This window comes from Chryseobacterium sp. OSA05B, assembly GCF_019970065.1.
Classification (GTDB): domain Bacteria; phylum Bacteroidota; class Bacteroidia; order Flavobacteriales; family Weeksellaceae; genus Chryseobacterium.
In genome coordinates, this window is record NZ_JAHXYH010000002.1 from 634,386 (window position 1) to 692,056 (window position 57,671).

The window sequence follows — 57,671 nt, forward strand, 5'->3', positions numbered from 1 at the left end:
AAATTCATAAGAAATAGATGTCATTCCTGTAGTTGTTGCCTCGGCTTCTACTGAAACAGAATGACTACCGTCAAAAACATTAGAAACAATTTTTACATTTTCAGAAATATCTTTTTGTAATAAGTTAGTATCAAATGATAATATATCTTCAGGTATTTTGGATGTTTCTATTTCTCCAATCCATTTCCATTTATTATTTTCATTAAGATAAAATGTAGTTTTAGCATTTGGCTTCAAGTCAAATTCTCCATTTTCGCTTAAATAACTTATATATTTACTTGGTAGATAAGATGCAATAATATAGTAATCCTTTTGATGGATAAAATTTTTTATTGTTCTTGAATCCCGCGCTCGATCTTCAATGTTCTCATAGTTAGCGAAGTAGCCGTTTTTGTTGTTAAAATTCCAAAAATATTGTACATCATTCTTTTTACCGATGTAATCCACAGTGAAAATCCCTATTTTTTTATCTGAATACGAATATGTTGGATAAGGATTGGGATTGTCAGGTAATGAAAAACCTCCTGACTGGTATTTTGTGTCCAGAAAGTTAAGAGGATTTTCTGATTCCTTTGGGATGTCAGATTTATGAGAGGTTATTGTTGTTTTTGATTCCTCTTTTTTATTTCTTTCCTGTCCATTACAGCTTTGTAATGTGACTAATAATAGTAGGAGAACTATCGTTTTCATTTGGAATAAAAAATGTTTGATATATTAATTTCAAGGACTATTTTTTTTAAAGTTTCTGCCAATCTTTATTTTCAAATCTTTTACTTTTTATAAAATAATTTTCTCCGTCATATTCAATAAAAAAGTCGTTAATGTCATCTTGATCACATTTTCCCTTCGCATTAATTATATTATCCTTAATATTAAGTTTATAATTTCCTTCGCACCAAAAATCGGCACTTTGGTCAGCTCCAATACTTAATACGGCGGACTTATCTGATCCTATATTAATGGCATAATAAATATCAATTTGTTTATTATCATAATCACTTATAGCTTTTGCTGTTATTTCATAACTTCCTTTCCATGTACTAGGTTTTACTGTATCAAGATTTTCTGATGAGTTTTTGTCTTTTTTTGTTGTTCGATTTTTGGTTCTCTCTTATTATCTTTTGTAAACGTAACTATCATTTTTTTATTAGAATTAGTTGTTATTTCGATAATTAATGATTTATAATCCAAAAACACTCCAAGATCATTCTCCAAATTAAGAGCTTCCAGTTCCGATTCAGAAAGGTTTTTAATTCGATTATAGTTTTGGTAATCGGTAATACAACAATTTTTCAATTCATTTTCGGGAATATTTTGATAATAATTTATATATTTATTATGTGCTATCTCTTTTATAGCAGATTTGTTTTGAGCTAGATAACTAATAATTTCCTTTCTGTTTTCAATATCTTTAAAACTTGGAATTAAATTTTTAGAATCTAAATTTGTTGAATATAAATAACTTAAATTCAAAAAAATATTTTCCTTTTCTGTTCCATTAAAATGATAGCTAATATTGTATTTGAGTTTAATTTCTTTTACGTTTTTATCTTTTAATATAATTTCTTTTCCATCAAAATCGTCTGATTCTAGGAAGTTCTTAATGACAAAAAGAGTGTCTTTTTCTTTAATGATAGTATAATCATCTTTTATATTTTCATTCATAGAATTTAATTTCCCGATAAGTATGCTACTATTTTCAATTTGAATTTCCAAATAATCTTTTAAGTCTTTAGTAGGAATAGTAGAACTGTTTTTCTGTTCTTTATTCTGACAAGAAATTAAAATAGAAAAAAGAAAAAGGATGATATAAGTTGATGATTTCATTAGTTTATTTACTGTTTAATGTGTACCATCATCTTTATCGAAATCACAAGATTCATAGGAACTAAAACTGCTTATTCTACATATAAATTATTTTATCAAATCAATGATTTTATTATTGATCATCTTATTATAATCTCCTTCGAAAAGTCCATTTTTATACTTCTTGTAATATTCAATTTTTGATGTGGAAAATTCATAATATAATTTGTCTCCTTTTTCATAGTATTTTCCATCAGAATAGTTTGGATAATTTTTATAATCATTATCATTTTTAATAATATATTGATCTGGTATCTCAAGTACAATATTGTCGCTAGCTTCATAAATATTCAATATGTCTGAGTAATTAACGTTTGACTCCTCATACTCAGGTTTCCAGTACATTATTCTTTGACCTAGTGGATATAAGACTTTATTTTTATATAGATATAGTTTCCAACCAAAATGATTTTCACCATTTATAGGAAAGAATATCACATAATTTTTAGAAATATTTGAAAAATATATTGTAGGTGGTGAGGTTTCTATATCTTCATTATTAATTTTCCTTATGATAGCTTTTTCAATATCATTAAAAATAAGCGTAATGAGTTCATATCTATTTTTGTCAACTCCTTCAATAATTGTATTTGAAATATTGAAGTTTTTGCAGTTTACTACATAATTAGATGAATCAGAATTCTCTTGATTGCAATTAATTTTAACTAATTGAATTAAATTTTCTTTAGTATTTGTTTTATTTGAAACTTTTTTTTTATTTCTTTCCTGTCCATTACAACTTTGTAATGTGATTAATAGTAGTAGGAGAGCTATCGTTTTCATTTGGAATAAAAAATGTTTGATATATTAATTTCAAGGACTATTTTTAAATATTATTTCAATTTGTGTAAAGGCATTTCATTATTCCCAGGATTGATAAAATATATGGGGCTTCCCGAAATAAAGTAATTGTTGTCAGATCTTTCAATATAAATAGTCCCCATATCTCCAGAAGAATTATCGTAATTTATTTTAATTTTTCCATTATTAACTTCTTCAGCTTTTAATTGAGAATATTTATTTTTTATTCCTTCTTCAGTAACATCTACGGAAATGTCCTCCAATGAATTTATCGTTATATCAAAAATGGTTTTTGCCTCGTCTCTGTTTGATGCTTCAAAATGATATAATCCTTTCCAAAAATCAATATTGGTCTTCGTAACATTATTATCTTTCAAAAAAGTTTTTTGTTGTGCTAAAGATATCTTGCCTGAAGAATTTATTTTATAATGCTCCCATTTTTCAACATTTGTTCCGGATTCATCTTCTGCAACATCCAGTAAATAAATTTCATTTTTATCAAGATAATAATACTTTGTTTTTACAGTTAATGCTTCTGAATAATTAAAAGATTGATAAATGACAATTGAATCAAATATCGTTTTATTTTTTTCTATATATAATGTTGTTTGATAGCTTAAATCTGCATTATTGTCTTTAGGAACTGAATTTTTAATGAATAATTCTGTATTAAAATCAAGTTTTCCAATAATGTTTTTTTCATTTATAGAATTTAATTTATCATAATCAAATTTAATTTTAGATAAAGTGCATTTTGCATCATCCTCTTTAACTTGTTTTTCTGATCTATCAAAAAAAGTAGTATTTAATTTGCAAGTTGGGTCGATAGAGCTTACAAAATTCAAATCTGAGATTAATACATCACCATTCCAATTTTTATCAATGGAAATTTCTTTAGAAAAAGATGGTTTTGAAATATTCTCTTGTTCTTTTTTGCAAGAGAATATGCTTATAAATGATAATAAAATAACTAGGTTTTTCATAATATGTTAGTATGTACTATCAGTAATTTTAAAGCTTAGTATTCCAATTTTTTTTAAGTAATTCCTTTATCATTCAAGAATATGGTCAAATTAATCTTCTTTCATATCACTAAAGCTGAGAGTTTAAATTCCAATGTTATTTATCAATTCCAATGGGTTCGTTTTTTTGAAATCTGAAGATTTATCGTCCCAGTATGGTATAATTGGGGACTGGACGTATTTTTTACCATCTTTTACATAAGTTTTAAGAATTAAATCTCCATTTTGTAAATTATCAATCAAACTTGTGTCAAAATTTGAACATACTGTCTTATCAGCATCATAATAAAAATATATTTTATCATCTATACTATAAGGAGTACAATATATCTTGCATCCCGGTAATTCGCCCTCGTATAAATATATTTCATTATTACTTACATTCAGAGTATATTTTTTATACAATTGATCATAATTGTTATTATCAAATGAATAGATTCCAGCCCACTTAGAAATATCCGTTTTTACTTTTTTAAAATCACTTTTTACTTTGCTCAACTTCTGTTCATAATTTTCATCATCATCTTCAGTGAGTTTTCTAATGAAATATTTTTCGATTGCAGGAACATCTTTTGAATCAAATGTTAAGAGTTTACGTGTCTTATCTTTTTTATCAGTTAAATATAAATAAGACATACCTTTTACTTGTAACTGATAATCAATGTTGTTAATCTTAACATCCGAATTTACCCATACTGGCATTTCGGGTTCAATAGTATTAATAATCTCAGAAGATCTATTTTCTTTAGCAAAACGAAGAATGTATTTTATGTCAGTTTCATTCAACCTTACCCATGATGAACATAGTAAGTAATTGTAGATATTAGATTGTATGTTTTCATTACATGAGCTCCTAATATTACTAATGAGAGTATCATTTTTTATTTTTTCTTCTTTTGGTGGTAATGATGTGGGACTTTTTTTACAATTAAAGAAGAGAAAGCATAAAAACAGTAACATAATAAAGACTTTATAATTCATTATGAGCGGTTTAAAGTTTTATCAAGAATCTATTCAATATATCTTATCTCTTCTATTAGATTTTATTATAATAATTCGTGTTTACATATCTAAACCGATTCCATCTCCCTCATTTTTAGCATTATTCCAATAGTTTTCAAATTCAGGTAGGCCATAATATTTTTGTTTTTTAAATTCTTCATCGTATTTCTTTTGTAAATCATCTGTTTGGCGCTCATAAAATGATCCCATAAATGCAAAAGTTAGATCTGTTTTTCCCTTATGTTTTTCGCCAAAATACAGTAAATAAGCAATTAACTTAGATTTTTCTTCGAAAGTAAATCCATCTAGTTGAATTTTGTTATTTTGAATTTCATCTAAAATTTTTAATATGTCCTTGGAATATTTTTCTGGATTTTTATCAAAATAATCAAAAGTTTCATGATGAACTATAAAACGTTTGTCACAGGTTTTTACAAAAAATATTTTAATGTATTCATCTAAATTATTTAAGTATTTTTCTATTCCATTTCTTTTTATGTACCATTCTAAGAGATCTTTATCTTTTACGTATCCAAAAGTTTTAATAAGGCATTCCAGAAAGATTTTGTCATTAAACTGTAACCATGCATAACTACCTTTATTATTGTTGAAAAGATATCGGTTTCTATTGATTAATTTTTGGATATTATTTTGTCGTTTTTCGTCTAAATCGGAGAGGTCTTTCCATCTGATAATTTGTACTTTGTCATTTGCAATAGTCTTTTCTTTTAAAATTTTATCTTCTTTTTCATATACATCAGAAAAATCTTTTTTGTACTCAATAAGTTCAGGAATAAAAAAAGCTTCAGTTAAAATTTTTCTTTCTTTATCTATGAATATTGGATTATTATTACTAATTACATAATTATCATCTAATTGAAAAACTAGTTTGTCTGTAGGGCACGGATATTCAACTAAAAAACTCAAAGGAGATGTATTATCTGGAAATCCAAAAATCTCTTTTATTTTATTATTAAATGATTCTGAATCTAAAAATTGGACACCATTTTTTTTAAGTATTTCAACTGAAGTATCAGCTGAAGCATTATAATCATCTATGCTATATTTATAATCTGAAATGGCATCCAATCCCTTTTCTTTTATAGCATAGCCATTTAATATCTGTCTGTCTAATACCTTTCTTATAGAATCTTTGCTATTGTTAATATTCATTTTTTCTTTATTATTAGTTATCATTGTTGTTTTTTTGCATGATAACGTTACTAGCAAAAAAAAACTTATTAATTGTATTTTCATAGTTGTTTATTTAAGATGTACTGCCTTCTGAATATTTTACCGCACCTGAGCTCATATCATCTGGTTCAATGGATTTTAGAGGAATTAAATCTCCGGTGTAATCTGCTGGGAATATGCAATAAGCTTTGACTTTACTAATAGGTGCTGTCCAAAATCTCACCCCATTATCTTGATTTCCTCCTAGTAAAATATAATTTTTACTATTACTTTTGTCTATACCTAAAATAATTGTGGTATGTCCATCATTATGCCATTCAACAATTCCACCAATATACATTTTATCATGTTTTTTACCCCATTTTTCTTGAGTTTCATATGGTGCACCTTTGCTATCCCTTTTTACTAAATTTTCAATCCCGTGCCATTTTGCACCTGGGTCTGGTTGAAATTTATATCCTGAAGTTTTAATACAATAAGCAACAAATGCTCCACACCAAGCAGCATTTGCCCTTGTGGCGTCTTTTTCACTTCCACATCTTTTCATTCTTGCATTCGAAGTGGAGTTATGATAATTATCAATAATATATTGACAATGTGTATTTTCTCTGATAATTTTTTGTTCTTCTTCTAATGCAATTTCTACCCAAGGTGGATATTTACCATTTAATTCTTCTTTTTTCTCTGGCTTATCCTCACAGATACCAATATACCTTTCTTTTTCTCCCGGTTTAAAATGTTCATCTTTTACTACTTTATCAATTTCCCAAATATAAGTCTTACCTCCAGCTTCGCCATATCTATCTTCGTAAACTTGCCGGCTGTATACCCATCTTTTTCTTTTTATTTTTTCTCCCTTTTCAAGCATAAAGGTAGGATTCGATGCATATCCATATTTTGTAACCCACGGCTCGTTCTGTATATTTTTTAACCTTTGTTCATTTGTTGATTTACTACCATCACCATCGGGAACACTTATGCTTTCATCAAAAACAATATAATCACGATTTCCTCCGTTTCCTACAGCACTCGGTTTTAGAACTTGTAAATAAAAATCTACAATGGTATTCATTTTATCTTTATTTACTTTTAAATACTTTTCAACATAATCCATTTGTTGAATAAAAGTCATTTTTCCTAAAGCGTCGTAGGTTGTTCCTATTTTTTTTGCAGTTGCTTCACTAAATTGAATCAGTCCTATAAATTTAGTTCCAGTTTTACTAACTCCTTTTTTCGAGGGTGAAAATGTAGTAACAGTTTCTAAATGCATTATTGCCATTAGTTCATTGGCTTTGTCAATTTTATTTTCTTCCCCAAAAATATTTTTACAAACTTCAACAACCTTCTTTCTTTGGGAACATGTTAATTTATTTCCCCAAATCAATTTGTATTCATCTTTACAAACACATACTGATTCCTCTCCATTTTGTGGCTTTTTTTCTTTCTTAGCCGGACTTTTCCCGTTATCCTGCTTCTTCGGCACCTCCTTTACTCCAACATCAATAGTGCTGGACTTCGTAGATATATTAAGGAAGATTACCTCTGCAAATATTTCCTGCCAGTTTCCTGTCCAGTATTCTCCAGTGTCAGGGTTTTTAGGCTCTTTACCGGTTTCTCCTATCTTTTGCATTTCCTGATTCAGGCTGATCACTACTTCCTGTCTGTCTGCTTTGAAAGTATGGGTGTTGGTGTATACTAAGTCATTATCACCGGTATTATCATGCTCCCAAAGTTTTAAAGTATATTTTTTTCCGACAACATCTTTAGCTTCAATTATCAGTTTGATGTCTTCACCAAATTTAGGTTTTTTGGTGAATGCTTTACCATTTTTATCAACCAGCTTTATACTTTTAATAATTCCTTTTTTATCAGGTTGATTATTTTGAGAACCTGAATTGGTAGAACCTTTGGGTGTATCCGGTTTCGGCTGCTGTTTTGATTTAGCTGGTTTTGGTTTGGTTTTTTCTGGTACTGAAGCTCCATTGGGATTCTTAGGAGTAGAAGCTGGAACTTTATACTCCGGATTGTTGACATTCACATTTCCTGAAGCTTCCGGCTTGCCGTTGTACTCTGCTGTTACATAATATTCATGTTGTTTTTTGTCATCTTCCCTTTTGTTTGCTAGAGAAATATAGGTATTGAGCAATGTAAAATTCCACCTTGCATATCCTTTACTGTCTACTTGCACAGGAGAAGATTTTATGATAAACTGATTATTTTTATGGTGTCCTGATTTTTCCTCATCATCTTCCCAGACACTGAATGTGATATATTCACCTTCAAGAGCCTGACATTTGGCCGTAGCTCGTAAGCGATCCATGTAGCTTAACTTTTTGTTAACCGGAGAACCATCCTGATAAGTAAGCTTTACACCTAAAATATCTTTTTCTTTTGGAGCAAGTTGCTGTTCATTCTTCTGAGGTTTTACAATCATGGCCATAGGCTCATGACCTTCAGAACTGTGAAGATACCCCTCAATTTGATAAATGTATTTGTATGCATCTTTTCCAAAAGTAAACTCTCCGATTCCTTTTTTCCTGATATTCGTTGTCGTAAATTTACCATCGTCTCTTTTTCTGAAAAGTTCCCATGTAACTAAAGATTCTTTTCGTTGAGAAGAGGGAGTGGCAGGATACCAGTCTGTAACCTTGTATAGTGTCTTTTCTCCCGTTTTGGGAGAGTGATTACCTGTAATTTTAAAAACTCCTTTTTTTGCCATGATTTTTATTTTTAATATTACCAGGCATCTGCCTCATTTTCTTCAATTTTCTCCTTAAACTCATCATAATCCACCACCGGATTATAAACCTGCTGTTCCTGGGTATTGGCATTGAAAGCCTGGAATTTGCCGACTTCGCTTTGCTGGCCGTGTTTCAGGATGGTGATTTTTCCGCCGGTACTGCACATCAGCTCGGAGATTTCGGTGAGACAGCTTTTCTCCATTACTTTTACCTTTTCGTAGGTTTTCTGCCATTTTCCCGCTGGTGCATAGGCGCATGGAAGATAGCCGCCGGATGAAGGTTTTAGCTTACACTGTCCGAAAGGTTGCGCTGTGGGATCAAACTGAAGATCATCTTCCGTTACCGCCAGATAATCTGCCTGTCCTTCGGCATCGTTCCAGTAATGTTTTTCATGGCTGGTGACTTTGAATTTGGGAAATTTAAATCCCTGATTACACTGAACAGTTCCTTTCTGAACAATGAAATATTTCCCTTCATGGGCATCAGAACCGGCACCATTATTTTCTTTGTCTTCTTTTTTATCTTGCTCCTTATGTTTTTCTCCTTTTTCAGATGACTGTTCGTCTTTTGTTGTAGGGGAATTGTCTTCATCGGTTATTGATTCTGTATCTTCTTCCTCTTCAATGTTTTCAGTCTCTTCCTGAGCTTGGTTTTCCTCCATCATAAACTGTGGATCTTCTGTGATCAGCATTGATTTTCCGGGAATAGGTTCTTCATGCATAATATCTTCTTCGGAACAGTGGAGATTGTGGTAATTTTTTAAAATGCCCTCATCTTTCAGTCCGAATTTCTGAGCCAGCGAGCCAAAAGTGTCGCCTTTCTGGATAATATAATTTTTCATACAATCATTGTGTTATGGTGATATTGTGTTTTTGGACCAGAGCATCTTCATGCCATAGACTCAGCGATGATTCTGCCCGGGACAGGTTTTTATGGTGTTTATGGGTGGTGTATTGAAGGCTGATCTCCCCTGAAACAGGTTCTTCTGCCATTTCTTCAAACCGTACACCGCGTTTCAGTTCCTGCAGACTGCATAAGTCTGTGATTTTTCCTTTTAAAACGGTGATGATATAATCAGGATCTTCGTCTTCATACTCAGCTTCCATGAGACATTGAACAGGAAAGGAGTTTTGAATAAAAAAGAACTTTTCAGACCAGGTGGATCTTTTGTGGAACCAATCCATTTTTGGAAATAAAGTTTGAAAAAGCAGCGTAGATCTGAATTGACGCAGAAGATATTCCCCGTCAGAAATATTGTCCTGAAACGTATCAAAATACATCTTCGAAACATCCCCCGTAAAGAATTCCTCCAGATCTGGACGCCTTTCCTGAAATTTTTCAATTATGCTTTTATGATCGGTAAATCCAGCGATATTCCCGGTATCGGAAAAACTGAAATTAACGGGCATAATGCTTTCCATACAGGCCAGTGAAAGACTTCCTGCTTTATCATCAGGTGTTCTTCCGTTGGCTTTGAAATCCTTTTGATTAAACGTCATGATATCATGGTTTTCAGTTCGGTCTCTATGGATACCTACCTGTACTGTATAATCTATGACCAGTGGATTTTCCATCGGATTTTCAAAGGTTTCACTGATGTGATAGATGGGCAGAAAGAATGAATTGGGCAGTTGGCTAGGAGGCAGCATTTTTTTCTTTTCCTGCTCTATTTGCTTCTCTGTTTTAAAGTTCAGGGGAACAAAAAGATGCCGGACACCATTCAGATTTTCGAACCATACGGTATCCAACCTTTTGCAACGGTTATTATGGAACAGCTTAAGCTCCTCACCGGTCATACCAAGCCGGGAGGAAATAGATTGAAGCGTATCTCCATGTCGGACTTTATATTCAAAAAAATCCATTTCCATCAGTTGTGAATTATGCTATAAAGCTATTAAAAAATGATATTCAAAATCTATTTTTAAAGCTAAATTTTTAAAATTGTAGTAGAATTACGACCATATCAACAGAGATTTCCTGTTATGGAAATTAGATGATCAATAAAAAAAAGTGATTAATCTGTTTCTTGATAAGAAAACTTTACTACTGTTTTGTTTTTATAGTTCATAAGATGTTGTTTGTAGAGGACGTTAATGCATATTCTGTATAAAGTCTTTCGTATTTAAAGAATTGACTAGATTTGTAAAATAACCGGTCCAAAACACAATAATCATGAAGACTCGTTTTTTCTACACTTTGCTGATATTAATAACTTCTGTAAGTCTAAGCCACGCAAAAACCTATACAACAGATCTGGAGAAACTCTTTTCCATAAAACCTGATACTGTAAAAATCAAAGAGTCTTTTAACCAAGATGATACTTCCGTTAATGAATTTTTGAGGGACAGATTGAAACCTGTACGCAGCAATTTCAAAAGAATAAATTCCATTACAAAATGGAGTTCCATAAAAAAGAAAGATATAGAAGGAGAATCTGCAGAAGGTGGCGAAGCTGTATTTTATGAGCAGAAAGGACGCCTGGAAAAGATAATAGCAAGACTTTACGGAGAAATGGGGCAGGTGCTCACTGAATATTATCTGCTTAACGGAAAGTTGTCTTTTGTTTTTGAAAAAATATATACCTACAACCGGCCTATGTTTTATGACGCCAAAGCCATGAAAGAAAATAATGACACGGAAGCTTTTGACTTTGAAAAATCAGAAATAGAGGAGAACCGGAATTATTTTGAAAAAGGAAAACTGCTTCATGCAATCAATAGCCTAGATTGTGGAGCGCCTTTCAGTAGTGATTATATGGCTGAAGAAGAGAAAAGATTTTCGGAATCATTTCAAAAACTATTGAAATTGAGGAATGAGAAATAATGTTATGAGTGTAACAATTTATCAATGTAACAGTTTACCAATGATTTAATCAATCCAATATTTTAAATCATTTAATTAATAATCAAATCATCAAATCATCCCATCAACAAATCACCACCTCTGCAGATTCCCCGGCAGCACACCCTCTGCAGGAAGGTTCAGCCGCCGGATCTACAGTTCCGTTTCAGTATAGGTCAACGGGATTTGGAATAGACTTATCAAATATATATTTTGCTGACCAATACCGGAAACGGAAGTTAATATGGACTGTGTGGACTGTTGTTTTCTCGTTATATAAAAGAGGTCATTTTGTGTAACCTGTTCAGTGTTTCTATAGATTCTAATATTCTGGTATTGATCTATTCTTACACTGCTCCATTGTTATATTGTTAAACTGCTCCATTGTTACATTGTTTAAAAACTTATGGATTAGAGATAATCAATGTTGAAGGAATATCAGATAGCCACAGACTCTTACTGTCGATCAGGTTTTTCCAGCTTTTGCTGCTGACCAGCATCAGATCCTGTGCGTTCAGAAATTCTTTCTCGATCTTTTTCTCGTTGTATAAAGTGATGTGATTGGGAGCTACCTGCTCAATGCTTCTGATCAGCTCCTTCACCTCAATATTGTTGCGGATCTGTCCTGCGGCATCCAGAATAATGATCTGTGAATTGTTATTGTTGATCAGTCTTTTGGCATATTCCAGAAGATAAAAATCGCTGAGGTTGAAGATCGGTACAAATACCCTATCGGCAGATTTAAAATCTTTTTCTACCATAACGCCTACCGGAATATGGGTTTTATCCAGAATCTGAAGCGTAAAATCGTCAAAAGGAGAGTTGTTAAAAATATTTCCTTTGCCTTTTACCGTGTTCAGAAGTTTTTCCGGGTTGATGATTTTGGTAGTGAATCCTAAAAGCCTTCCCAGTAAGCTTCCTTCATACATAGATTTACCCAGCATGATCAGGAGAAGATCGTAATTTCCTTTATTGGAGATCCCTGTAAGGTCGCTTTCAATATCTGTGGATGCTTTGAAAAGGGTAGTCACTTCCAGTTTCAGGTCATGGGATGTTTCAATCACGTTTTTGAACTGAGCATCTTCATACTCATTGATGTCGTAGGCATGCATTTCGTCTACCGGAGCGATATTCACAGCGGTAATGCTTTTGTTGCCGTTCATTTTATTAGTGAAATCGTGAGCCAGCTTCAACAAAGTACTTCCTGATTCAGGTTTGTCAAAAGAGAGCAGTACACGGTATTTGGAATCATTGTCGTCATGAGTTTCCTCGTTGCTGCTTTTTTTAGATTTAAAAATAAAATTGATAAAGTCTAAGGCAGGTCCTGTCATAAAGGTGGTAAACAGGGCCATAATAACCAGCATCGCAAAGATTTCCGGACTTAATACCCCCAGATCATACCCGATATTCAGGACGATAAGTTCCATCAGTCCCCTTGTATTCATTAAGGCACCGATCGTCAGACTTTCTTTCCAGTTGATTCCTACGAACCGCGCCGTAAGGGCACTCCCTATAAATTTCCCGGTAACCGCGGTTAAGATGATAAATCCTGCTGTCAGCCAAAGGTGACCGTCATTCAAGAGTCCGATTTGTGTACGTAAACCTGTGAATACAAAGAAAAGAGGAAGCAAAAGAACTAAAGCTACGTCTTCCACCTTATCAATGAAAAGCGTACGGAATTTTGCATTTTCCGGCATAATTGCTCCAGCCATAAATGCTCCGAATAAAGCATGAATACCAATCACCTCAGTAGCATAAGCAGAAAGAATAAGTGTCAGGAAGAAAATAGCGACCATCGGTTTGCTGATGGTGTTTTTGCCCGCCTGAAGATCTCCGATTCTTTTCAGGAATGGTCTCACAATTTTGATCATTAAAAATACATAAGCGATAGCCATGATGATCACGTAGATGGAACTGGTGAAAGAACCTGCTTTTACAATAGCAATAACGGCTGCAAGGATACACCATGCTGTAATGTCATCGGCCGCGGCACAGGTAATCACAATGGTTCCCAGTTTCGTTTTCTGAAGGTTTCTTTCCTGAACAATCCTGGCCAGTACCGGAAATGCCGTAATACTCATCGAAATAGCAATAAAGAGCGCAAATGATGTAAACTGGATGCCTTCCGGTGCAAATTCCTGATAGACAAAATAAGAAAGTCCAATACCCAGAGCAAAAGGGATGATGATACTCGCGTGGCTGATCACTACGGCGTCATGAGCTTTTTTTCTTAATACACTCAGATCCAGTTCCATTCCAACGATGTACATGAACAGAATAAGTCCGATCTGGCTTAAAAACTGTAAGTTACCTAAGGATTCTTTCGGAAAAAGAAAAGCAGAGAATTCAGGGAAATACATCCCGAGTAATGAGGGCCCTAGAACAATACCTGCGATCATCTCGCCTATTACGGTAGGCTGCTTGATTTTCATACAGATCCATCCGAAAAGTCTGGCGACCAGAATAATGGTCACAATCTGGGCAAGAAGCAATGCCAGCGGATGGTGAAGATTGGCCTTAAAAGATTCTTGGAAATTTTCCCAGGTAGAGCCGGTGCTTGTTTTAGTGACTATGTTTTCCTTGATTTCCAGCGTCTGTCCCTCTATAATAAAGAAGTACATCAGGCAGGAAAAAAAGGCAATGGTGGCTATGTAAAAAATTAAATTTCTGTATTTTCCCCAGTTCATGATTCCTAATATTTTAATGCAAAGTTGATGAGAATATATTGATGTTAAATACGCTTATTCTTAAAATGTAATAAATGTTCTAAAAAATGTAATAAAAACGGGATGAGGTTTTGAACAGTGAAGCTGGAAGAGTGAGGGTGGAAGTTACTGTGGACATTTATTATAATACCTGTCTCAAAATTTGCTTGAAGCAATCCTAAAAGTAATGAAACTGTATCTCAGTTATGTTTCAGAACTCAATAGCCTCCAGCTTCCATCTTCCTTACTTCAGAAGTCTATCTGAAAGAATATCCCAATCCGATTCCTACTTTCCAGGCTCCGTTTTCTGTGGCGTTTTTTGTGTTATAATAGACCGGGATCTGAAGTGCAATTTTCTTGTAAACCGCGGTAATACCGGCTCCTAGGTTGGGAGTAACAGGACTGTTTTTGGTTCCTGAAGAACGGTCCTCTTTAATTCTAAGTGAAGGAAGCATTCCGGCGATCAGTTTAAGGCCTTTATGGGTAAAGCTTACATTCGGACCTGTAAAATTGATAAAAGCTCCATGATCCACATATCCGGCCGCTACAATTCCGTCGAAAAAGGAGGCTTTGACCTTTGAACCTGTTTCCTGTGAAAAGCAAAGCCCGGATATGAGAATTCCTGCTGCATACAGACAATTTTTCATTATAAAATCATTTAATCAGCAGCAAAAATACACTGGAAAGGTGGTGTAAAAGGAGAGGATGTAATGAAACCGTCACATTTTGCAGTAAAACCACAAAGGTCTGAAAGATCTACTTTCCGAAGAGCTCCATTAATGAATGTTTATAAGCTTCTCCGATCTGAAGTTTCAGGAATTGATCACCTTCCGACTGAATCGTGGTAATGATTTCGTTGGTGGAAAATACTTTGATGGAAGACAGCGCAATGATCTCCTTTTTATTTACCTGGGCGAAGTCTTTGGAAGGGAGCATTTCGAGAAGTGTCTTAAAGCTGAGGTTTTTGAGGACGATGGTGGTTCCGTCGTTCAGGATAATATCTTTGTCCCGGCTGTCGATTTCTGAGGTTTTAATATAAGCGATCTGTTCCGTAAAAATGACAGTTCTGCCGATATTGGTATTCCATTCGATCAGATCTTTTTTGTGAGGAACATCTACGAGTTCTTTAGCTTTTTCGAAGGCCTGAATCAGTCTTTCTTTTTTGATGGGTTTTCTCACGTAGTCTACCACATTCAGGTCAAAAGCTTCGGCTGCATATTCTTTGTATGCGGTGGTAAAGATGATCTTTTTGGAACCGGAAATAATTTCGGCTACCTGAAGTCCGGTCATTCCCGGCATTTCAATATCCAGTATACAGAGATTGCAGTCGAGGGTATCGATCTCATTCAGGAAAATTTTAGGGTCGTTAAATGCCTTTACCACTTCTACATTTTCGATCTGCTCGCATAGAAGTTTTAAATAACTGATGGCCAGTAATTCATCGTCAAGAATAACGCATTTTATCATAGAACTCTCCTAAATTGATTTTTAATTCTGCTGTGAAGATACCGTTTTTTGAGCTTTTTTCGAGCTGATAATGGTTGCTGTAGATCATTTTAAGCCTTTGATCCAGAGACTGGCTCCCGAAACCGCTATTTTCTTTGGCAAGAACGTTTTTTAAGGAAGCTTTGTTGCTGACTTTCATCGTGAAAATTCCGTTTTCAAGTTCCAGATGGATTGAAATAAATGAATCCTGGGCCAGAAAATCAGTGTGTTTAAAGGCGTTTTCAATAAGATCAACAGAAATCAGCGGGGCGAAAACCTTTTCTTCATACACCGTATCTGATTTATTGATTCTCGACTTGATCCTGAAATCAAAAAGTGGGTTGATCTTTATTTTATTGATCTCGATAAGGCTTAATGCGAAATTCAGCTCTTCTTTGGGGCTTACAAATTTATTATTGCTTTCGTATAAAATATAATCCAGAACATTCGCAAGCTTATCCAGCGACATATACGTCTGGTAAGCATGGGACTGGACAGAATTCAGAATGTTTTTGAAGAGATGGGGATTCAGCTTGGTACCGATATGCTCCAGCTGGACTTCATTCAGCTTCTGTTCAATGATCTTATTCGTTTCGGTAAGACGGGTGTTTTTCTGTCTGAACCTGCCGTTCTGGCTGAAAAGATAAATACTGACCGTAAGCAGGAAGAAAATAGCAAATACTCCAATGAATATCAGGTAATCGTGGATCATGTAGTAATTGCCTTCCATAAAGTAGCGGTTAATGATCTTTTAACAAAGTTAGTAAAAGATCTTCAGGATTATTTAAGTTTCTTCAGGCTGTTTAAAGTGACCGTTTCCTCACATTTTTCAAAAGTAATTTCATACATCGGATTTTTCTCCGGATACGCAATCACATAGTCCGGACAAGGTTTTTTCTGAGCATGACTTCTGTCGAAATCTACTTTTCCGTTGGTAATGATACTGTCTTTTATAAATTTCTCATCAATTTTATAGGTAGTCATTTCGTTCTTAGCCTCTTCAGAATATTTGAATTCCTTAGAAAGTGTTTCTGCGATCACACGGCTGTTGGGAAGATATCCGCTGCAGCTCGCGCCTTTTTTGTTCAGAATAAAAAATACAAGAATCAGCCCTGGAATAAGGCCTATTAAAAAGAATTTAATTTTTTTCATTAGAAAATTAAAAGATTGATATCGTGGTAAGTAAGTCCGAAACGGTCGCAGATCACTTTTTTGGTGTGTCTTCCTTTGTACATGTATAAGCTCTGCTTCATTTCGTTTTTGCGGATCAGCATATTTTCAAAACCACCTTCTTCATCGTAGTTCAGGATGTAGGAAAGGAAGAAATTGGAGATGGCTTTTGTTGTGGTTCTCGGCATTCTTGAGGTAAGGTTCGGAAGTCCGCAGTGGATCACACCGTGTTTGATGATGTAAGGATCTTCCATCGTTGTAAGCTCAGATGTTTCGATCACTTTACCGTTATCTATGGTAATATCGATGATGACACTGCCTTTTTTCATTTTCGCGACCATTTCTTCGGTAACGATAGGCGTCATATTTAATCTTGGAAGGGCACCGATCACTACATCTGCTCGCCTCAAGGCTTTGCTTAATTCTTTGGGATCAATGATGGAGGTTGGAACTCTGCTGTCTACAAGGGTGTGAAGTCTTCTCAGCTTGGAAAGTGAGTTGTCAAAAACCCTTACGCTGGCCCCAAGTCCGATGGCAGCTTTTGTGGCAAATTCGCCCACAATTCCTGCGCCTAAAATAACAACTTCTGCTGGTCTTACTCCCGTGATACCGCCCAGCATTAAGCCGTTTGAAAGAGCAAGAAGTTCGGATGCATATAAAATAGAAACGGTTCCTGCTATTTCGCCGACGAGTCTTACCAGAGCAAGCTGTTTGTATTCGTCAACGATAAATTCAAAAGCAATAGCATTGATCTTTCTCTCTGCCAGTTTCAGGAAATAATCTTTGTCTCTAAGGTTGATCTGAAGGGCCGAAACCAGATAGGTATTCGGTTTCATGAATTCAATTTCTTCTTCTGTAGGAGGATTGATCTTCAAAATAAGATCCTGTCCGAAAGCTTCTTTAGGATCATTGGTGATCTTTGCTCCGGATTCAGAATACTGAAGATCTGTAAAAAAAGAACCTTCACCGGCACCTGCTTCTATAATAAGCTCATGACCGTGCTCTACCAATACCTGTACCGCGTCCGGAGTAATGCAGGTTCTCCTCTCATTAAGACAGGTTTCTTTAGGAATTCCAATACTGAACTGTTTTCCTTTCTTTATAACTTCCAACTTTTCTTCTTTCGGCATCAATTCTTCTTCAGTAAAAGGAGTAAAAATATTTGTAGTACTCATTCTTTAAATAAATTATGTCTTACAGGTTGTTGTTTTACAATCGAATTTATAAGCAAAGATACATAATATTTACTCGAATGAAATTTCTCTTTCATCACCCGTATTCACGATACTCATTGTGTGGTAGTTAAGCCCGTAGAGCTCTTCTTCATACACTTCCGGCCATTCTATGATGCACAGAAAGGCGTTATCCAGGTATTCTTCAATGCCGATATCATAGACCTCTTCAATGTTTTTTAAACGGTACAGGTCAAAGTGATAGATCTTCCCTTTTGGGGTATTGTATTCGTTGACAATAGAGTAAGTAGGAGAGTTCACTTCATCCTCACTTCCCAGATTTTTGAGAAGAAACTGCGTGAACGTTGTTTTACCCGCGCCAAGGTTTCCTTTTAATAGAAGGATGTTATGCTTTAAGTCAGGAATGATCTTATCGACAACTTCCTGCCATTGTTGTAAGGATTGTATTTTCATCTATAAAATTTGGTTCAAAATTACAGATTTTAAAAAATATTGGAATGTTTATTTTTCGCTGCTTTTTATCTATATCAATAGTATTGGTTTTGAAAATAGAGTTACCATTAAAATTGTTTTAGGGATTGTTTTTTTATTAGTAATGTAACTAATATTTTAGATTGTATTCATTTTTATTTTATTTTTATCTCAAGAGAGTGATATTGTATTATGTTGATATTATATGATTTATATGTTTGTTGTTGATTGTTTTGTAATAGTTAATATAAAAATACGAAGGTTAAATATAGCAAGTATGCAACACCATAAAAGAAATCGAATGTGCCTAAACTTTGATTCATTTTTGAAAATTTAAAAAACCACACAATGAAAAAACTATTTCTATCCCTAATTCTAACGGTGGCTTCAGGAACTAGCGCTTTCGCGGCTTTTTCACATGAAGCAATTACTATTGAATTAAAGTCTGTAAAAGTTGACGATGTGCAATTTTTAAAAGGACTATGTACAATGCGCCTGACTTACACTAATCCCAATACAGGACAAAGCACAAGTTGGATTGAATCATATGAGACAGCTACCGCAGGAGACTGCGGAAAACTTTTGGCTAATCGTCTTAAGCAATTGAGTGATAACGGAAATTAATCTTATTAAGACTGCCTATAATAATTTTTATAGGCAGTCTTAATTTTGAAAATCGGTACAAAGAAAGTTCAGATGAAGAACAAAATTTTTCTTATTTTAAGTTTATTGATGTTTATTTCCGGACAGTCTCAAAGTTTACATATTAAATATGTTTATGTCAACCCTGTCAATTTTTTAGTAGATGAAGATTTATATATATCAGGCAATAATGCTTTAAGTATAAGAGACTCTGTCATGCTTAAAAAGGAAAAAAATCAATTGAAATTTGAAGGGAATAATGTTGAAATACTAGGAAAAGTAACGAAGCAAAAAACTAAATATTATAAGACTTCTTTAAATGAGACCTTAATTATTAATGAATTTATTGGGAAAAATTCCTATTGGATCTCTGATCAGGTTCCAAAAATAGCTTGGAATACAAATTTTGTAGAGACAAAAAAAATTGGAAAGTATGTTTGCAAAAAAGCAACAACCATCTTTAGAGGAAGCAAAGTAACAGCTTATTATGCCTCGAATTTACCCTTTAGTTTTGGACCCTATAAATTCAGTGGATTACCTGGTGTTATTTTAGAGGTTACGGAAGATGAGAATTCAGTTAATTCGTGGAAAGCAGACCTTATTGAATCTCATGTTTCAAAAAAAATAGAATTAATAGCTCCGAAGAATAATACGATTTCCTACGAGGAATTTGTTCAGCTACAGGAAAGTAAAGACCTAGAGGAAGTGAAAAGGCTAACTTCCAACCTTCCTAAAGGAGCAGTAGTATATATTGATTCATCAAAAAGAAATGGTATTGAAAAAAAATATGAATGGGAAGAGTAAGATGATAAAACTTCTGATTTGTCTGTTATTGTGTTCATTTTATTTTGGACAAAATAACAGGCTTGCATACGAATATACCTATAAAACGGACTCTTTACATAGAGAAAGAAAAGAAAAAGAAATGATGTTCCTCGATATTTCGGAAAAGGGTTCTAATTTCTATAGCTATCCCAGATATGTTTACGATTCTTTAAAAAATGCTCAGGTCCATAAAACGTCCTTATTAAAATTGAGTGAATACAACTTTTCAAACTTACAGGACAAATCGAAAGTGAAATTTTCAGTCAAGAAAATATATCCTGATTACGAAATTCTTCAGCAGGATCAAATTGGAACAACAACCTACACAATTAAAAAAAATAATACGTTGCATTGGAATATTCTTCCTGATAAAAAGAAAATCAAAGGTTTTACAGTACAAAAAGCAACAACTTTTTTCGGAGGTAGAAAATGGGTGGCCTGGTTTACAGACGAAATTCCAATTCAGGACGGACCTTATTGTTTTCATGGTCTGCCAGGTTTAATTCTGGATGTTGAAGATAGTTTGAGAGATCATGCCTTCAGTTTAATTGGAATTAAAAAAGAAATTCCTGATTTTGAAATAACTGGTACAGCCGGGACTATAATCTCACCAGAAAAATTCAATCAGCTTTGGAATAATTACAGGAAAAATCCTTCAGCCAGCATTAAAAATATATTTTTAAACTCTAATATTCAGGCTAGTGTAAGTTGGAACGGTGAAGAAATGAAACAAAGTGATATTATCCGAAATTTGGAGAAAAGAGCAAAAGAAGAGGTTGAAACGAATAATAATTTTATTGAATTGTCTTTGTATAAATAATGAAATTAAATGATCATAAAAAACCGGCTGAAAGATACTTCCAGCCGGTTCATCATTTAATCATATAAAGACTACTGTTTAATGATCTTATGGATAACGGTCTGGCCATTATTCAGTGTTACCTTAAGGATGTAAATTCCTGAAGCTAAATGTTCAAGAGATACTTCCTGTACCTGACCTCCTGTTTTCACAAGCTGCCCGGAGATAGTATACAGTTCAAAAGATTTTACCTTCTCCTTAGAATCGATTTTTACGAAAGATACGGCCGGATTCGGATAGATTCTGAATTGATTTTTTACCGTTTCAAGGGTAGATAAAGTACCTGCTTTGATTTCAAAATTATCAAAAGAAAGATCAAAATCTCCCGCCGTCCTGTTGGCATTAATTCTAACTTTTACAAACTGGTTTTGATAAGCGGCGAGAGAATATGCTTTTTTGATATAACTTCCTGTACCCGGTTCATTATTTACCGTTCCGATGGTCGTCCATGTTGCCCCGAAATCTGTAGAAATCTGTACATCAAAGTTCCCCCAGGTCGCTAGCTGTGCATACGGGCTGTTGTAGTTCGTCTGCTTATAAGAGAAGCTTAACTCATAATTAGCTGCATTCAGAGGTCCCACGCTGATGGTGCTGAATGTTCCGGTTGTTGAGCTTCCATACAGGTTTTTATACAGATTGGTAGCTGTAGTTCCGTTTCCAGTTGCACCTCTTTCTGCTCCTAGTGCAAACGATTGCGGGCTTGTTCCCGTTGTCCATCCCTGCGGGAAAGTGGTAGTCGTAAATTCTTCCTTCCATGGAGCCGGTGTTGTGGGGATAGTAGAGAATGCTACTGTTTTCCATGGACTTTTTTCTCCCGGTGAACAGATTCTTCTGATCCAGAAATAATACGTGCCGTTTGAAAGACCTGAAACTGTTACAGAATTGGTTCCTGCGGCCAAAGTTACAAACGTATTCGTATCTGCCGGTGGTGTATTCACCGTAGAAACAAAATATTCATATCCGGATGCCGGCTGTTGATTGTTAACGTTCGTCCATGAAATATTCGCTCCGTTGTAAGTTTCTGCATTTAGGGTCACTGAAGCAAGTTCAGTACAGCTTGGCGCCTGCTCCCAGATCACATCATCCACATACATATAAGACCATGTGCTTCCGTCCACTCTTCTGATTCCCAGATGATCGGCAGCTCCTGAATAATTGTTGATATAAACCACATACTCCTGATAGGTTGTTGTCAACGGTATCGTTTCAATGACTTCAACGTTGGCTGAAGAAGTCGTTCCGGTTAAAGCAACGATCTGAATTTTGATATCAGCCGAAGTTCTTCTCGCTTTAAAACGAAGTCTGTGTGTGCCGCTGCTGATGTTGGTCAGCTCAGGGCTTACCAGAATGATTTTCGTTGCAGCTTCAGTGGTCGTAGCACCATTTCCGTAAAAACTGATGTTGTTCGGTGATGAATTGGCATCCGTTGTTGTTAAGCTGATGGTTGGTGTAGAACCATTATTCGAAGTCAGAATTTTACCCCAGCAATTCGGAAGATTGTTAGTCCCGGAAACAGCATCAAAGTTTTCATAGAATGAAGAAACCGGCGTACAGGTCGTATAAATACTTACCGTACTGGAATAAGAGCTCTGACACTGCGTACTTACACTCTTTCCACGGATGAAATACTGGGTATTCGGCTGAAGTCCTGCAATATGCTGGGATAAAGTAGAAGCTCCCAGGGTAAATGGTGATCCCGGTACCATTGAAGTGAAGTTACTGTCCGAAGCTACTTCAATTATGGTATTAATGGGTAGTACACTTCCGTTTTCGGGAGTGGGCCATGTCACGTTAAATGAATTGGTGTTCGCGTTGGAAGCTGTAATCCCATTGACCGGAATCGGGCAGTTGGTGATCGAACTGCTCACCGGATTCTGTGTATTGTAAATAGGTCCGTTCGTACAGTTTGAATTCACAGCATAAACCGTGTAGGTATACTGATTATTTCCACGGATGCCGTTGTTATAATTGTTTTCAAAAGTGGTATTGGCTCCGTAATACGCTACATAAGCATTCAGAGAAGTATTTTCTCCCGTTGTGTATACAGTTCCGTTGGTTGGAGCATTAGGCACCGTTCCGTTTGCATTTCTCAGAATAAGGTATTTGTCAGCTGCCGGAGAACTCGCTGTAAAACTTCCGTTAATGATGATTCCTGTATTGGTTAAAGCCAAATTGGAAGGCTGTGCGACAGGAGCCATACATGGAGTAGGAACTGTCCAGTTAAAAGTTAAGCCCTGTGCTGCCAGAAAACTGTAATTACTCGCGATTCCTGCGGAAGAATTGCTTCCTGCTACTGTATTATTCCAGTTGCTGGTGGCATTTCCGGAAGCTGTTCTGTTGTTATAATCACTGCTAGAAGTTCCCCGAAGTCCTACCTTGGCATTGGTGGCACTTGGGGTTCCCAGGGAGTTCATGCTGTACACATATTTGATACTTCCGTTTTCGTGTAATCTCGCCTGGAAATTCCAGTCGTGGTGAGACGTTGCAGTGGCAGGAGAAGCTCCGTAAGGTCTGAAATGACTCCATTGAACGACAAATTCACGGTTGGGAGCACTTCCGGTCACCGCATAGTCAATAGATCCTGTTAATCCATTAATATTAAAAAGAGATTCAAGGTCAGCAGACAAAGGTGAAATCACCCCGGAATAAGAAATTCCCGAACCTATCGGATCTGTAGAGGTGGATGTTGTATTTCCAAAGCTGATGAATCCGTTGGCGTGTACTTTTACAGAATTAAATGCAGTGCCATTAAAAGGAAAAGAGAAAGGAATAACGTCATTCAATGTATAGACATTTTCATCCAGAAGACCTGTTCCGGTAGATGCTGTAGCTGTGGCAATATTGGTTGCGCCGGATATTGGTGTATACGTTCCCTGATTCTGTGAGAAAGAATAATAAGAGACAATCTGTGCATTCATAGAGGCCCATCCTGAGAGGACGAGAGCTCCGGCCATGCGTAATTTTGACCGCCTGAGCAGTTTAAAGAATTGAGTTGTAATCATGCTTAATGTTTAAAAATTTTCAATGCAAACTTATTATTTTTAATTAGAATTAATTTAAATAAGAATTGTGATATAAATCATTCTTTTCAGGGAAGTTTTTTTCTTCAAACTAAATATTTAATTTTACACTATGATTTCCAAACAGACCATAGACAAAATTTTCTCAACGATACGGGTAGAAGAGATAGTAGGAGAGTACGTTCAGCTGAAAAGAGCCGGGTCTAATTTCAAAGGGCTCAGTCCTTTTCATGATGAAAAGTCGCCGAGTTTCGTCGTTTCACCCAGCAAACAGATTTGGAAAGATTTCTCCACCGGAAAGGGGGGGACGGCAATTTCTTTCCTGATGGAGATCGAGAATTTCACCTATCCTGAAGCCCTTCGTCATGCCGCCAAAAAATACGGGATTGAAATCGAAGAAGATCAGCGTGAATTTTCCGAAGAGGCAAAGCATGCACAGACGGAAAAAGATCAGTTATACAAAATTCATGAAGTGGCGAATTCCTATTACCAGGAAATCCTTTGGGATTCCGAAGAAGGGAAAAGCATTGGTCTGGCTTACTTCAGAGAACGTGAGCTTAAAGATGATATCATTAGAAAATTCCAGCTTGGATATTCACCGGAAAAGAAAAATTCCTTTACACTTTACGCCGAAGAAAAAGGCTACACAAAAGAAATTCTTGAAAAATCCGGACTTTCCATATTCCCTGAGAATACACCATCCGGGATTGACCGTTTCCGGGAAAGGGTTATTTTCCCGATTCATAGTTTTTCGGGCAGGGTCTTAGGTTTCGGAGCCAGAATTCTTAAAAATAATGTAAAAACCGCCAAATATCTCAACTCGCCGGAAACGGAAATTTATCATAAATCTAATGTGCTTTATGGTTTAAATCAGAGTAAGCAGGCCATTTCAAGGAAAAACATCTGTCTTCTGGTAGAAGGATATATGGACGTGATTGCACTTCATATGTCCGGAATCGAAAATGTTGTAGCGAGTTCAGGAACGTCTCTGACAACGGAACAGATCAAGCTTATCAAAAGACTGACAGAAAATGTGACGATCCTTTTTGATGGGGATAATGCCGGAATTAAAGCCAGTTTCAGAAGTATCGATATGCTTCTTACGGAAGGGATGAACATTCGTGTCCTGCTATTTCCTGATGGTGACGACCCGGATTCATTCTCAAGAAAACATCCGCAGGAATATGTAGAAAAGTTCATCGAAAATGAAGCGATGGATTTTATTGACTTTAAAGCTGAAATTCTTTTAAAGGAAGTCGGAAATGATCCTATTAAAAAAGCTGAAGCCATCAGAGATATCGTAAAATCTGTAGGTTTTGTTCAGAATGCTTTAAAAAGAGAGGTTTATCTGAAAGAGGTTTCCAATAAATTCGGACTTTCGGAGCAGAGTCTTTTCAACGAATTGGATGTTCAGAAACAGATCACCCAGAACCAGACGCAACACGTTCAGCAGCAGAAAGAAAAAGTTCAGCCAAAGCTTGAAATTGTGCCTCTGGATGAGGAAAAAGAAGATCCTTATCTGTATGACGTCCTGTTTATGGAAAGCAAGCTTGTGGATCACATGCTGATGTTTGGAGATATTGTTCTGAAAAGGACGAATGAAAAAAACGAGGAGTATCAGATTACGGTAATTGAAGAGATCCTGCTGCATTTTGAAGAAGAGCAGTACAATTTTTTGGTTAAAGGGAATGAGATCATTATCAATCAGGTGAAAGACGGAATTCAGAAAGATGAGTTGAGAAGCGGAAACTTCTTTGTGTCTCTGATGGATGAAGAAATTACGTCAAAAGTAGTGGATGCACTGATGCCGTTGGATGAACTGGAGAACTGGGGATCCCGGAATATTTATCCCCCGAATTATGGCGACAAAATAGCAGAGCAGGTACAGGGCGACGTTTTACTCCATAAATACAGGTATATCGATTATCTGATCAAAGAAACAGCCCGACAGCTGGACCAGTACAGCGGAACGGATGAGGTAAAATACTACGAGCTGATCAAAAAAATCACGATGCTGAAACAGGCTTCCATCAGACTCAGTGATATTATTGAATATTCTCCGATCAAAGGCATCTACATCGACAGGAAAAGATAAATTGACAGACATTCCGCTGATCATCCTCCTGATATTCTGTGACAAAAAGTCCTATAAAATTTTAGGAATAAAAGTTGTAATTTAAACTTCGAAAATAGTTAATAATACATAATAGAAATATGGACATTAAAAAAGACTTCAGAGATTTCTCTGTAAAACATTTAGGAAACAACGGTTTGGTTACCGATCAGTATATGGGAATGTACGGCCCAACAAACCTTACGCCATATATCATGGAAGAAAGAAGATTGAACGTTGCACAGATGGACGTATTTTCACGTCTGATGATGGACAGGATTATCTTCTTGGGAACCGGAATCGACGATCAGGTAGCTAACATCGTAACCGCACAGCTTTTATTCTTGGAAAGTGCAGATCCATCGAAAGATATTCAGATCTACATCAACTCTCCGGGAGGAAGCGTGTATGCAGGATTAGGAATCTATGACACGATGCAGATCATCAAGCCGGACGTAGCCACAATCTGTACAGGAATGGCAGCTTCAATGGGTGCTGTTTTATTGGTAGCGGGAGAAAAAGGAAAACGTTCTGCACTTAAGCATTCAAGAGTAATGATTCACCAGCCTTCAGGAGGTGCTCAGGGCGTAGCTTCGGATATGGAGATCAACTTGAGAGAAATGCTTAAACTAAAGCAGGAACTTTACGAAATCATCGGTCACCACTCAGGACAGACTTACGAATGGGTAGAAAAGTCTTCAGACAGAGATTATTGGATGACTTCTGAAGAAGCGAAAGGCTACGGAATGGTAGACGAAGTTTTACAGAGATCTACAGAGAAAAAATAATTTCCTTTTTGGGAATAGTGAAAAACGCACCGGTTTCGGTGCGTTTTTTTTGCTTTATTTTTTTAACCACAAAAGGGACAAAAGTTTTTGAACACTTTAGTTATTTTGAAGTTGAATACTTTGAAAATAGAAGAGCACATAAGTTTTTATGAAAATCGAAGATTTTCAGGTGAGCAAAAATTCGCGGAAATATCAATCTGCTTTTCTTTAAGGTTATTGAAGATTATAGTCATCATGTATTCCCAATATCTGATTAGGATGGCATGTTTTAATATTTGTGATCCATTAACCTAGGAAGAAGAGGCGTTAAAAAAATGATTTCTATGAACGTTAAGAAAATTCTACTGTTTGAGTGCGGGACAAATTCTGATTCTAAATATACCTAACTACCGCACGAGTTTAGAATTTTTAGAGAATAGAATTCATTTTTAGCCGATGATTCCAGTCTTGAATTTTTGCTACTTTTGTTTCAAGACAAAAGTAAGGGATAAAAACACGTCAATTATTAAGTTATAAAATAAAAACGCGCCTCGGGGACGCGTTTAATCTATTTCTTAATGATCTTATGAACGGTAGTATTCTTAGACGTTTTAATTTCCACTAAATAAATCCCGGCCTTTAATGCCTGAATATTAATCTTTGTGGTATTTCCAGTTAATACTTTCTGTCCTGATACGGCATAAATATTCACTTCTTTAAGATCTTCATCAGTGTCTATTCTGATAAAATCACTTGCAGGATTAGGATAGATCCTGAATTCTTTTTTACTGCTTTCAGAAACACCTAACGTCAGATTCGAAGCTTCTCGTGGAGTAAATGGCAATCTCTCTCCGAAGCTAAGACCCAGCCAGTCGTTATTACCCAGCTGAATCTGAGCAAGATTGGTCTGTCCTCTCCAGCTTGAAAGATCTTTTCCTTTGTAAAGTTTCCAGGTATTGGTTCCGGATGCATTTCCGGTAAGGTTATTGAGAGACAGGGCACTGATCTGGTTGCTGGCTGATGTAAAATTAAAATAAGGAGCCTGAGCATGGATCAGCTGTAGAGCCTGTTCAGCGGTTAAACTTCCGTTGTATTTAATTCCAAAAACAAAAGAATGAGCTTGTCCGGCAGAACTGCTGGTCCCAAAATCGATAACAACGAGGCTGGTATTGCTTCCCGTTCCGATCCAGTTGGTGATCTGTGAAGAAGTGTACCAGGCAGAATTGTACGCTGCAACGGGAGGAGAAGGATGAGAAAGCGGAGGTGTAGTAAGAGTAGAACCATACCCAAAGGATGCACCGTACCATTTTCCATCAACAAGGGGATCATTGTTGGCTCCATTGTTAAGGTGCATATTTTCTGCGGTAGGTCCGGACCATGTAGACCAATAATCTTCCAGACTTGGAACGTGGTGATTGTAATTCATGCTGTAAAGAAACCCTGACGGTACTTCTGTTTCCAGTTTTGTATCCGCTGCATCTATGGCATTGATGAGATCTTCCATGGTAAGATTATTCGCATCATAACGGAAACCCCAGGCGTAAGATGTAGGATTGTTGCTGTCATTAAAATCAGCAATGAAATAAGCCTTTTTAGAGCCTGTTCCTACCCCGAATTTGATGTCATTCTCTGTAAACTGGGCATAGAATAGCTGCATACATAGCAGCAGGGAAAAAAGATAGATCTTTTTCATAATATAATTAAATTAAAGTTTTATTCCCGAAACTTTCCTTCCGGAAAAGAATACAAAATCCGTTTTCCTTTTCGAAATGAATGCAGATAAGGCAGGTCTCCTGGCTCGCTTCCTTAAATACGCCTTCCCGGATGGTAATCCAGTGGCATCATGTACCTAAAGTTTAAAAACAGCTTACAGTTGCGGGTACAGCCCAAGCATTGAATTTCTTCTCACTTGATTCCCTGTTAATGAACAGATGTTCAGCCTTAACTGCTGCAAATATATCATATAAATTTTTGAATGCGTTTTGTGAATTATTCTGTTGTTTACTCCTTTTGTTTAAGGGTTGGATATTTTTAAGATCGTGATTTTTTAATTTAATAAAGAATAGGCGGGAAGATTGTTGATATTCAGATTAATCTTGTGTTTAAAATTAATTCATCTAAAGATCTTATTGTTAAAATACAATTATTATTAAATTCAAGATCAGTTTACAATCAATATATACTTTCGCGGCATAAAAGTAATTATGAAAAAACTGCTGTTATCGGCCATCATATTCACAGCGCTCGTATCATGTAAAGATGACGACAAGATGAATAACCAGGATATCAATTATGCCAAGCTTCCTCAGGAGTTTCCTTTCTCCAAATTAGCAACGGTGAATGGCGTAGATGTCATTAATGGAGGATTTGGTTCCGGCGCTGCGGCACACCCTACCAGAAAAGGTGAGTTTTATGTGATCACAGACCGTGGTCCCAATACAGACTATCTGAACGGGAAAAAATTCCCGGCCCCAAATTTTACCCCAACCATAATGCATTTTAAAATTAATGCAGAAGGAAATATCGAAGTCATTAAATATATTAAGCTTAAAAATCCTTCCGGCCAACCGATTACCGGTCTTCCTAACCCTGCAGGAATGGGCAGTACAGGAGAAACAGCTTATGATTCGTCGGGAAATGTTTTAGGAACAGACAATTATGGGCTGGATAGCGAAAGTATCGTTGCAGCAGCAGATGGAACCTTTTGGGTTTCTGATGAGTACGGACCACACATTGTTCATTATAATGCAGAAGGAGTAGAGCTGGAAAGAATAAGTCCGATAGGTGTCAATACCGGATCACGAAAACTTCCGGCAGTTTTAGCCAAAAGAAGAGCCAACAGGGGAATGGAAGGATTGTGTATCACTCCGGACGGAAAAACACTCGTAGGAACGATACAGTCTACGATGTATGTCCCAACAAAAGCTTTGGCAACGAATACCACTTTAACCAGGATAGTCACTTTCGATATTGCGACAGGACAGACGAAACAGTATCTGTATAAGCAGAATGGCGGTGCTTCAGACTCGGTATGTGATATCACAGCCATCAGCAGCACAGAATTCTTAGTGATTGAAAGAGACGGGAATTTCGGATCGCAGGGCGGAACCAAAAAAGTATACAGAATCAATATAGCCGGAGCTTCAGATGTGAACGGAACTGATATTACAGCCGTTGATGGAATGAAAATCAATAATAAAGCTTTAGAGCAGTCTACATGGGATGAAATCACCAATGCCGGAATCAAGCCGGTGTCCAAAATTTTAGCCGTGGATCTGGTAGCAAAATTAGGATATGAACATGACAAATTTGAAGGAATCGTTTATTTAGGAAACAATAAACTGGCAGTCTTCAATGATGATGATTTTGGAATTTTAGATGACGGAAACGGAAATCCTAAAGCCAAGATCCTTCCTAAAACCGGAAAAGTAGACAAAGGAACAATGTATTTAGTCGATATTCAATAATTAGATTTTTTTAAGAAAACGGCGGCATCGAAGATACTGATGCGCTCGAAAACAGTTAAAAACCCTTGAAATGAGTTTCGTGTAAAAACGGCTTATTTCAGGGGTTTTCTGATTTCAGCACTAGATTTTATTAATATCGGTGAGATTTTATCTTCACTTAAAAACCTTAACCCAATTCAAAAAGAGACGGTTGATTACTTTATGGAGCAATACGAGAGGGAAATTGAGCATTTAGATAAATTATGCGTACAATATTCCGAATCATTTTCAGGCGATTCTGGCGTGTCAAATGATGAAATATTACAAATCTGTCATTGAAAGGGTTTTGACTGAAAGAACGGCTTATTTGACGGCTAGAATTAAGATTATAGAAGAAAAGATGCTACCTGAACTTTTATCAATCAAAGAAGTTACTGATTTCTTAGGGGTGGGTGAAACTACTTTTTGGAGAATGAGAAAAGCGGGGTTGATTCCAGAGTATATGCTTGGAGCACAAACCTACTTTAAACCACATGAGATTGTAAACTGTCTCGTAAGAACGAATTAATCTATCTGTAAAGTAGGATTTTTTCTGTCCTGCTGAACCAAACACCTAAAATTTTACTGGAAGATTTCAAGCATTAGCGAGGGCTTATGTTAGCCGCTGCTTTTGCTTGAAGTCTATTTTATTAACCATCCTTATTTCTACTAAAGATTTGAGGATTAAATCTATATAAATGATAAATAGTATTAAAAAAAATGAAATGATGGCACTTTTGCCAAGCTCTGTCAACTATGAGCATATCGAAAACTCTGGAAAAGAGAAGATTGAAAAATTTGACATGAATATTATTAAATTTATTTTGCATTCAATTGTCTTTAAATCCGTTGCTTTTAAAGGTAATACGGTAGTTATTAATTATTTTGATCAAAGTTATTTATCCCGCGACTATTGGGTTGAAGCAATTGATACGGGTTATTCTAAATATATTAACCTTTTAAGAGACGAAAAAATAATCTATCGAACCCCTTATCAAGAAAATAAATGCTTTGGCTATGGTTTGATTGTTCCGTATCGTTATTCCAGAATCAATGTAGAAATGATTCAAATAAAAGGTATTCATGAATATCAAAATAAAAAGTTCAATTCAAGTTACACGAAGAAATATGAAAAGCCGTTGAGCGATTTTTTTGTTAACACTGATTTTGCAATTGATAGCGATAAGACCGAAGCCGATTTGTTTGATAGGTATTTTGAGTTAGCTAATTATCCGCTTAAAAAATCGCACGGAAAACCGATTGCGAGTAATTTGAAGTCATACAGTAGTTATCTTATTGCTTTGAAAAAGATGGCTCAATTCATGAATGGAGAATATATTTTTTCCAGAAGTACAGCCAGCTTGAACAATAAGAAAACAGGGAAAAGAAATTATAAAACAAAAGGTAGGCTATATACTTCTTTTTCTTTTCTCAATAAGGAAATTAGGTAAAACCTTATCTACAGAGGGGGAAAACTAATTGAAATAGATTTGAAGAATTGTGTACCATACCTTCTCTCTAATCTTTTCAGTGTAACCAACATTAGGATGACCTCCAAGAGGGTTAGTCGTCTACAATTTAGTCTTTCTATTTATATGTGTTAAGAAGACTTGAAAACCTGCATTGATAGGGAGATTGTAGAGTTCAAAAATATATGTGTTGAAGGTACTGTTTATGACATGTTTATTAAGCCTTTGAAAGAAAAGTATCCTGAAAAGTGGTCTGAAATGTTTATGATATACTTTGATAAAAGGTATGTTGAATGTTATGAGCATGACAGAGCTCTAGCTAAACAATTATTTATTATGATGTTATTTGGTAAGATTAGCCAATTCACAGAGGTTCAACAAGTATTTGCCAAGAGGTTTCCCATATTGTGGGATATTCTAACTATAAAGAAAAAACAAAGCTATAAAGCAGTAGCTAAATCGTTTTTTGATATGGAAGGGAGTCTTATGATTGATCAAGTGGCTAAACCGCTTATTAGAAATCATAAGAGAAAGCTTCCTATTTTTAGCGTTCATGACTGCATTGCTACCACAGAGGAAAATTTAGATATTGTGACTGAGCAAATTGAGTCAGTATTTTACAGTAATTTTAGGAATGTACCGAGAATATCAATTGATTAGTATGATTCCACCGTGATTTTGAATTTCTAGATTACATCTTAAATCACAAAATTATAGCGTTGAAAATCAACGCTATAATTTATTAGTATCATGTTTTGACAATGAAAGCATGACCTTTCTCACCAAAACAGCATTGTTTTTTTTAGTATTAATTATACAAAGCAAGAATTTTTTTTAAATACTCCTCAACAATACTCTTATTGTCTACAAATGTATAGGGTATATTTGAGCTACTTGATGGATCGTAAAGCGATATATTTGAAGACTCAACTGTAAACAAACACATCGGTTTTTTAACAATTAATTTCTGTTTTAAAAATAAAGACATCATCTGTGTGTTCTTATCAATATATAATGAATCTACGTTTACTGAATCTTGATCTATATTATATTCATTTCGTATTTCATAGTTATAGCGAATAGAATAATTGCCTATGCGATTAGGATTATATTTGTTTTTCTCGAACCAAGGTAAAAACATATTAAGGTCACTCTGTCCAATAGTATAAGTCATTTGTATGGTGTCATTTTTCACAGCTGTCAATTTTAAACCCATATAAGGAGCAATGGTAGCTTCTTCTTTAAGTCTTCCTTTTGTATCAAAAAGTTGAATTGAAGGTGCTCCTTCATCGGTGGTATATCTAGCACGTACTATATATGTTTTGCCTGCACTTATTTGATAAGAAAATCCGGTGCCTTCAAATTTATCGAAATCAGGATGTCCACATGCTATAATAGATAGCAATAATGGTAAAAGCAGACAAATATTTTTTATTTTCGATCTCCCCATATTATTTTGTTTTTTTTGATTATTCCTTCAGCTGTCGTTACATTTTCATAACCTAAACGCTGAAATAGATTGGAGTTAAAATGTTCTCCATACGTTGGAAAGCCTGCTTTTTGGGCTTCACTTTTCCAGTGTGAATTGTTAAATATAAGCCCCAATTTACTATTCCCCGATATATTAAACCCTCCTGCATTCAACATGAAATCCATTTTATCTTGTCCTGTTATTGAAGCCGCTCTGCCTGCAGCAAAATTCCCAACATCTCTAGCTGAAACGTATACTCCTTCTGCTATTTGTGAGCCTGCATATAGCCCGCCTCCATTTTGCGTCTTATAATCATATTTATCGCCTCCCCCAGCATTAGTTGCATAATTCATCCTTGCACCCCAACCTCCATTGACTTCAGCATCTTCAGATATTGCATCACTAAAACTTTTGAGCCAATCTCTTGCTTGGAATGATCCAAAATTTATTTTACCTGCTGGATCTCCATTTCCATCAAACTGAGTAAATGAATTCCAAACAAGTGTTCTTCCCATTCTCTCTCCACCTCCCGAGGTATTATCTTTCGAATATTTTTGATTAAGCTCTTGTTGGGTTTCTTTAGTATTACCGTTATGACGATAAACCCCTAAATCTCCGTCTTCTATAACCTTCACTACATTTCCAAACTTATCAGTATGAGTGCTTTCTGTACCACGACCATCAGGATCAATAAAGTTAATCGGATTGTTCATTGCATAATTATATGGTGACCATCTACGATATTGTTCTGCTAACGGATCAACAACACCCCATCTTGCTATATCAGGCATATACATTCTCGCTCCATAATCATACATCCCCATTGCCATCAGCTCTTTTCCATTATATTTATAGTTATAAGATGAAGAGTTTGGTGCTGAATTATATCCTGTATGTTTTAAACCAAACGGGTAATAGTTATTTTCTTCTAAAATTTGTGGTTCAGCTCCGTTCTTGGTATAACTTAATCTAACATTTCCTAAGTGATCAGTATAATTATACACGTATCTATTATCAGTAAAACTGTAATAGCCTTCACTTGTCGGTATAAATTGTAGAATTCCGTCTTGGTATTGGAATCCATCAAGATATTCTGTACCTATAATTTTGTTAATCTCCTTCATATTATGGAATGATCTTAACTTTGTACCGTCCGCTGAATAAAGATACTCATAATATTCGACCTGTTTCACTATTCTATTAGGTAAATTTAAGTGATTATAGTTGATTTCATCCATAAAATGTGCATTATCTGAGATCACGTTACCATTTGCGTCATAATACATTACGTCTCCACCATCAAGTCCCAGATAATTACCGCTGGAGTCCCAAATATCAACAAGCTGATTGCCTTCATAAGTATATTTAACATCATCAATTTTTGAAGCTAAATTACTGTCAGATCCTCCAAACCTTAGAAGCGTCTGAATATTTCCGTTAAGATCATATGTCACACTTTCGTTATAAGCATTCGTTTCTATAACATCTGAATTAGGTTTTTGATATTTTGCAGCCAGTAATCTATTTAATTTATCATATTGATAGCTGTACCTTCTTAAAATACCATCATTTGAGCTTTTCCAATCCAGCTCAGAAACATTACCATTAAATTTTCCAATAGAAACTGAGCTTGCAGGAGTCTGATATTTCAATTTATAACCGAATAAATTACTTCCTAAGCTTTCAGGGTTATTAATAGCCGTCATCCAACCTCTAATGTTGTATTTATAGTCTATGGTTTGCAAAGGAGAAGCTGGATTCGCTGCTCCCACTTTTTTGTTTTCAAGCTGAGAAAGTTCATTGTAAGTATTCTGAGCCAGAATCTCTTCAGGATTATTGTCTACCTTATGGGTGTGAGTTAATAATCTGTTCTGATGATTATAAGTGAAATTTTCTGTAATAATTCGTTCGGTATCTGTATTTAACCTTTTGTGTCTTGTAACAACGGTCTGGGGTACGCCCGCAAAATCCAGCTTGGATTCTGTTTTTGTATAGCCACCTAAATGATTAATGGAATAAGTACCTATACCTCTTCCTTTTGTATCGTAATAAATGTATTTCTTTGTCCAATTATCATCTTCAATATTTTTTATCAAACTAAGTACGGGAAATCCTTTGGTACTTCTTCCATCAATAGGATTAGGTGTTAGAAGTGGTTCACCTAACACATCTGAAACTAAAGGATTGAAACTATAGTTAGGAATACTGTCATAATAGTTTAAAGACAATAATGTAATCCAAGTCGGAGATTTTGGGTAAGTATTTTCAGGATTGTCATAATAAACATCCATACCCTGCCTGTTAAATAACACTGTACTGATTCTGCCTACATTATTTGAGTTTTGAAGTTCAGCCTGAGCCTGTTCAGCTGATCTCAAACCTCCAGTGCTTATCCCCGTAATAGTAACCCTTCCAAACTGATCATATTTGGTGTACAACCAATGCCCTTTTGCTTTTAAATTGGCGTCTTGAATCGCTACCAATCTATCCTGTTTGTCATAAACCATATATTCCCAGCCTTTTCCAGGAAGCTTCTTTTCAACTAAACGGTTTCTGCCGTCGTAGCGATATTGGTAACATAGTTCATCATGCTTTACCGTATTAGCCACAATATCACCACGGATGCTTGCTAGTGGTGGAATTACAAATGCCAATTGATTAAATTCATTGTAAACATAATAGGTGTCAGCATATTCATCAGCAGCAATTACTTTTCTAGCTAGTATAAGCTGTCCTTTCCCGTTTTTGAATTCGATGGTTTCATTCAGATCTTCATCCTTTACAGAGTTTTTGTAAAGCTGTCCATCTGTATACAACCAGTTTTCTCCCAAAACAGACTTAGTTGCTCCATTTTCCCATGTGGTAACAGTGGTGAATTTTCGTACCCTGTCAGCTACAATAACTGCATCATAACCAAATTTTACAGGTTTGGTGCTCCAGTCATTTCCTACCTGCTTCTGTTCAAGGATTCTGTCAAGAGGAGAGTTTTCTAATATTTTTTCTGAATAGATTTTTTCAGATCCGTAAATATCAGGCTGGGTAGCATTAGCTAATGAAGAGGGTACAATACCTCCGTTCAGCGTTCCAGATTGTGGAACGGGCAGGTATTCTTTGGTTTGCCTTCCAAAAGCATCATATTCTATATGGGTAACAACATCTCTGCCTAGTGGTGATGCTTTGACATTGACGACCTGTTTTGGTCTACCCAAACCATCAAAATATTGTACAGTTTCAGCGGTTTTCGTAGGTTGCCCAGTCGCATTATAGTCAAGATAGGATTTGGAATACACATAGTTTTCTCCCTGGGTAAGCTGAGCATGCACTGAATGAGCCATTAGTAAAGCGCCTATTGGAATGATTATCTTTTTCATAGTTGTGTTTAGTTTTTATAGTTGTACTTGAATTCCTTAAGCAGTTTACCTGTCTGGTTATTTTCCCTGATCTCTTTCAATCTGTTGGCGGTATCATAAATATAAACTTCTCTGATTCCTGACGGAGAGGTGATGCTTCTTACTCCAATTAAAGGATCATAAGTATAAATGCTAATCTGATAAGTTGATAGCGCTGAATGAGTTTTAAAAGAATTTAAAACCGATAAAAATGAAGTTTCATCATTGTTTGGCGCTGCCTGGGCATCTGTATCGGAAGCAGTAACAATACTGTCAATCATGGACTGTTGAATATCCGATAGCTTCGCACCTACTATTTTGGCAATAGGCTGGGTTTGGTTGTAACCCCAGATAATGGTTGTTGAAATGCCATCTTTAGTAGTATATTGCTGTAAGTTTCCTTTAGAATCGTATTTGTCGTAAGTAACTTCAGTAGCTATATTATTAAAGGTTTGGAGATCAAATGTTTTTTGAGATAATGGTAACATTAAATTCCCAGCCTGTGGTGTAGGTATTGAAGCAGGATAAATAGTCTCAGTTTTACCAATAATTTTATTATTCTCTTTCATTTCTGTAATTACAGGAATTCCAGTCATGTTTCTAGATCCCATTAAGCTGTTATTGACATCTTGAGCGTACGAATAATTTTGGGATATTTCAGTGTTATCAGATGTAGTACTATTTTCTTTAGTACGGTTTAAATGTTTAATGCTATCATAAAAATAATCAGTCGTAATTTTTACTTGAACATTATTTAGGAAATCAGTAACTACTTTCTTTTTAATTGCTGACGAATTCATATATTTTTTATATCCCTGTACCCAAACCCCAGAAAGATGATTAAACGTGACATAGTTGTTATTGTCCTTTGTATTGTTAGGATTATAATCAATATTATCATTATAAGCATATTCTGTTTTTCTTAACGGATTTGGAGAACCTTCAGGATATATCGTTTCGGTTTTCAATTGACCTCTTAAAATGCTTCGATCAATTCCGTATAAATTCCTAAAATTTTTATACAAATTTTCAGGTGATACCTGGTTGATTGTATTGTATTTTTTTAAATTACCAGCATCAGGATTTAAGATATCTGGGTAATCTTCATAATTGGTAAAGTTATACTCTGTATAGCCCTTGCCTGCATTTACTTCAAAAACTCTTTGATAGCCTACATTATAACTATCTAAACTGTTTTGCTGCACATTGGAACTTGACCTGATATATAATTTTTCAATATAAGTTGGACTTGTAAACTCCATGTAGTAAATATATCTTGGCCAGTTTGTTAATATTCCTGACGAAGCGTTTCCGTTTAATGTAGTAGTATACCTGTACTCTTTATTGTTGACTATTCCTCCATTTTCAGAATAATCATATTGCCTGTGAATTCTTGCCCCACCATTAACTCCTGTGTTATTAGTTAATGTAGGTAAAAATGCACTTGCTGAGTTTCTTTCTATTCTTTTCCCATAATAGTTAGGCTCATATTCAAATACAGAATAGCCCTTTGTGGGATATGTAATTTTACTTAATAATGCAACATTATATTTCTGAATATTAGTATCTCTATATGTATTGTTCAGTGTATAATCTCCTGTGGTTGCATTGTATGTATCAAAAGGTGACAAATTCATATTATTGTCATTCCCATTCCAATATCCCCAGTGGTCTAGTCCTTTTGTAACATATTTAGGCAAGTTGGCAGTGTTATAATATTCAAAACTATATACCTTACTACTTGTCGGTTCTGTAATGGTTTTTAGGAAAGGTCTTTTATTTACTCCCCCCAAATTATCATAGGCAAATACATTATTCTTGATCAAGCGATTATTATCAAAAAGCTGAATATTATCAACTACATATTCATTAAAGTTGAGCGTATTAGCATCTCCGTCATAATGTTCAATGGGGTAACCAATATCTTTATAATTGATTTTTATCTGTTGACTTCCATATTTTATGCTTTCAAGCAATGAACGTTTTGTTAAAGCAAAGCTTTCCGTGTAAGACTCCGTACTACCATTGTTAGAACCACAACCTGCAATTCCACCAGGGCAGTTTTTCCATTCGAGACTTCGAGCTCCATCCTGAAAATAGCCTTCAAAGTTTAATACTTTTGAATTCGCCAAAACATTGGAATCATCTGTTGTCAAACTACAAAAATCACTAACTAATGTGTCCTGGACATAACCAAAGGTAATCGTTTGTCCATTAACAAGTTCTACTTTAGAGAGACTAAAGGAACTTATATACGGAAATCCAACATACCAGTTTTCTTTATCCATTCCTGGATGGGGCAATGAGTAGCTAATCTCATATTTCGAAAAATCACCACCGAAATAATACTTGTTTCCCTGTCCATCTGTAATAGTAATAGTTTGATTCGGTGGTTTACAAAACTCTTTACCCCCGTAAGAAACAAATCCTGTTAAATCTACTTTTATATTAGGATCATTGGATTCAACTAATACATTTCCATCATTTCCCACTATAAATTTTCCACTTAAGCCCAACGCATTAAAATTGAAAACATCAGGCTCACCTTCGTAACCATTTTGGGAAGCTCCTAGTCTCCAATCTAATCCATTAAGTCCACCAGCTCCACTGTCAAGGTTGTAAACTTGTGTATTGCTGTAAGGATTTAAACGGACTCCAGTTAAAAAGCCATGTAAATCAGCACCAGTATCGAAAGGGCTCGTGTTTAACGAGGTAGGATTGCCCTGATATTCGTCAGGGAATCTGTTTAATGTCCGTGTAATTCTTCCGCCAGCCAGCAATGACCAACCTATTCCTGCATAATCAGCTTTCTTGTGTGGTAAAAAACCTGATGAGTCGTAAGAAACAAAAACATCTATACTTTTCCCACCATTTGTAGGAACAGAATAGATAGGGATTTTTAAATCTAAAGTTCCTGTGTGTAAATTAATCGGGACATTGCCGTATTTCTCAAATGCATAGGATTGAGGAGATTTTATCTGTACCTTGTCCAACGCTTGTTGTGAGAAAGATATTGAAAATTGAAGCAATGTTAATGATATGTATATTTTTCTCATGCTATTTCTTTATTAATTTGGCATTCGCCGTTTTATTAGTATCCGTTTTTATGGTCACCAGATAAGCTCCCTGAATCAAATTCTGAGTATTGATCTTGGTTACTTTATTCTTAGTTTTCAAACTTTGAAGCTGTCTTCCACCTATATCATACAGTATAATATCTGCTTCTTTAAAATCATACCCTATTTCCACATACGCATAATCTGATACTGGGTTCGGATAGATCTTGATGTCCTGCTTTTCGATCAATTGGTCAAGTTGCTTATCACCCAGTTTTACAATCTTCCAATTTTCTTTTCCGAGTTCTTCAGCACTGGTGCCCGCAAGAATGATTGAACCGTCTCTATTCAGCTTTATATCAGATAATCTTTCTTCTCTTTTTCTCGATTCGCCTTTTACATGCTTTCTCCATTGTTCGTTGCCATTACCATCTAAATAAAGTATCCAGAAACTTTCGTCATCTGTTTCAATTCTTCCTTCTGCCTGCGTGTAGCCACCTAAAAGTAACCCTTTTGAAGCTTTATCATCTGCTGAATGAATGACACTCATACCCATCAGGATATCTCTGTTTTTAAAGTTGTAGGATTTCTGACAGATTTCTTCTCCTCTTTCGTTTAAAGAGATCAACCACAGGTCAGTTCCTTCTTCAATCCCCACAGTTTTATTACCTGATCTTTCTGAACGACTTTCACCACCGACGATATAGCCAGAAGAAGTTAAAGCTAGTGTTCTCAAATGATCATCTTGTTTACCTCCAAAGTTCTTTTCCCATTCTACTTTTCCGTCTTTTGAAAGTTTGATAATATAGTAATCTCCTTCACCATAATTTTCCGTTTTCTTTGAACCGCCCAAGTTGCTTCTGGAATAGATTCCCAACAAAGCACCTCCATCTTTAGTTGGAATCATTTTCTCGACTTCATCAAGACCCTTTCCTCCTAAAATCGATTGAGACAAATCTTTTCCATTTTTATCGAGTTTTATAATCAAGACATCTTTTGAACCGTAGCCTTTAGGAGAGTTTTGAACATTTCCTGCTACAAAGAATCCAAGATCTGTAGTTTGAATTACTGATCTTGCTTCTTCATCAGATGCTGATCCTAATGTTTTCTGCCAAAGTTCATCTCCGAATTCATTTAACCTGATCAACCAAATGTCTGATCCACCTTTGGAGTCTTCCTTTTTATCAAGACCTTTCCCTGAATACGAAGTTCCAGCCATAAGAAAGCCCCCTTCCTGAGTAGCAACAGAAGCTGATAAGTAATCATGATTCTGCCCTGAGAAATATTTTTCCCAAACCTGTTCACCCTGCTGATTAAGTTTAATTAAATGAAAATCGTAGCCATTGTTTTGTTTATTGCCTTCTGTTTGAGGTTTATTGCTCTGAATTGAGCTTCCCGTGATCAAATACTGTTGATCCATTGTTGTGGTAACCTGGCTTAAAAAATCCTGAGTACTGGATTGAATATCTTTTTGCCAAACTACCTCCTGAGCATTGCTCAAGATTGTGCATGTAGCAAATGCACTCATGTAGAGTTTTCTCATTTGTATTTGTTTTTAAAATTTCACAAATTTAATATTTTTTAATAGCTATTAAGATCCCATTAATGAGATTTAATATGAGCTTTATCACTGTTTGGTGTATTTAGAGATGTGCTAAATTCTTATAGTACAAAGGTATTTTGGCAAAGCGACAAAACCTGTCGTGTTATAAAAAGGTTTTGAGCTATTTAGCATTTTTCGTTGTTAAAATACTTTTCAGTCTATCCGTAATAAGTTTTAAAGCAGACAGAAGGTAATAAGTACAACCAACATAAAGAATAGCAAGTGATAATAAAGTTGAATAAATCTCTATGTTATCCCAAATGTTGTACTCTTTGTATGGAAGCGTAAAGCATCTGAAACCCGTAGAAGTTAGAAATTGGATTATCATTTTGCGTTATTAAAAGGATTTTTCCCTTCTCTCATGAAGACAGTACCCATTTTTTGATATTGGATTGGCTCTTGTTTTACGCATACCGTATAAATCCCACTTCCAAAACCGTTTTGCGCTCGAATAATAATCACTTCCTTTTCAGTCACCCCATTGTCAATTGCTACAAACTTTTTCAGACGGTTGTTTTTGATAGGTTCTTTAAAGTCTTTCGGTAGGTCGCATTCTTTTGCTGTTTGTGATTCTTTTGGTTTTTATTCCTGTGCGAAATAAAACATTGGTAATGCCAACATTAAAGTGAAAATTAATTTTTTCATGTATTTAAAATTTTAAGATTATTCCAATTCGATTTTCATCATATATTTTAAGAATGCTTGCTCGTTCGGATATGTGAACGAAACAAGGCTTTTGAGAATTGTATTGAGAAAAATTCCCACTGCCAACTTTGACAACAGTGTTTAGGATTCCGTCACCCTGCTTTTGAGATTTTACAATAACGTAAGTTCCCGAATATGCGGAGTAGGGATAAATTGTAATTTCAAATCTGTCTTTGTAAACCTCTGCTGTTGCAATTTGAATCGGTTTAAAAGTTATTTCATTGGTAAATTTGATTTTACTGTAATTGAAGACAAGTTTTTGTGTCAATGGATTTCCCCCTTTGATTTCTGACTTGTTCGTTAAGATTTCGGGTTTCTTCTTCGGCTCTAATTTCCTTTTTGCTCATGAAGTAACCAATCGCTAAAAATGAGATTATGCCAACGATTCCCCAATTAATTTCGAGTCCGCTCCTTCCATTGTTTGAACACGATATTGCTATGAACATCAAAGAAGATAAAATTGATAAATTCTTCATATCAATAATTTTGTCCTCGTAATCGTTCGATTGTTCCTGAAAAAATGGAACTACTGATATTGCTGTACTTTTGGTAGGCTTCAAATAAAATATTGTAATCCTCCAATCTTCTATCTTGGATCGCACCGAGTAATTATGAGTTCTAACGGGTATTATTTCAGAAACTAATTACAAAAATAATCTTTGGACCTTGCTTACATGCAGGGTACTTTATAACATTTTATAATTATGAAAGCAAGATATATAAAAGTTTCCACAGGAGCGCTGAACACGGCAAGACAGGAAGAGATACAAGCGCAAGGCGAAAGAGTATTTACTGATATTGTTAGCGGTTCCACGCCCTTCAAGGATAGAGAACAAGGAAAAGAACTTATAAAGGCTATTGAAGGGGGCGAAATTAATTACGTCTCGGTAAGTTCTATTGACAGGCTAGGGCGTAATCTGTACGATATATTAACAACTCTGGAATTTTTCAAAGAAAAGGGCGTTATCCTTAAAGTTGATAATCTTGGAATAGAAAGTCTAATCAAAGGAAAGGAGAATCAGGCGTTTAAACTTATAATTTCAGTTATGGATAACATAGCTGAAATGGAACGTGATGCCATTTTAGAACGACAGCGTGAGGGCATTGCACTTGCAAAGGCTAGTGGAACTTACAAAGGGCGTGAGAAAGGCTCTACGGAAGGCATAGATGATTTTCTTTTTAAGTATAAAGAGATGATTAAGAACCTGAAAAAAGGAAATTCAATCCGAGATACGGCAAAAATATGCTCGGTCAGCATTGGAACTGTTCAGAAAGTCAAAAATAATACATGATGTAACGAGGGTAGATCACTCCAAGAAAATAAAACTATCACTATCTACAAATCAGAAAGCAGGTAAAAAGATATGTTTTTACTATGTGGGTGCTGGTAGTTGCTTTTATTATTCTATATAGTTAATATGGTCCTCTATTTAGCTATCTGTTGATCTTTCAAAATAATAACATTTCGCATTTTTTAAGGTTTTGAACAACCACAAAAAGAGTATCGTTTTTGTCTTTCGGGCATGGTATTTGTATCCCTGCAACAGGGATCATTGAAAGGGGTTTGAAATTTGAATGTCGGAAATATGTTGGAAAGTTTCCATGAATTAAAATCGCAATGCACTATTAATAGGTGTATTACGATTTTAAATGACGGCATCGAAGATGCCGCCGTTTTTGACTCTATATGTTTTGAATTCAATAGGGATAGGCTTTAGCCGAAACCTATGAATTGAATCCCTCAATAATTTTAGAAAAATCCTCCAGTTTCAAGGCTGCACCTCCGATCAGTCCACCATCGATGTCAGGCTGAGAGAAAATCTCTTTTGCATTATCCGGCTTCACAGAACCTCCGTAAAGGATAGAAACTTCATTAGCTACTTCTTGTCCGTATTTGGCAGCGATAATGCTTCTGATATGTGCATGGATTTCCTGAGCCTGCTCCGGAGAAGCTGTTTCCCCTGTTCCGATAGCCCAAACCGGCTCATATGCAATCACTACTTTTTTGATTTCCTCAGCAGAAAGGGTGAAAAGAGCAACTTCAGTCTGGTTTTTTACCACTTCGAAATGTTGTCCTGCCTTTCTTTGTTCAAGCGTTTCACCGTTACAGTATACAGGGATCAGACCTTTGTCAAGCGCTAATTTGATCTTTTTGTTGCAGTGAGAATCCGTTTCACCGTGGTATTGTCTTCTTTCAGAGTGCCCGATCAGTGAACCTGTAGCATCAATAGATTCCAGCATATCTGCAGAAAGTTCACCGGTATAAGCACCGCTCTCATGCTCGCTCATATCCTGAGAAAATACACCGATCTCATCATTTTCGAAGATATCTTTAGCCATCATTAAATATAAAGAAGGTGGCGCAATCCATACTTCGCAGTTGGTGGTGTTATTGTTTTTATAGCTCAGTAATTGAATCATCAACTGTTGTGCGTCAATGACATTTTTATTCATTTTCCAGTTTCCTGCAACTATTTTTCTTCTCATAGCCTTATATAATTAGGTAAATTATTGTTTGTTATTTTATTTTTTCCAGATTTTTTTTGAATTGCTAAATACGGATTTACAAAACAGAAATTTCATTTTCAGTCATTTCAAATCTGCAAAATCCGCAAAATCTGCGTGGTATTTAATTATTTATCAATTCCTTCCAGTTTAAACATAAAAGCATACACCAGAGAGATATCCTTCAGATAGTCAAATCTTCCGGAAGCACCACCGTGACCATAATCCATGTCAGTTTTTAATAGCAATACGTTTTTATCAGTTTTCATATCCCTAAGCTTGGATACCCATTTTGCAGGCTCAAAATACTGAACCTGGGAATCGTGAAGCCCTGTAGTTACTAAGATGTTAGGATATTTTTTCTTTTCGATATTTTCGTAAGGAGAATAAGATTTCATGTAGAAATAAGCTTCCTTATTGTTCGGATTTCCCCATTCGTCATATTCATTGGTCGTTAATGGAATACTTTCATCAAGCATGGTATTCACCACGTCCACGAAAGGGACCTGTGATATAACACCATTCCATAAATTTGGGCTCATATTCGCTACAGCGCCCATCAACAGACCTCCTGCGCTTCCACCCTGAGCATAAAGATGTTTTGGTGAAGTATATTTTTCTTTAACAAGATATTCTCCTGCATCAATGAAATCCGTGAAGGTATTCTTCTTCTTCATCATTTTTCCGTCTTCATACCATTGTCTTCCCATTTCCTGTCCACCACGGATGTGAGCGATGGCAAAGGCAAAACCTCTGTTCAGAAGACTCAGTCTTGTACTGCTGAAAGATGCATCCATAGAATTTCCGTAAGATCCATATGCATAAAGAAGCAGCGGACTGTTTCCATCCTTCCTGAATCCTTTTTTATAAACAATGGAGATTGGGATTTTTGTTCCGTCTTTTGCTGTTGCAAAAAGTCTTTCAGTGATATATTCATCTTTAGCATAACCACCAAGCACTTCCTGTTGTTTCAGCAATATTCTTTTCCCGGTCTTTAAATCCTGCTCAAATTGAGAAACAGGCGTAATCATAGAGGTATATCCAAAACGGAAATTGTCTGTATTGTATTCCGGATTTTCCAGTGAAGAAATGGTGTAAGCAGGTTCATCAAAGGTCAGCGCCTCTTTCTTACCTGTTTTTCTGTCATAAATAACCAATTGGGTAAGTCCGTTCTGTCTTTCACTGAAAACCAGATAATTTTTAAAGGCACTTACAGCCTGCATCAAGACATCACTTCTGTGCGGAATGAAATCTTTCCAGTTCTCTACACCAGTCTTATCCAGAGGAGTTTCCGCTATTTTAAAGTTAAGCGCATCCTTATTCGTTCTGATCAGGAATTTATCTTCCAAAGGAGTGATCGTATACAAAACATTCTTCATTCTCGGCTGAAAAACTTTGAATGTTCCGTTCGGTTGATCGGCATTCAAATATCTTGTTTCCGAAGAAGTGGTAGCACCGGAATAAATCAGTATGAATTTGTGATTTTTAGATTTATATACTGAGATATAATTGGTTTTATCCTTTTCCTCGTACACCGTCACATCTTTACCAGGATCAGTTCCCAGCGTATGTTTCTTAATTTTTTCTGATAAAAGGGTAACCGGATTGTTTTCCGTGTAAAAAATCGTTTTATTATCATTCGCCCATTCTGCAGAACCTTCGGTATTTTTTATACCGAGATCAGTTGTTTTTCCGGTTGTAAGATCCTTTAAAAATAAAGTATACTGTCTTCTGGAAACATCGTCAACACCATACACCAGTTTGTTGTTGTCCGGACTGATGCTGAAACCGGTAGCACTATAGTAAGGATGTCCTTCGGCAAGCTTATCTACGTCCAGAAGAATTTCTTCAGGAGCAGTAAGGCTTCCTTTTTTTCTGCAATATTTGAAGTATTGTTTTCCGGCTTCTGTACGGGTATAATAATAGTATCCGTTTTCAAAAACAGGCACCGATTCATCTTTTTCCTTAATACGGGCCTTCATTTCTTGAAAAAGCTTTTCCCTGAAAGGTTCTGTATCCTTCATCATGCCTTCCCAATAAGTGTTTTCGGCCTTCAGATAATCAACGACTTTCGTGGAATCTTTTCCTTTTTTGAAATAATCGATCATCCAGTAATACGGATCATTCACCTTATCTCCGTGAATTTCCCGGATGTGTTCCTGCTTTTCAGCAATCGGAGCTTTTAAAGCAGGGAATTTTTGAGATTGTATCGTAGAAGCACTCATAATTAATATTCCCAGATAAAATTTTTTCATAATATGCTTTGTTTTTTGGTGTCTGGTTTAGGCCAAATTCCACAGATTTTTCAAAAGCTTATAGAAGGTATGCTCTTCATCAGTGACTTTATTATCAGCTTTGATCAGGGTTTTAGCAAATTTTGCAAATTTTACGCGCTCCTCTTCCGTAGAGTCATCGAAGAAACATCTCGCGTGAAATTCAAAGTGGTCTTTCCATTCTTCCGGCTGCAAAAGAGCCAGCGTTTCCAGTTCATTGTCAAGATTCATTCTGAACGGAAATTCGTCTGCCATATATTGCTGAACCAGCATTCCTTCTTCAGGAGCAAATTCTCCGTCTACAGAAGAAAGGATCATTAAAAGATGATAACCGGCAATAGATTTATTTGATTTTTGCATTTGTAAATGTATGTTTAAGTTTTAGTGTTTAAATTGAATTGTTGGCAGTTGTTTCGGGTTGCGTAATACGAGTTTCGGGTTTCGAGATTCAAAATCCACGATTCAGAATTCACCATTGACCACTCACTCATTCACCTTACCGTCCTAATCGACATAGTCTTTAGCCGGCTGCTTGTCCATGATTTTTCCTTTCTCGAGGATCAGGACAAACGGATTGCTTCTTGCAATAGTTTTGATGGCAGTCGCGTCCATCATGGCATTTTTAATGGTTTTAAAGGTATTGTGATCTGTAGAAATTCCGTAAATAACGGCTCCTTTTTGAGTACTCACTTTGGCCTCAAGTTTCTGAATAAGATCAGCAGAAACCTCTTTTGGATGATATGAAAATACCAGAACAGCTTTCGGTGCATTGATGATCTCGTCCGTCAGATCTACGCCTGTAGGATCTTCAATTTTGAATTTAACGATTTCAGATTTATAACCTTCTTTCGTCAGAACAGATTCATTTTTTCCTTCCTCAATTTTCCATGGAGAACCTTCTGCCCAATATTTTGTTTCTTTAATATAATCGTCCTGATTTACCTTTAAAACTTCTCCCGTCTTTTGGTTTTTAAGGGAATAAAAAGTCTTATATTCAGAAGGATTTTTATTGATTTTTTCCTTTTCAGTTTTAATATTCGTTCCGATTTTGTAATCTCGGAAATCGATCAGTGGTTCGTGCATTATTCCCTGCGCCATAATATAAATCATGATCAAAGAAAAAAGGCCTAAAAGAGCATATCTAAACTTACCGGAAGACTCTTTTGTATTGTCACTGCTGTACACATCTTTTTTACGGAACTCCTTTCTGTAAAGGATAAACACGATGATAAGACCGACAAGAAGCACAATGTCTTTCATAAAGCTCTGCCATGGCGTAAACTTGATCGCGTCCCCAAAACATCCGCAATCTGTCACCACATTGTAATAGGCAGAATAAAAAGTAAGGAACCCAAAGAAGATACAAAGGGCAATTAACGCTGAAAGGGTGAACTTAAGCTTCAGTTTTAGCAACAGCATAAATCCTAAGAAAAGCTCCAGTACGACCACAATGACCGAGAACAGCAGCGCAAATTTTTCCAGAAATGGCATATTGAAAACCGATGGCGCAAAATATTCTTCCATTTTGAAAGAAAATCCCACCAGATCCACAGCCTTTACAAAGCCGGACAGAATAAAGATAACAGCAATAATAAAGCGTAATAAACCTTTGATCATAGTATTTTATTTTTGGGTTTCGGAAATATTTTCTTTTTCAGAGAACTTGATCAGACAGAAAACAGCATAGTTAAGCATATCGAAATAATTGGCATCTAGGCCTTCAGAAACAATGGTTTTTCCCTGATTATCTTCAATCTGTTTCGTTCTCAGTACTTTCTGGTAGATAAGATCAGTGATGGAAGAAATTCTCATATCTCTCCATGCTTCACCGTAATCGTGATTCTTTCTTTCCATTAAAGTCTGAGCATCATTGGAATATTTATCGTAAAGGCTCAACACTTCCTCCTTATTTTCATTAAAATCATTAGAAAGTCCTTTTTCAAGCTGAATAAGTCCGATAATAGAGTAGTTGACAATCGCAATGAATTCGTCTTCTTCACTTTCATCCACCATTTTTTTATCCGTCATCTGAAGCGTACGTATCCTGTTCACCTTGATGTAAATCTGATCCGTAATAGAACTGGGTCTTAAAACCCTCCATGCTGCACCGTAATCCTGCAATTTTTTACTGAAAAGATCACGACACTCACTGATCACTTTCCCGAACTGTACTGATGTTTTTGACATAAATTCTCTTAATCTCCCAAATATACGAATTCGGTTTTAGGTAGCGGGAATCGGGCATTGATTTTTGTCAGAGTTTGGAGGTTTTGGGTTGAAGAGTTTTAGAGTGGGGGAGTCGGAGAGTTTGAGGGTAGGAGGATTTTAGAGTTGCGGGGTACGGAATTCGGGGTGAGAGGGTTTGAAAGTATGAGACTTGGTTGCTGGTTGTCAGTTGCTGGTTCATATTAGGAAATTTTAAAATGAAGAGATTCTAAATTTAATTTCTATCTAAAAGAATATTCGTTTCCGCCCAAGGGCTTACAACCAATAACAAACCAGCAACCATCAACTGACAACTAGCAACATTCCACAATAAGTCTTAATTTTGCAGAATAGTATCGCCTATCAATCATCATTTATCAATCATCAACATGATCTCTAATTCCGAAACCCGCACCCCGCACCCCGAAACTCACAACTACACCCTCAATTGCAACGGAAGGCTGGTGGAACTGGGCACCCCAAAAATCATGGGCATCCTCAATCTTACCCCGGATTCTTTTTCAGACGGTGGGAAATTTAACAGTGAAAAATCTGCGCTGGAACATGCGGAAAAACTTTTGAAAGACGGAGCAGAAATCATCGATATCGGGCCACAATCCACACGTCCGAATGCTGAATTTCTGAGTAGTAAAGAGGAAATAGACAGAATAGGGAACATGATTTCTCTGATCAAAAAAGAATTTCCGGAAGCACTGATCTCACTGGATACATTTTATGCTGAAACGGTAAAATTCGGCTTTAATGAAGGAATTGACATGATCAATGATATTTCCGGCGGACAGTATGATGATAAAATGTTTGATGTGGCAGGTGAAACGAAACTTCCCTACATTCTGATGCATGTGAACCCATCTTACGAAACGATGCATGACAAAGTAAAATTTGAGGACATTACTCTGGAAGTTAACCGTTATTTTTCTAAAAAGACCAATGAGCTTCTTGAAAAAGGAGTCAAAGACATCATTCTGGATCCCGGTTTTGGTTTCGGAAAAACAGTGGAAGATCAGATGAAAATGATCGGGGAAACCGAGTATCTTGGCTTTGATAAATTTCCTTTGCTGATCGGTATTTCAAGAAAATCATTTATCTATAAACCACTCGGAAAATCTCCCCTGGATATTAATGAAGAAACGCAGAAACTTCATAGGAAAGTTCTGGAGCAGGGCGCTAAAATTTTAAGAGTACATGATGTGGCGGAAGCCGCAGTAACCATCAGGCAGTTTTGCGAAAAAAATAAAAAGTGTTAAAAAAACTTGCTCAGCATTTAAAAATTAATACATTTGCAGTATGAATTTTACGAATCAGAAAAATATTATTGTCATTTCTAACATTATTGTTGTGGTAAACAACAGTAAGGAAGCGGCATTGTAAAATATTTTAATTTAAATTATATAAGCCGTTTCATTTTGAAGCGGCTTTTTTTATTTCAGAAATTATGAATCAGTTACTAACAGTAATTATTATCGTCATTATTATTCCCTTGCTTTGGTGAGAAGGATAGAGTATGACTGTACATATTTGAGCCCTCTCACATCGTGAGAGGGCTTTTTTTATACCCATTTGTTAATTTTTAAACCTTAAATAATGTATTACAACGACAAAACTATCGTGTATTTTGATGGAAACTTTCTCAAGGCCGGAGAGGCAGGAATGGATCTCTACGGACAGTCACTTCATTACGGTTACTCCGTTTTTGAAGGTATAAAATCCTATAATACCGATCACGGAACCAAAATTTTTAAAGCAGAAGAACATTATGAAAGGCTGAAAAGATCAGCAGAACTGATGTACATCCCGTTTGATTATTCAGTCAGTCAATTAACAGACCTCACGTATGAGCTTTTGGAACGTAACGGATTCAAAGACGCTTATATCCGCCCGTTGGTCACCTGTTCGCCCAATATGTCCCTGTCAAAAGGAAAAAAATCCTACCTCTCATTGCTTGCCTGGGAATGGAGCAACGGCTATCTCGCAGACAAAATGAAAATCATGACCTCAGGTTTTCAACGCCCCAATCCTAATGCCTTTAAAGTGGAAGCCAAAGTAGGCGGCCACTATGTCAATTCTATTCTGGCCTGCCAGGATGCCAAAGATAAAGGCTACGATGAAGCCCTTTTACTTGACGAATACGGAAATGTTGCTGAAAGCTCAGGAGCCAATATATTCTACGAAAAGGAAGGAAAATTATTTACGCCTGCAAAAGGAAGCATATTGCCGGGAATTACGAGACAGACCGTGCTTGAAATATGTGGCGAACTTAATATTCCCGTTAAAGAAACCTTCTTTAAACCCGAAGACATGAGAGGAGCTGATGCCGCTTTCTTCTGTGGTACGGCAGCTGAAATTGTAGCGTTGGATTCATTGGATGATGTTCCTTTTACCAAAAACTGGGAGGATACAGCAAGTGGAAAAGTACAGCAGGCCTATCAGAAACTGGTAAGAGTTCTGTCATTGTAAATTTAAAGAATATAAATAATTGATTATCAATTTAATGTGTCTATTTTTCAAACAGTTGAATATTGTAATTTTTATAAAATTCAAAATAAAAAAGAGATTACAAGCTGTAGTTTTGGACCAAAATTAAGTAAAAGCTTCATGTATGAATTCCGAAAACAATGAGATTATTGATACACCCAAAGAGATGATAAGAACAGCAAATGCAGGATAATATGTTAAATAAATATTCAAAAACATTCACACAAAACAGCGAACAGCCCGCAGCAAAAGCAATGCTTTATGGAATAGGCTTTACAGAAGAAGATATGCACAAGGCCCAGATCGGAATTGCCAGTATGGGATATGACGGAAATACCTGCAATATGCATCTCAATGACCTGGCTAAAGTGGTAAAAAAAGGAACCTGGAATCACGGTCTTGCAGGATTAATATTCAATACCATAGGCGTAAGCGATGGGATGAGTAATGGCACAGACGGAATGCGGTACTCGCTGGTAAGTCGCGATGTGATAGCAGACAGCATAGAAGCGATCTGCGGGGCACAGTATTATGACGGAATTATTGCACTACCAGGCTGCGACAAGAATATGCCGGGAACCATTATCGCCATGGGAAGACTGGACAGACCATCCATCATGGTCTATGGAGGAACAATAGCGCCGGGATGTTATAAAAATGAACCGCTTAATATCGTTTCGGCCTTTGAAGCTTTTGGGAAAATAATTGCCGGGGAAATTTCAGAAGAAGATTTCAACGGAGTGATTAAAAATTCCTGTCCGGGAGCAGGAGCATGTGGGGGAATGTACACCGCCAATACCATGTCATCAGCCATAGAAGCCTTAGGAATGAGCCTTCCGTATTCATCTTCCAATCCCGCACTAAGTGATGAAAAGCAAAATGAATGTCTGGAAGCAGGAAAATACATTAAAATATTACTGGAAAAAGATATCAAACCTTCAGATATCATGACCCGCAAGGCTTTCGAAAATGCGCTTCGTCTGATCATCATTCTTGGGGGCAGTACCAATGCCGTTCTGCATTTTATAGCAATGGCGAAAAGCGTTGGCGTTTCCATAACTCAGGATGATTTTCAGAAAATGAGCGATATCACACCGGTATTGGCAGATCTTAAACCGAGTGGAAAATACCTGATGCAGGATCTTCATAATCATGGAGGAACACCTGCCGTCATGAAATACTTACTGGAAGAAGGTTTATTGCACAGCGACTGTTTAACGGTTACCGGAAAAACCATCGCTGAAAATCTTCAAAATGTTCCCAGCCTTGATTTTACAAAGCAGAAGATCATCAGACCCTTATCCAATCCTATCAAACAAACGGGACATTTGAGAATACTGTACGGAAACCTTGCTGAAAAGGGAAGCGTAGCCAAGATCACCGGAAAAGAAGGCGAAAAATTTTCAGGAAAGGCAAGAGTATTCGATGGAGAAAAAGATCTGATCAAAGGCATTGAAAACGGAAGAGTTCAGCACGGGGACGTCATTGTCATCCGTCATGAAGGTCCCAAAGGCGCACCGGGAATGCCGGAAATGCTGAAACCTACCAGCGCACTGATCGGAGCGGGACTCGGCGGAAGTGTTGCTTTAATTACCGATGGAAGATTCAGTGGCGGAACCCATGGCTTTGTAGTAGGGCACATCACTCCTGAAGCGTATGAAGGCGGCCTGATCGCTTTTGTAAAGGACAATGACCTTATTGAAATCGACGCTGTCAACAACACCATACAGCTCAAAGTTTCCGAAGAAGAAATCGAGCAGAGAAAGAAAGGATGGCAAAAACCTGAACTTAAAGTAAAAAAAGGATTGCTGTACAAATATGCACTCACCGTGTCATCAGCCGCAGAAGGTTGTGTAACAGATGAAATCACTCAATAAAAAGACAATGAAGAATCTAAATGTATCCACAGAAACAGAAATCAGCGGCAGCCGGATCATCCTTGAAGCATTTCTTCAGGAAGGGGTAAAAACCATATTCGGGTATCCGGGCGGTGCCATTATCCCTATCTACGACGCACTTTACGACTATAAAAATCAGCTGGAGCATATTCTGGTCCGCCACGAGCAGGGAGCGGTCCATGCAGCGCAGGGGCTTGCGAGAGTATGCGGAGAAGTGGGGGTGGTATTGGCGACAAGTGGTCCGGGAGCAACCAATCTTGTCACAGGATTAGCTGATGCGCTGTTGGATAATACGCCTATTGTATGCATTACGGGACAGGTTTTTGACCATCTTTTGGGAACCGATGCGTTTCAGGAAATCGATGTTATGAATGTGACGAGCCCGGTTACCAAGTGGAATTATCAGGTCACCGATGCGGATGAACTTTCTGAAGTATTGGCTAAAGCATTCTATATCGCAAGATCTGGAAGACCCGGTCCGGTATTAATTGATGTCACGAAAAACGCTCAGCTGCAAAAGGTGTTCAACAGAGGTTACACCCCCTGTGATTCTTTGAGAAGTTACAGACCGGATCCTGTTCCCCATATGGACGCTATTGAAAAAGCTTCTTTTCTGATTAATAATGCGCAAAGACCATTCATCATTGCCGGACAGGGAATTATGCTGGGGAAAGCTGAGAAGGAATTTTTACACTTTGCTGAGAAATCAGGAATTCCGGTGGCATGGACGGTCTTAGGAATGAGTGCGATCCCTACGGATCATCCACAGGCTGTAGGAATGGTAGGAATGCATGGAAACTACGGTCCCAATATCCTTACCAATGAATGTGATGTCCTGATCGCTGTAGGAATGCGTTTTGATGACCGTGTGACCGGAAGACTGGATCAGTATGCAAAACAGGCGAGAATTATTCATCTGGATATTGACAAAGCGGAGATCAATAAAAATGTAAAAGTTGAGGTTCCTGTTCTCGGAAACTGCAAAGAAACTTTACCCCTTTTAACACAACTGATAGAACCGGGAGCGTATACAGACTGGCATCAAAAGTTTAAAGACTGCTATGCCATTGAACATGATCAACTGATCAGCCACGAACTTTATCCTTCTGAAGGAGAAATTACGATGGGAGAAGTGATTCGACAACTGAATGAAATGACTCAGGGAGAAGCTGTGATCGTAACGGATGTAGGGCAGCACCAGATGGCTACCTGCAGATATTCAAGCTTTAAACATTCCAGAAGCAATATTACCAGCGGTGGATTGGGAACCATGGGATTTTGTCTTCCAGCCGCAATAGGAGCTGCTTATGGAGTCACTAACCGTCATGTTATTGCCGTAATGGGAGATGGTGGAGCGCAAATGAATATCCAGGAATTGGGAACATTGATGCAGTATCAGCCGGATATCAAGATTTTAATTCTTAATAATTGCTATCTGGGAATGGTAAGACAGTGGCAGGAATTATTTCATGAAGAGAGATATTCCTCGGTAGATATTCAGAGTCCGGATTTTGTACAGGTGGCTAAAGGATATAAAATCCCGGGAAGAAAAGTAACGGAAAGGGAAGAACTGGAAGCAGGACTTAGTGAAATGCTTCATCATCAAGGCGCTTTCCTGCTGGAAGTCATGACTGGGAAAGAGCATAATGTTTTTCCAATGATTCCTCAGGGGAAAAGTGTTTCAGAGATCGTGCTGACCAACAATAAGACATAACAATATAAATAAGAAAAAGATGAATTCAGAAAACAGGGAATATACGATAACAGCCTACACAGAGGATTATTTGGGGCTGATCGGCAGGATCAATGCTATTTTTTCAAGGAGAAGAGTTTCCATTGTGAATTTTAATGCAGGGCCTTCCGATATTGAAAAAGTAAAAAAGTTTGTCATCGTCATCAGAGAAACGGAAGAATCTGTACAGAAAATTACACGTCAGATGGAAAAACAGATAGATGTTCTTGAAGTTCATTACCATAAAAATCCATACCTGACCGTATCGGCACACGCAAGCTAAATAGAAAAGCAATCAAAAAAATATCATTAACAACATATAAAAATTAAAAAAATGGCAAAATTGAATTTTGGCGGAGTAGAAGAAAACGTAGTAACAAGAGAGGAGTTCCCATTAGATAAAGCTCAGGAAGTATTAAAAGATGAGATCGTAGCGGTAATCGGCTATGGTGTACAGGGGCCGGGACAGGCACTTAATCAGAAAGACAACGGAATCAATGTAATTGTGGGTCAGAGAAAAAACTCAAAATCATGGGATAAGGCTGTAGCAGATGGATTTGTACCGGGAGAAACCTTATTCGAAATAGAAGAAGCGCTGCAAAAAGGAACGATTATTTGCTATCTCTTAAGTGATGCAGCCCAGATCGAATATTGGCCTAAAGTTAAACAGCATCTTACCCCCGGAAAAGCACTGTATTTTTCTCATGGCTTTGGAATTACCTTTAATGAACGCACAGGAATTATTCCACCGGCTGAGGTTGATGTATTTCTTGTTGCCCCGAAAGGATCAGGAACATCATTGAGAAGAATGTTCCTGCAGGATCGTGGACTGAACAGCAGTTTTGCCGTATATCAGGATGCTACAGGAAAAGCAAGAGAAAGAGTAACTGCACTGGGAATTGCCATCGGAAGCGGTTATTTATTTGAAACAGACTTTAAAAAAGAAGTATTCAGTGACCTTGCAGGAGAAAGAGGAACCTTGATGGGTGCCGTACAGGGAATATTTGCCGCTCAATATGATGTGTTGAGGAAAAACGGGCACAGTCCTTCTGAAGCATTTAACGAGACCGTTGAAGAATTAACCCAATCATTAATGCCTTTGGTTGCGGAAAACGGCATGGACTGGATGTACGCGAACTGCAGTACCACAGCACAAAGAGGAGCATTGGACTGGTGGAAACGTTTCAGAGATGCCACTTCTCCTTTATTTGAGGAATTGTATGAAAGTGTTGCGAAAGGAGATGAAGCCCAGCGTTCCATCGACAGCAACAGCAAACACGATTACAGAGAAAAATTGGAAGTAGAACTGACTGAGCTTAGAGAAAGCGAAATGTGGAGAGCCGGTAAGACGGTCCGCAGTCTCAGACCAGAGAACAATTAATCAGGAAAAATAACAATGGAAGAAACGTATCCTTCTGTTTTGGACAATGTCTATAAAGCAGCAAAAAGACTCAGAAATGTAGTGGTAAGAACACCTTTGGCGGTCAATAATCATCTCTCCGGAATTTATAATGCAAAGATTAGCTTTAAAAGAGAAGATCTGCAGCAGGTGAGATCCTACAAAATCAGGGGTGCTTACAATAAAATGGCGGTGATGTCTCCTGAAAGCCTTGCAAAAGGGGTGGTTTGTGCCAGTGCAGGGAATCATGCTCAGGGAGTAGCTTTTGCATGCAGCACCATGAAAGTGAAAGGAACCATTTTCATGCCTTTGCCTACGCCGGGACAAAAGCTGGAACAGGTGAAAATGTTTGGAGGGGATGATATTGATATTGTGCTTTACGGGGATACTTTCGATGAAGCTAAAGATGCCGCACTGAAGTTCTGCAAAGAAAATCAGGGTATATTTATTCATCCATTTGATGATCAGGATATTATTAATGGGCAGGCTACGGCAGCACTGGAGATTCTTGAGCAGTCGGATGAGCCTATTGATTATCTTTTTCTTCCGGTTGGAGGAGGAGGTTTGGCTGCAGGCGTTTGCTCTGTATTCCGGGAACTGTCACCACATACGAAGATTATAGGTGTAGAACCTTCTGCAGCGGCAAGTATGAAAAAAGCACTCGAAAAAGGACAACCGGTGCTTCTTGAAAAAATCAGCCGTTTTGTAGATGGAGCCGCCGTACAGAAAGTAGGAGATCTTAATTTCGAACTGTGTAAAAATGTGCTGCACGATATGGCTTTAGTGGATGAAGGAATGGTCTGCGAAACCATTCTTTCCCTCTACAATAAAGATGCTGTAGTCGTAGAACCTGCCGGAGCTCTTTCGGTGGCTGCACTTGGAAAATATAAAGATCAGATCAGAGGGAAAAATGTGGTCTGTATTATCAGTGGGAGCAATAATGATATTACCCGTATGGAAGAGATCAAAGAAAAAGCGCTTCTGTATGCGGGTTTAAAACATTATTTCCTGGTAAGATTTGCGCAACGGCCGGGAGCTTTGAAAACCTTTGTGATGAATGTTTTGGGGCCGAATGATGACATCACTTTTTTTGAATACACGCAGAAAAATTCAAAAGAGAAAGGGATTGCCGTTTTAGGAATTGGATTGAGGAATAAAGAAGATTTTCCTCCGTTGCTCAATAACATGAAGAAGTATGACTTTTTTGTCAATTATCTGAACAATGATCCGTCTCTGATGAATCTGCTTATCTAAAACGGTGTTTGAAA

General features: G+C 36.5%; 46 protein-coding genes and 1 riboswitch (1 of these 47 only partly in view). Of the genes, 18 read left to right on the forward strand and 28 right to left on the reverse strand.

All coding sequences use genetic code 11. The annotated features are described in order from the left end of the window. From LC419_RS10390 to LC419_RS10430, 9 genes are all read right to left on the reverse strand, one after another. Positions 1–690: the 5' portion of a hypothetical protein gene (locus LC419_RS10390; RefSeq protein ID WP_223607267.1), read on the reverse strand. Its footprint begins 237 nt before the window's first position; 690 of the gene's 927 nt are visible here — the first part of the coding sequence; it begins with the start codon at positions 688–690; the stop codon falls past the left edge of the window. 357 nt (positions 691–1,047) lie between these two features. Beyond that, entirely contained in the window at positions 1,048–1,827 is a 780-nt protein-coding gene (locus tag LC419_RS10395; protein WP_223607268.1) for a hypothetical protein, read from the reverse strand. A gap of 87 nt (positions 1,828–1,914) precedes the next feature. Next, positions 1,915–2,649, reverse strand: coding sequence for a hypothetical protein (locus LC419_RS10400; protein WP_223607269.1), 735 nt, complete (start codon positions 2,647–2,649; stop codon positions 1,915–1,917). 50 nt (positions 2,650–2,699) lie between these two features. Further along, positions 2,700–3,650, reverse strand: coding sequence for a hypothetical protein (locus LC419_RS10405; protein ID WP_223607270.1), 951 nt, complete (start codon positions 3,648–3,650; stop codon positions 2,700–2,702). A 123-nt stretch (positions 3,651–3,773) separates the two neighbouring features. Beyond that, complete coding sequence (locus tag LC419_RS10410) at positions 3,774–4,649, reverse strand: hypothetical protein (RefSeq protein WP_223607271.1); 876 nt, start codon at positions 4,647–4,649, stop codon at positions 3,774–3,776. A 102-nt stretch (positions 4,650–4,751) separates the two neighbouring features. After that, entirely contained in the window at positions 4,752–5,948 is a 1,197-nt protein-coding gene (locus LC419_RS10415) for a hypothetical protein (protein ID WP_223607272.1), read from the reverse strand. Between the two features lie 10 nt (positions 5,949–5,958). Continuing rightward, positions 5,959–8,604 carry a hypothetical protein gene (locus tag LC419_RS10420; RefSeq protein ID WP_223607273.1) on the reverse strand — a complete coding sequence of 882 codons (2,646 nt, stop codon included), beginning with the start codon at positions 8,602–8,604 and terminating at the stop codon, positions 5,959–5,961. Between the two features lie 17 nt (positions 8,605–8,621). Continuing rightward, the gene (locus LC419_RS10425) at positions 8,622–9,467 is read right to left on the reverse strand and encodes a DUF4280 domain-containing protein (RefSeq protein WP_223607274.1); all 846 of its coding nucleotides are present in this window, start codon (positions 9,465–9,467) and stop codon (positions 8,622–8,624) included. Between the two features lie 4 nt (positions 9,468–9,471). Continuing rightward, positions 9,472–10,488: a hypothetical protein gene (locus tag LC419_RS10430; protein ID WP_223607275.1), complete on the reverse strand. Its 1,017-nt coding sequence runs from the start codon at positions 10,486–10,488 to the stop codon at positions 9,472–9,474. A gap of 310 nt (positions 10,489–10,798) precedes the next feature. Here LC419_RS10430 and LC419_RS10435 point away from each other — a divergent pair, with 310 nt between their 5' ends. Beyond that, positions 10,799–11,449 carry a hypothetical protein gene (locus LC419_RS10435; protein WP_223607276.1) on the forward strand — a complete coding sequence of 217 codons (651 nt, stop codon included), beginning with the start codon at positions 10,799–10,801 and terminating at the stop codon, positions 11,447–11,449. A 422-nt stretch (positions 11,450–11,871) separates the two neighbouring features. Here the strand turns inward: LC419_RS10435 and LC419_RS10440 are convergent, their stop codons facing one another. The 7 genes from LC419_RS10440 to tsaE all read right to left on the reverse strand — a co-directional run bounded on the left by LC419_RS10440 (position 11,872) and on the right by tsaE (position 18,473). Next, a complete protein-coding gene (locus LC419_RS10440; RefSeq protein ID WP_223607277.1) occupies positions 11,872–14,154 on the reverse strand; it encodes a cation:proton antiporter in 2,283 nt (760 codons plus the stop codon). A gap of 275 nt (positions 14,155–14,429) precedes the next feature. Continuing rightward, positions 14,430–14,819: a hypothetical protein gene (locus LC419_RS10445; RefSeq protein WP_223607278.1), complete on the reverse strand. Its 390-nt coding sequence runs from the start codon at positions 14,817–14,819 to the stop codon at positions 14,430–14,432. Positions 14,820–14,928: 109 nt separating this feature from the next. Next, a complete protein-coding gene (locus LC419_RS10450) occupies positions 14,929–15,639 on the reverse strand; it encodes a LytTR family DNA-binding domain-containing protein (RefSeq protein ID WP_223607279.1) in 711 nt (236 codons plus the stop codon). Next, positions 15,617–16,387 carry a histidine kinase gene (locus LC419_RS10455; RefSeq protein ID WP_223607280.1) on the reverse strand — a complete coding sequence of 257 codons (771 nt, stop codon included), beginning with the start codon at positions 16,385–16,387 and terminating at the stop codon, positions 15,617–15,619. Before LC419_RS10455 ends, LC419_RS10450 begins: the two co-directional genes overlap by 23 nt. 50 nt (positions 16,388–16,437) lie before the next feature. Continuing rightward, on the reverse strand, positions 16,438–16,809 hold the full coding sequence (locus LC419_RS10460) for a hypothetical protein (RefSeq protein ID WP_223607281.1): 372 nt from the start codon (positions 16,807–16,809) through the stop codon (positions 16,438–16,440). After that, a complete protein-coding gene (locus tag LC419_RS10465) occupies positions 16,809–18,002 on the reverse strand; it encodes an alanine dehydrogenase (protein WP_072922833.1) in 1,194 nt (397 codons plus the stop codon). Before LC419_RS10465 ends, LC419_RS10460 begins: the two co-directional genes overlap by 1 nt. A 69-nt stretch (positions 18,003–18,071) precedes the next feature. Continuing rightward, entirely contained in the window at positions 18,072–18,473 is a 402-nt protein-coding gene (tsaE, locus tag LC419_RS10470; RefSeq protein ID WP_223607282.1) for a tRNA (adenosine(37)-N6)-threonylcarbamoyltransferase complex ATPase subunit type 1 TsaE, read from the reverse strand. Between the two features lie 366 nt (positions 18,474–18,839). On the opposite strand from tsaE, the gene LC419_RS10475 reads away from it, so the two are divergent. The 3 genes from LC419_RS10475 to LC419_RS10485 all read left to right on the forward strand — a co-directional run bounded on the left by LC419_RS10475 (position 18,840) and on the right by LC419_RS10485 (position 20,778). Beyond that, complete coding sequence (locus LC419_RS10475) at positions 18,840–19,115, forward strand: hypothetical protein (RefSeq protein WP_223607283.1); 276 nt, start codon at positions 18,840–18,842, stop codon at positions 19,113–19,115. 72 nt (positions 19,116–19,187) lie between these two features. Further along, positions 19,188–19,937 carry a GLPGLI family protein gene (locus tag LC419_RS10480; protein WP_223607284.1) on the forward strand — a complete coding sequence of 250 codons (750 nt, stop codon included), beginning with the start codon at positions 19,188–19,190 and terminating at the stop codon, positions 19,935–19,937. 1 nt (position 19,938) lies between these two features. Next, on the forward strand, positions 19,939–20,778 hold the full coding sequence (locus LC419_RS10485; RefSeq protein ID WP_223607596.1) for a GLPGLI family protein: 840 nt from the start codon (positions 19,939–19,941) through the stop codon (positions 20,776–20,778). Positions 20,779–20,849: 71 nt separating this feature from the next. Here the strand turns inward: LC419_RS10485 and LC419_RS10490 are convergent, their stop codons facing one another. Continuing rightward, positions 20,850–23,771 (reverse strand): T9SS type A sorting domain-containing protein, encoded by a 2,922-nt coding sequence (locus LC419_RS10490; protein WP_223607285.1) that lies wholly within the window; start codon positions 23,769–23,771, stop codon positions 20,850–20,852. Positions 23,772–23,949: 178 nt separating this feature from the next. On the opposite strand from LC419_RS10490, the gene dnaG reads away from it, so the two are divergent. Then, positions 23,950–25,932, forward strand: coding sequence for a DNA primase (gene dnaG, locus LC419_RS10495; RefSeq protein ID WP_223607286.1), 1,983 nt, complete (start codon positions 23,950–23,952; stop codon positions 25,930–25,932). 119 nt (positions 25,933–26,051) lie between these two features. Beyond that, positions 26,052–26,738 (forward strand): ATP-dependent Clp endopeptidase proteolytic subunit ClpP, encoded by a 687-nt coding sequence (gene clpP / locus LC419_RS10500; RefSeq protein ID WP_034726592.1) that lies wholly within the window; start codon positions 26,052–26,054, stop codon positions 26,736–26,738. Positions 26,739–27,285: 547 nt separating this feature from the next. On the opposite strand, the gene LC419_RS10505 is transcribed toward clpP, so the two are convergent. Beyond that, on the reverse strand, positions 27,286–28,410 hold the full coding sequence (locus LC419_RS10505) for a T9SS type A sorting domain-containing protein (RefSeq protein WP_223607287.1): 1,125 nt from the start codon (positions 28,408–28,410) through the stop codon (positions 27,286–27,288). 72 nt (positions 28,411–28,482) lie between these two features. Then, positions 28,483–28,676: riboswitch (cobalamin riboswitch) on the reverse strand. Positions 28,677–28,921: 245 nt separating this feature from the next. Here LC419_RS10505 and LC419_RS10510 point away from each other — a divergent pair. From LC419_RS10510 to LC419_RS10525, 4 genes are all read left to right on the forward strand, one after another. Further along, complete coding sequence (locus LC419_RS10510; protein WP_223607288.1) at positions 28,922–30,184, forward strand: esterase-like activity of phytase family protein; 1,263 nt, start codon at positions 28,922–28,924, stop codon at positions 30,182–30,184. A 292-nt stretch (positions 30,185–30,476) separates the two neighbouring features. Further along, entirely contained in the window at positions 30,477–30,731 is a 255-nt protein-coding gene (locus LC419_RS10515) for an AlpA family transcriptional regulator (RefSeq protein WP_223607289.1), read from the forward strand. Between the two features lie 169 nt (positions 30,732–30,900). Beyond that, a complete protein-coding gene (locus tag LC419_RS10520; protein ID WP_223607290.1) occupies positions 30,901–31,653 on the forward strand; it encodes a hypothetical protein in 753 nt (250 codons plus the stop codon). A gap of 159 nt (positions 31,654–31,812) precedes the next feature. After that, positions 31,813–32,331 carry a hypothetical protein gene (locus LC419_RS10525; RefSeq protein WP_223607291.1) on the forward strand — a complete coding sequence of 173 codons (519 nt, stop codon included), beginning with the start codon at positions 31,813–31,815 and terminating at the stop codon, positions 32,329–32,331. Between the two features lie 148 nt (positions 32,332–32,479). Here LC419_RS10525 and LC419_RS10530 read toward each other — a convergent pair whose 3' ends face one another. From LC419_RS10530 to LC419_RS10550, 5 genes are all read right to left on the reverse strand, one after another. Continuing rightward, positions 32,480–33,121 (reverse strand): hypothetical protein, encoded by a 642-nt coding sequence (locus LC419_RS10530; RefSeq protein WP_223607292.1) that lies wholly within the window; start codon positions 33,119–33,121, stop codon positions 32,480–32,482. After that, positions 33,103–36,513, reverse strand: coding sequence for a DUF6443 domain-containing protein (locus LC419_RS10535; protein ID WP_223607293.1), 3,411 nt, complete (start codon positions 36,511–36,513; stop codon positions 33,103–33,105). Before LC419_RS10535 ends, LC419_RS10530 begins: the two co-directional genes overlap by 19 nt. Before the next feature lie 8 nt (positions 36,514–36,521). Next, on the reverse strand, positions 36,522–39,587 hold the full coding sequence (locus LC419_RS10540) for a hypothetical protein (RefSeq protein ID WP_223607294.1): 3,066 nt from the start codon (positions 39,585–39,587) through the stop codon (positions 36,522–36,524). 1 nt (position 39,588) lies between these two features. After that, positions 39,589–41,130, reverse strand: a complete 1,542-nt coding sequence (locus LC419_RS10545) for a T9SS type A sorting domain-containing protein (RefSeq protein WP_223607295.1) — start codon at positions 41,128–41,130, stop codon at positions 39,589–39,591. 1,001 nt (positions 41,131–42,131) lie between these two features. Beyond that, the gene (locus LC419_RS10550) at positions 42,132–42,371 is read right to left on the reverse strand and encodes a hypothetical protein (protein WP_223607296.1); all 240 of its coding nucleotides are present in this window, start codon (positions 42,369–42,371) and stop codon (positions 42,132–42,134) included. A gap of 228 nt (positions 42,372–42,599) precedes the next feature. Between LC419_RS10550 and LC419_RS10555 the strand changes: the two genes are divergently transcribed. Then, positions 42,600–43,187, forward strand: coding sequence for a recombinase family protein (locus tag LC419_RS10555; protein WP_223607297.1), 588 nt, complete (start codon positions 42,600–42,602; stop codon positions 43,185–43,187). Positions 43,188–43,620: 433 nt separating this feature from the next. Here LC419_RS10555 and tpiA read toward each other — a convergent pair whose 3' ends face one another. From tpiA to LC419_RS10580, 5 genes are all read right to left on the reverse strand, one after another. Beyond that, the gene (gene tpiA / locus LC419_RS10560) at positions 43,621–44,382 is read right to left on the reverse strand and encodes a triose-phosphate isomerase (protein ID WP_223607298.1); all 762 of its coding nucleotides are present in this window, start codon (positions 44,380–44,382) and stop codon (positions 43,621–43,623) included. Positions 44,383–44,528: 146 nt separating this feature from the next. Continuing rightward, positions 44,529–46,655 (reverse strand): S9 family peptidase, encoded by a 2,127-nt coding sequence (locus tag LC419_RS10565; RefSeq protein ID WP_223607299.1) that lies wholly within the window; start codon positions 46,653–46,655, stop codon positions 44,529–44,531. A gap of 27 nt (positions 46,656–46,682) precedes the next feature. After that, positions 46,683–47,033 (reverse strand): TerB family tellurite resistance protein, encoded by a 351-nt coding sequence (locus LC419_RS10570; RefSeq protein WP_223607300.1) that lies wholly within the window; start codon positions 47,031–47,033, stop codon positions 46,683–46,685. Positions 47,034–47,177: 144 nt separating this feature from the next. Further along, a complete protein-coding gene (locus LC419_RS10575) occupies positions 47,178–48,290 on the reverse strand; it encodes a BT_3928 family protein (RefSeq protein ID WP_223607301.1) in 1,113 nt (370 codons plus the stop codon). Between the two features lie 6 nt (positions 48,291–48,296). After that, complete coding sequence (locus LC419_RS10580; RefSeq protein WP_223607302.1) at positions 48,297–48,860, reverse strand: DUF1599 domain-containing protein; 564 nt, start codon at positions 48,858–48,860, stop codon at positions 48,297–48,299. A 506-nt stretch (positions 48,861–49,366) separates the two neighbouring features. Here LC419_RS10580 and folP point away from each other — a divergent pair. The 7 genes from folP (at position 49,367) to ilvA (ending at position 57,657) form a co-directional block, all read left to right on the forward strand. Then, positions 49,367–50,146, forward strand: coding sequence for a dihydropteroate synthase (folP, locus tag LC419_RS10585; protein WP_223607597.1), 780 nt, complete (start codon positions 49,367–49,369; stop codon positions 50,144–50,146). Positions 50,147–50,483: 337 nt separating this feature from the next. Further along, the gene (gene ilvE, locus LC419_RS10590) at positions 50,484–51,356 is read left to right on the forward strand and encodes a branched-chain-amino-acid transaminase (RefSeq protein WP_223607303.1); all 873 of its coding nucleotides are present in this window, start codon (positions 50,484–50,486) and stop codon (positions 51,354–51,356) included. Between the two features lie 212 nt (positions 51,357–51,568). Further along, positions 51,569–53,251 carry a dihydroxy-acid dehydratase gene (gene ilvD, locus LC419_RS10595; RefSeq protein WP_223607304.1) on the forward strand — a complete coding sequence of 561 codons (1,683 nt, stop codon included), beginning with the start codon at positions 51,569–51,571 and terminating at the stop codon, positions 53,249–53,251. 7 nt (positions 53,252–53,258) lie between these two features. Next, positions 53,259–54,986 carry a biosynthetic-type acetolactate synthase large subunit gene (gene ilvB / locus LC419_RS10600; RefSeq protein WP_223607305.1) on the forward strand — a complete coding sequence of 576 codons (1,728 nt, stop codon included), beginning with the start codon at positions 53,259–53,261 and terminating at the stop codon, positions 54,984–54,986. 19 nt (positions 54,987–55,005) lie between these two features. Further along, positions 55,006–55,287 (forward strand): ACT domain-containing protein, encoded by a 282-nt coding sequence (locus tag LC419_RS10605; protein ID WP_223607306.1) that lies wholly within the window; start codon positions 55,006–55,008, stop codon positions 55,285–55,287. A gap of 51 nt (positions 55,288–55,338) precedes the next feature. After that, positions 55,339–56,385: a ketol-acid reductoisomerase gene (gene ilvC, locus LC419_RS10610; protein WP_072922848.1), complete on the forward strand. Its 1,047-nt coding sequence runs from the start codon at positions 55,339–55,341 to the stop codon at positions 56,383–56,385. A 15-nt stretch (positions 56,386–56,400) separates the two neighbouring features. Next, entirely contained in the window at positions 56,401–57,657 is a 1,257-nt protein-coding gene (gene ilvA, locus LC419_RS10615) for a threonine ammonia-lyase IlvA (protein WP_223607307.1), read from the forward strand. Positions 57,658–57,671 lie beyond the last annotated feature (14 nt).

Bases quoted from the DNA above. Each gene is read 5' to 3' on its own strand.
- LC419_RS10395 (WP_223607268.1), bottom strand. From the start codon at position 1,827: ATGAAATCATCAACTTATATCATCCTTTTTCTTTTTTCTATTTTAATT.
- LC419_RS10400 (WP_223607269.1), bottom strand. From the start codon at position 2,649: ATGAAAACGATAGCTCTCCTACTACTATTAATCACATTACAAAGTTGT.
- LC419_RS10405 (WP_223607270.1), bottom strand. From the start codon at position 3,650: ATGAAAAACCTAGTTATTTTATTATCATTTATAAGCATATTCTCTTGC.
- LC419_RS10410 (WP_223607271.1), bottom strand. From the start codon at position 4,649: ATGTTACTGTTTTTATGCTTTCTCTTCTTTAATTGTAAAAAAAGTCCC.
- LC419_RS10415 (WP_223607272.1), bottom strand. From the start codon at position 5,948: ATGAAAATACAATTAATAAGTTTTTTTTTGCTAGTAACGTTATCATGC.
- LC419_RS10420 (WP_223607273.1), bottom strand. From the start codon at position 8,604: ATGGCAAAAAAAGGAGTTTTTAAAATTACAGGTAATCACTCTCCCAAA.
- LC419_RS10425 (WP_223607274.1), bottom strand. From the start codon at position 9,467: ATGAAAAATTATATTATCCAGAAAGGCGACACTTTTGGCTCGCTGGCT.
- LC419_RS10430 (WP_223607275.1), bottom strand. From the start codon at position 10,488: ATGGATTTTTTTGAATATAAAGTCCGACATGGAGATACGCTTCAATCT.
- LC419_RS10435 (WP_223607276.1), top strand. From the start codon at position 10,799: ATGAAGACTCGTTTTTTCTACACTTTGCTGATATTAATAACTTCTGTA.
- LC419_RS10440 (WP_223607277.1), bottom strand. From the start codon at position 14,154: ATGAACTGGGGAAAATACAGAAATTTAATTTTTTACATAGCCACCATT.
- LC419_RS10445 (WP_223607278.1), bottom strand. From the start codon at position 14,819: ATGAAAAATTGTCTGTATGCAGCAGGAATTCTCATATCCGGGCTTTGC.
- LC419_RS10450 (WP_223607279.1), bottom strand. From the start codon at position 15,639: ATGATAAAATGCGTTATTCTTGACGATGAATTACTGGCCATCAGTTAT.
- LC419_RS10455 (WP_223607280.1), bottom strand. From the start codon at position 16,387: ATGGAAGGCAATTACTACATGATCCACGATTACCTGATATTCATTGGA.
- LC419_RS10460 (WP_223607281.1), bottom strand. From the start codon at position 16,809: ATGAAAAAAATTAAATTCTTTTTAATAGGCCTTATTCCAGGGCTGATT.
- LC419_RS10465 (WP_072922833.1), bottom strand. From the start codon at position 18,002: ATGAGTACTACAAATATTTTTACTCCTTTTACTGAAGAAGAATTGATG.
- tsaE (WP_223607282.1), bottom strand. From the start codon at position 18,473: ATGAAAATACAATCCTTACAACAATGGCAGGAAGTTGTCGATAAGATC.
- LC419_RS10475 (WP_223607283.1), top strand. From the start codon at position 18,840: ATGAAAAAACTATTTCTATCCCTAATTCTAACGGTGGCTTCAGGAACT.
- LC419_RS10480 (WP_223607284.1), top strand. From the start codon at position 19,188: ATGAAGAACAAAATTTTTCTTATTTTAAGTTTATTGATGTTTATTTCC.
- LC419_RS10485 (WP_223607596.1), top strand. From the start codon at position 19,939: ATGATAAAACTTCTGATTTGTCTGTTATTGTGTTCATTTTATTTTGGA.
- LC419_RS10490 (WP_223607285.1), bottom strand. From the start codon at position 23,771: ATGGCCGGAGCTCTCGTCCTCTCAGGATGGGCCTCTATGAATGCACAG.
- dnaG (WP_223607286.1), top strand. From the start codon at position 23,950: ATGATTTCCAAACAGACCATAGACAAAATTTTCTCAACGATACGGGTA.
- clpP (WP_034726592.1), top strand. From the start codon at position 26,052: ATGGACATTAAAAAAGACTTCAGAGATTTCTCTGTAAAACATTTAGGA.
- LC419_RS10505 (WP_223607287.1), bottom strand. From the start codon at position 28,410: ATGAAAAAGATCTATCTTTTTTCCCTGCTGCTATGTATGCAGCTATTC.
- LC419_RS10510 (WP_223607288.1), top strand. From the start codon at position 28,922: ATGAAAAAACTGCTGTTATCGGCCATCATATTCACAGCGCTCGTATCA.
- LC419_RS10515 (WP_223607289.1), top strand. From the start codon at position 30,477: ATGAAATATTACAAATCTGTCATTGAAAGGGTTTTGACTGAAAGAACG.
- LC419_RS10520 (WP_223607290.1), top strand. From the start codon at position 30,901: ATGATAAATAGTATTAAAAAAAATGAAATGATGGCACTTTTGCCAAGC.
- LC419_RS10530 (WP_223607292.1), bottom strand. From the start codon at position 33,121: ATGGGGAGATCGAAAATAAAAAATATTTGTCTGCTTTTACCATTATTG.
- LC419_RS10535 (WP_223607293.1), bottom strand. From the start codon at position 36,513: ATGAAAAAGATAATCATTCCAATAGGCGCTTTACTAATGGCTCATTCA.
- LC419_RS10540 (WP_223607294.1), bottom strand. From the start codon at position 39,587: ATGAGAAAAATATACATATCATTAACATTGCTTCAATTTTCAATATCT.
- LC419_RS10545 (WP_223607295.1), bottom strand. From the start codon at position 41,130: ATGAGAAAACTCTACATGAGTGCATTTGCTACATGCACAATCTTGAGC.
- LC419_RS10550 (WP_223607296.1), bottom strand. From the start codon at position 42,371: ATGAAGAATTTATCAATTTTATCTTCTTTGATGTTCATAGCAATATCG.
- LC419_RS10555 (WP_223607297.1), top strand. From the start codon at position 42,600: ATGAAAGCAAGATATATAAAAGTTTCCACAGGAGCGCTGAACACGGCA.
- tpiA (WP_223607298.1), bottom strand. From the start codon at position 44,382: ATGAGAAGAAAAATAGTTGCAGGAAACTGGAAAATGAATAAAAATGTC.
- LC419_RS10565 (WP_223607299.1), bottom strand. From the start codon at position 46,655: ATGAAAAAATTTTATCTGGGAATATTAATTATGAGTGCTTCTACGATA.
- LC419_RS10570 (WP_223607300.1), bottom strand. From the start codon at position 47,033: ATGCAAAAATCAAATAAATCTATTGCCGGTTATCATCTTTTAATGATC.
- LC419_RS10575 (WP_223607301.1), bottom strand. From the start codon at position 48,290: ATGATCAAAGGTTTATTACGCTTTATTATTGCTGTTATCTTTATTCTG.
- LC419_RS10580 (WP_223607302.1), bottom strand. From the start codon at position 48,860: ATGTCAAAAACATCAGTACAGTTCGGGAAAGTGATCAGTGAGTGTCGT.
- folP (WP_223607597.1), top strand. From the start codon at position 49,367: ATGGGCATCCTCAATCTTACCCCGGATTCTTTTTCAGACGGTGGGAAA.
- ilvE (WP_223607303.1), top strand. From the start codon at position 50,484: ATGTATTACAACGACAAAACTATCGTGTATTTTGATGGAAACTTTCTC.
- ilvD (WP_223607304.1), top strand. From the start codon at position 51,569: ATGTTAAATAAATATTCAAAAACATTCACACAAAACAGCGAACAGCCC.
- ilvB (WP_223607305.1), top strand. From the start codon at position 53,259: ATGAAGAATCTAAATGTATCCACAGAAACAGAAATCAGCGGCAGCCGG.
- LC419_RS10605 (WP_223607306.1), top strand. From the start codon at position 55,006: ATGAATTCAGAAAACAGGGAATATACGATAACAGCCTACACAGAGGAT.
- ilvC (WP_072922848.1), top strand. From the start codon at position 55,339: ATGGCAAAATTGAATTTTGGCGGAGTAGAAGAAAACGTAGTAACAAGA.
- ilvA (WP_223607307.1), top strand. From the start codon at position 56,401: ATGGAAGAAACGTATCCTTCTGTTTTGGACAATGTCTATAAAGCAGCA.